Origin of the sequence: Pseudomonas oleovorans subsp. oleovorans, assembly GCF_002197815.1 — a bacterium.
GTDB classification, from domain to species: domain Bacteria; phylum Pseudomonadota; class Gammaproteobacteria; order Pseudomonadales; family Pseudomonadaceae; genus Aquipseudomonas; species Aquipseudomonas oleovorans.
The window spans coordinates 113,141-157,912 of the sequence record NZ_NIUB01000008.1; the positions used below are offsets into that span (position 1 = coordinate 113,141).

The window sequence follows — 44,772 nt, forward strand, 5'->3', positions numbered from 1 at the left end:
ACCAGCAGGCGGTTGGCCAGAGACCAGCGAATCAGCGCGGCGATCATGGCTGTGCCTCCCGATGGCCGTCATGGCGGTGGTTGTCCTCGGGCACGGGTGCCAGGCGCTCGATGCGCTCGATGCGCATACCCTCGTCATCGGCGCGCACCCCGACCCGCACCCGGTCGCCGGCTTGCAAACCTTCCAGCAGCGCCTCATCGGCGACCGGAAACAGCATGCTCATAGCCGGCATACCCAGGGTCTTGAACGGCCCATGGGTGAGCATCACGCCATCGTCTTCGATGCCGTCGATCTGCCCCTCGGCTTCATGCAGTGCTTCCTGCAGCTTGACCTCGGTCGCCGGTGCGCCCAGTTCCTGCACCAGCATGCCGCGCAAGCTGGCCTCGGAATCGAGCAGGAACTGCCCGGAAGCGACCACCTGCTGGCCCTCACTCAGGCCTTCCAGCACCTCGATGCGCTCGCCCTGCTCACGCCCGGTGCGAATTTCCTGGGGCCGGTAGCGCCCTTCGCCCTCGGCCAGCATCACCAGATTGCGCCGACCACTGCGGATCACCGCCTCGCTGGGCAGCAGCAGAGTCTCTGCAGCGGCCGTCTGGCCCAAGCGCACCCGCGCGCTCATACCGGGGCGCAGGCGCCCCTGGGGATTATCCAGCACCACCCGCAGACGCAAGGTGCGGCTGTCCAGATTGGCTTCGGGCAAAATGGCCTCGATGCGTCCGGCCAACACCTCGCCGGGTAGCGCCGGCAACAGGGCCTCGACCGGCTGCCCGGGCTCAATCCCGCTGCCTTGCGCCTCGGGCAGCGCCACTTCCAGCCAGACCCGATCCAGGCCATTGACTCGCGCCAGGCTCTGCCCGGCGCTGAGGGTCATGCCCTCGCGCACCTGCAGCTCCTGCAGCACCCCGGCAATCGGGCTGGTCACCGTCCAGATCCGCTGGACCTGGCCGCTGCGCTCGAGCCGAGCGACCAAGGCCGCCGGCATGCCGACCAGTTGCAAGCGCTGACGCGCCGCTGCCAGTAGCTGCGGCTGGTTAAGACTGCGCAGCGCCAGATACTCTTCCTGGGCCGCCAGCCACTCGGGCACCAGCAGGTCGACCAGGGGCGTGCCGGCTGCCAGCAGATCCTCGGGTGCCCGCTCATATACCCGCTCGACGAAAGCGGCGCTGCGCGCCTGCAGCAGCACCACGGCGCGCTGGTCATAGCCGAGGGTACCGACCGCATCCAACTCGTTGGCCAGCTGCCCACGCAGCACAGTGACCAGGCGCATGCCGAGGTTCTGGGTCAGCCGGGGGTCGACCTGCATGGCCGTACTCGGCTCGCTGTTGGCGCCGCTATCGGCATAACGCGGCACCAGCTGCATATCCATAAAGGGTGACTTGCCCGGCTGGTCGAAACGCTGCTGCGGGTACATGGGGTCGTACCAATAGAGCACCTGGCGTTCACTCTCGGTGCTGGGCTGGCTCGGCATGGCATGGTCCTGACGCCCGACCCAGTAACCCAGGGCCGCACCCGCAACGATCAGGGCAACCAGCCCCATGGACTTGATCACTCGCTGGCTCATTGGCCGCTCTCCAGGTTGGTGGCATAGGCAAAATGCAGGCGCGCACTGACCAGCGCCCGCTGTTCGGCGAAATCCAGATGGCGCAGCTGCGCCTCTACTTGCTCGCGGCGGGCGGCGATCAGCGTGGCCAGCTCACCCCTGCCAGCGCGATAGTCGGCCAGGCTCAGGCGTACCCGCTCCTCGGCCAGGGGCAGCAGGCTGTCGCGGCTGCGCTCAAAGGCGCGCTGCAGGCGTCGATGCTCGGCCAATTCCACCGCCAACTGCGTGGCATGCTCGCGCCACAGTGCCTCGCGCTCGGCCTCAAGGGCCAGCAACTCGGCACGCTGGGCGGCAATCCGCGGGTTCTGCCGGCTACCGGCAAATACCGGCAGATCGATGCTCAGCTGCAGCGAGAGCATGTCGCCGAAGGCACGGTCGCGCTGCTGATAGGCCAGCTCCCAACTCCAGTCGGGACGCTTGTCAGCTTCAGCCAAACGCACCCGTGCCTCGGCCTCACGGGTCTGCGGGGCGAAGGCCTGTAATTCGGGGTGCTGCTGCAAGGCATGCTGGTAACGGCTCACCTCCACTGGCCAATCGGGCAGTTGTCCCACCAAGGCTTCATCGGCCGCCGATCCGACCCAGCGGCGCAAAACGGCGCGCGCCTGGCTGCGCTGCAACTGCAGTTCGTCCTCACGCTCGGCCAGCACCAGGGCTTCCTGGCGCGCGGCCAGGCTGTCGACACTCTGCCCAAGGCCGGCAGCCAGGCGGGCCTGCACCGCACGTTCAAGCAGGCGATTTTCCTCGTAGAAACCCTGGAACAGTTGCAGGCGCTGTTCCAGGGCCTGGGCGGCGATCCAGGCCTGGGCGGTTTGCCGCTGCACCTGCAGGCGCTCGATCTGCACCTGCGCCGCGGCCGAATCGATACCCGCCTGGGCCAGTGCCACTCGGGCGCTGCGCTTGGCCCGGTTAGGCACCTCCTGCATAACGCCGAGCATGCCCATGGTCATGGGCTCGGCATCCAGGCGCCAGCGCGCCTCGCCCTCGATAGGCAGGTTCTGTAAGCCCAGCAGAAGCTTCGGATCGGGCAGCTCGCCCGCAGGCACTGCGGCCTGGCGTGCGGCATCCAGTTCGGCGGCGCGCGCCATCAGGTTTGGGGCTTCACGACCGGCCAGGGCCAGGGCCTGATCAAGGGTCAAAGCCAGGCTCGGCATGCTGAAAAGGCTCGCCAGCGCAGCGCCGGCAAGCAGCGGAGCGTGATTTGGCGCGCCTGGCCGGTGGCACCGCTGGCCGCTTGCACATGGCCATCGAATGCCACAGCTGCTTCCAGTGGCTGATGCCGACCATCGACCAGTTCCGCGATGCCTGGCCGGAAGTGGAGCTGGACCTGGCCTCGGGCTTCTCCTTCGCCCCGCTGCCCGCGCTGGCCCGGGGCGATCTGGACCTGGTGGTGACTTCGGACCCCATCGAGCTGGCCGGCATCACCTACGTGCCACTGTTCACCTATGAGGCGATGCTCGCCGTGGCCAATCAGCACCGCCTGGCGCACAAAGCCTTTATCCAGCCGCAGGATCTGGCCACGGAAACCTTGATCACCTACCCGGTGGAACGCGACCGCTTGGACATTTTCACGCGCTTTCTCGAACCCAACGATATCGAGCCGGCGCAGGTGCGCACCGCCGAACTGACGGTGATGATGATGCAACTGGTGGCCAGCGGCCGTGGCGTGTGTGGCCTGCCCAACTGGGCGCTGCACGAGTACAGCTCGCGCGGTTACGTCAGCGCCAAGCGCCTGGGGGAAAAGGGCTTGTTCGCCACCCTCTACGCCGCGATCCGCACCGACATGCTCGACGCGCCGTTCATGCGCGACTTCCTGCTCACCGCCAAGGACACCTCCTTCGCCAGCCTCGAAGGCGTTAGCGTGGCGCGCTAAGACAGAGGCGCAGTGCTCAAAGTGCCAGCCAGTTAAGCAGGTAAAGGTGAGTATGTAGGAGCCAGCTTGCTGGCGATCCTGCCCTCGGCAATCATCAGCCCGCTTGAAGAAAAGCATCGCCGGCAAGCCGGCTCCTACAGTTGCGCAATCGTAGGGCGGGTTAGCCGCGTGCCACCATCCGCAATCACCACAATGTCTGTTGCGGCGTAACCCGCCATCGACGCAACGCATTTCATCGCCTGATAGGTTAGAAGCTTCGCCCCGGGGCGGGGCTCCTACACGTATCCCTGTAGGAACTCCGCCTTGCGGTGAATGAGGCAGTGAACGGCTACCCGCCAATTGCCTTGTTACAACTCCCGTATTGCCGCATCGTGACCAACAGTCATAGCATGACTACCGGTCACGAAACTCGGAACAGTCATGCGCTACCAGGATCAACTCTTCCAGCAGCGGGAAAACGCCCTGCTGCAATCCGCTCGCCAGCTATTTCAGGAACAATCCTGGGATCGCGTCACCATTGCCGAAGTGGCGCGTCACGCCGGCATCGGCAAGGGTACGGTGTACAAGCACTTTTCCAGCAAGGAGGCGCTCTACGCGCGTCTGGTGCTGGACTGCTCGCGCCAGCATCTGAGCGAACTGCGTGAGACCGCGAACCAGGCGCCGCCTCGCGAAGCCATGCGCCATGTGATTCGTCGCGCCTTCGAACAACTGCTGGCCGACCCACTGCAAGCCCAACTCTGCCTGCTGTGCGACCGCCCCGCCTTCCAGGAACGCCTGGACGCGCCCTACCGTGAACAGTTCCTCGAGCTGGAAGGTCAGTACATGGCGCTGTTCAACCAACTGCTGCAAGGCAGCTTCAGCGAACTGCAACTCTCCCCCACTGATTGCCAACGCCTGCTGTGGGGCGTGGAGGCTTGCGTCAACGGCGTGATGGCCCGTATCGCCTCCGGCGGCTTCGCCCATTGGGCCGAACCCATCGAGCTGGACGCCTATTTCCAGCGCGTCACCGATTTCATCATTGCCGGCCTGCAAGGCCAGGCCGCCGCGCTGCATGCAGCGCCTGCACTCAGCGAGTAAACCCACATGTTCGCCCAACTCAGCAAGCGTCCCTGGATCATCGCCATCGTCATTGCCGTCCTGCTGCTGGCCTGGCTGTTCAGCGGCGATCGTTTCGTCGCTCGCGACGATGTCGAGCCCGACCAACCCGCCACTACCAATGATCTGGCGCGCGTCGAAATTCAATGGCTGGAAGCGCAGCCCATGCAGCGCCAGCACGTGGTGCAGGGGCAGATCGAGGCCTGGCGCCGGGTGGAACTGCGCGCCCAGGTCAGCGGCAGCGTGCAGAACCTGGATCAGGACAAGGGCAACCGCGTCGCCGCCGACCAGTTGCTGCTGAGCCTTTCGCCGGACGACCGCCCGGCCCAGGTCGCACGCAGCGAGGCCGATGTGCGGCAACGGCAAAGCGACGTCACCGCGGCCACGCGCCTGCGCGAGCGCAGCCTGGTATCGGCCAACGAACTGATGCGCCTGGAAAGCGAGCTGGCCAAGGCCCGCGCCGAGCTCGACAGCGCCCGCCTGCAACTGCGCAACACCAGGGTAAAAGCACCGTTCGCCGGTATCTACGACCAGCGCATGGTCGAGCTGGGCGACTTCGTTCAGCCCGGCCAGAGCCTGCTGACCCTGGTGGACATCGACCGCCTCAAGGTCAGTGCGCAGATCGCCCAGCAGCAGGTGACCCAGCTCGAGCTGGGCCAGCCGGTGAAGGTGGAACTGCTCGACGGCCGCAAGCTGAACGGTGAATTGCACTTTATCGCTGCCGCAGCCGACCCCGGCTCGCGCAGCTTCCGCATCGAGGTCAAGGTGGACAACCCGGATGGCCTGCGTCTGGCCGGCGCCAGCGCCACCCTGCATATTCAGACCGGCGAGGCAATGGCCCATCGCCTGTCCCCTGCCCTGCTCAGCCTGGACGAGAATGGCCGCCACGGCGTCAAGTGGGTCAACGATGCGCAGCGCGTTGAGTTCACGCAGGTACAGCTGATCAGCGTCGACAACCAGGGCGCCTGGGTCAGCGGCCTGCCGCCAAAGGTGGCGCTGATCACCCTCGGCCAGGGCTTCGTCCAGCCCGGCCAGCAGGTACGCACACAACTTGCGGCCGAGGGCAGCTGAGATGCACGCACTGATCGCTGCCGCACTCGACCGTAGCCGTACCACCATCCTGGTCCTGCTGTTCCTGCTCTGCGGCGGGCTGGTGGCCTACATCGCCATGCCCAAGGAATCCAACCCGGACGTGGTCATTCCCATCATCTATGTTTCGGTGACCCTCGAAGGCATCAGCCCCGAAGATGGCGAACGCTTGCTGGTGCGGCCGCTGGAGCAGGAGCTGCGCAGCCTCGAGGGCGTCAAGGAAATGCGCTCGGTCTCCAGCGAGGGCCACGCTTCGGTGACCCTGGAGTTCGATGCCGGCTTCGACGCCAAGGTGGCGCTGGCCGACGTGCGCGAAAAGGTCGACACCGCCCGCAGCAAGCTGCCGGAAGAAGCCGAGGAGCCGACCGTCAACGAGGTCAACGTGGCGCTGTTCCCGGTGCTGTCGGTGGGCCTGTCCGGGCCGATTGCCGAGACCGAGCTGGTGTACATCGCCCGGCGCCTGAAGGAGAACATCGAAGGCATCGCCGAGGTGCTCTCGGTGGAAATCGGCGGCGACCGCGAAGACCTGCTGGAAATCGTCGTCGACCCGCAGGTACTGGACAGCTACGGCATCGACTACAACGAGCTGTTCAACCTGGTCAGCCGCAACAACCGCCTGGTCGCTGCCGGCAGCCTGGATACCGGCGCCGGGCGCATGAGCATGAAGGTGCCCGGCGTCATCGAAGACCTCGAAGACGTGATGCGCATGCCGATCAAGGTGGTCGGCAACAGCGTGGTCACCTTCGCCGACGTCGCCACCATCCGCCGCACCTTCAAGGACCCCACCGGCTTCGCCCGCATCAACGGCCAGCCGGCCATCGTGCTGGAGGTGGCCAAGCGCAGCGGCGCCAACATCATCGAGACCATCGATCGGGTCAAGGCGCTGATGGAACAGGCGGGGCCCCTGCTGCCGCCAGGCGTTGAAGTCAGCTACATCATGGACCAGTCGCAGGAGGTGCAGAACATGCTCGGCGACCTCCTCAACAACGTGCTGACCGCCATCGTCCTGGTGCTGATCCTGGTGGTGGCGAGCATGGGCATGCGCTCGGCGCTGCTGGTCGGCCTGACCATTCCCGGCGCCTTCCTGAGCGGCATCCTGCTGATCTGGATGCTCGGCTTCACCCTCAATATCGTCGTACTGTTCAGCCTGATCCTGGTGGCCGGCATGCTGGTGGACGGCGCCATCGTCGTCTCCGAGCTGGCCGACCGCTACCTGCAGCAGGGCCAGAGCCCGCGCCAGGCCTGGGCCAACGCGGCCACGCGGATGGCCTGGCCGGTGATCGTCTCCACCGCCACCACATTGGTGGTGTTCCTGCCGCTGCTGTTCTGGCCCGGCGTGGTCGGTCAGTTCATGAAGTACCTGCCGGCCACCGTGATTCTCTGCCTGCTGGCCTCGCTGGCCATGGCGCTGGTGTTCCTGCCGGTACTCGGCGCCGTCACCGGTGGCCGCGCACGCCCGCAGGCGCCCACCGCCAATCGCGCCGGCAACGCCTACCGCAATCTGCTAGCGACGCTGCTCAAGCGCCCGGGGCTGACCCTGCTCGGCATGCTGGCGCTGATCGCCCTGATCTACGTCGGTTACGGGCGCTTCAACCATGGCGTGGAATTCTTCCCCGACGTCGAGCCGGAAAGCGCGCAGATCTGGCTGCGCGCGCGCGGTGATCTGTCGGTGCAGGAGAAGGACGCCCTGCTCCAGCAGGTGGAAAAGCAGGTCATCGGCATGCGCGAGGTCAAGGCGCTGTATGCACGGTCCCTGGCCCAGCCGGAAGGCCAGCAAGGCCAACTCGGCGCCGATGTGATCGGCACCCTGCAGTTCCAGTTCGTCGACTGGCACCAGCGTCGCCCGGCCAAGGACATCCTCGCCGAAATGAGCCAGCGCACCGCCAGCATTCCCGGCGTGGTGCTGGAGTTCCGCAAGCAGGAACAGGGCCCCACCGACGGCAAGCCGGTGAAGCTGCAGATCAGCGCGCTGGATCCGGCACTGGGCGAGCAGTGGGTCGAGCGCATTCGTGGCGAGATGCAGAATCTCGGCGGCTTCGTCGACATCGAGGACGACCGTGCCCTGCCTGGTATCGAGTGGCGCATCAAGGTCGACCGCGAGGCCGCCGCGCGCTTCGGCGCGGACGTACTCAGCGTCGGCAACGCGGTGCAGATGATCACCAACGGCCTGAAGCTGGCCACCTACCGGCCCGAGGATGCCACCGATGAGGTGGACATCCGCGTGCGCCTGCCCGGCAACTGGCGCTCGCTCGACCAGCTCGGCCGCCTGACCCTCAATACGCCGGCCGGCCAGGTGCCGCTGAGCAACTTCGTCGACCTGCAGCCAGCGCCCAAGGTCGGCACCCTGCGCCGCGTCGATGGCGACCGCACCATCACCCTGCAGGCCGACCTGGCCGAGGGCGCGCGCCTGGACGAACGCCTCAAGGCGCTGCGCGAAGCGCTTGGCGAGGTGCCGGCCGAGGTCAAGGTGAAGTTCGCCGGCGAAGATGCCGACCAGCGTGAAGCGGCCACCTTCCTGATGACCGCCTTCGTTGTCGCCATCTTCCTCATGGCGATCATCCTGGTGACCCAGTTCAACAGCCTGTACCAGGCCAGCCTGGTACTTTCAGCCATAGTCCTGTCCACAGCCGGAGTCTTGATGGGCCTGCTGGTCAACGGCCAGTCGTTCGGCATCGTCATGGTGGGCATGGGCCTGATCGCCCTGGCCGGCATCGTGGTGAACAACAACATCATCCTGATCGACACCTACAACCAGCTGCGCCGCCAGGGCCTGGAGCCGCGCGAGGCGGCCCTGGAAACCGGCAGCCTGCGCCTGCGCCCGGTGCTGCTCACCGCGGTGACCACCATCCTCGGCCTGATGCCGATGGTGCTCAGCATCAACGTCGACCTGGTCACGCCGAGCCTCGGCTTCGGCGCGCCCTCGACCCAGTGGTGGACCCAGCTGTCCAGCGCCATTGCCGGCGGCCTGGCCTTCGCCACCGTGCTGACCCTGCTGCTGACGCCCTGCCTGCTGGTGCTCGGCGCCCGCTTCGAGCGTCGTCCGCCGCCGCTGGAAACCTACGATACCGACCTGCTCGACCTGCCGGAGCATCTGATCGCCGCCAAAAACCGACAGGGCGAACCTGCAGCGCACCAACTGAAGCTGGAGTCCTCCTCAGGAGCAAAAGCTGAATACATGGCAAAACGCCAGATCTCGCCTAGGCTAACCAGCAACGATGGTCAGGGCGGGAATGGAAAGACAGCAGGGATGCTTTTAACAGACGCGAGGCGCGCAAGGCGTCTTGCAGAAACGACAAAGCCCTCTTTCGGAGGGCTTTGTCTTTTCCGCTCGCCTCGCATAGGCCAGCGCAAGCAATGACAATGTGCCAAGCCTCAATTGCGCGGCGTGTTTCACAGAGCGGAGTGCTCCCCTGGCAGCTCTGGCACTTCGAACTTCCCCAGAATATTCGCGTGATGGCAAATATCGTGACGCTTGAAACTATCACTCACAACGCCCTGAGCTAGACACAAAGATGATGACTCATGCTTTCCAGTGCAGCGAGCATTGCTTAGCATGCATACAACGTATATACGTTGCAGTTACGAATCGACCGATAGGTGACGACCATGGCCAAAGAAGCCGTTTTCAACCTGAAGCTTGAGTCTGAACTGCGCGAAGACTTCATGGCAGCCGCTCAAGCCGCACACCAGCCGGCCTCCCAGGTTATGCGCGACCTCATGCGCGACTACATTCGCCTGCAGCAACAGGTCAAAGAGCATGATGAGTTCGTGCAACGCAAGGTCGCTGCTGCAAGGGCATCGGTAGAGGCTGGTCGCGGCCGCTCCAATGATGATGTAGAAGCTGAATTCGCTGCTCGCCGGGCCAAGGCTCTGGGTCACTGATGCAGGTTATTTGGACACCTGAGGCCATGCAGGACCGTCTGGATATCTGGGAATACATCGCAACCGACAACCCTCGCACTGCTGTGCACATGGACGAGCTATTCAGTGCTGTTGCCGCTAGTCTGGCCGATTTTCCCGACAAGGGCAGGCTGGGAACGGTGGTCGGTACTCGCGAGCTGATCCCTCACGAGAACTATCGTCTCGTCTATCAGACTGAGCGTGATGTGGTCTGGATTCTTGCCCTGGTGCACGTCGCCAGGATGTGGCCACCAGTTCAGAGCCAGCTGCAGTCTCCAGCCGCTTTCGACACTTCTTCGACACCCTGCATGCCGTAGAAAGCAAAAACCCCCGAAACTCTGGGAGCTTCAGGGGCTTTTTAGTATGGCGGGAAGATAGGGATTTGAACGCTGTCTACTGCACGCCCACACCGCCACACGCACCTCTACAGCCCAATGAATCCGGCACCTGCTGGTTTTGAACGGTTTGCAGCGGCCTGGATTTTGCCCCCAGTTTTGCCCCCAAAATACGCGGGGCAAAAAAAGCATCAGTCGATCCCTAAGGAGGCATCCGCCTCATTCTCAGGGCGGGCCTCAACGTATGCGACCATGAGGGTCGCGGCATAGACGCAGGCTATCACCAGGGTCTTCCCCTGATCCACCTGCGTCCTCAGCGGCAGCGGCATTTAGAATCTGGCTTCTTGCGTAGCCAAGCGTATTGGACAGGATCAACACTCAGCAGTTGGCTATTTACAGCAGCTGAACTGGATCACCTGGGCAGGCGCAGGAGACAGCGCGGTTAAGGCCCTGAGGGTGGTTGGGCGAGACTCAATTCAGAGGATGCAGGCAGCTGGGCCAAGTATCACCCACAGTCTGGATTTGGCATGGGTTTACGCTTTATGGAAAGAGAAGGTCGGCAAGGTGAAAAGAATCGAGCATCGCCTTGGTTCGATGTGCCGGTTGGCCAAGCGATGGAATGCCCGGTGATTGGAAAGGGAGAACAACGCCGGGTTTACCGTCGTGACCACTACACCGCCAACTGAACTTGCCTGGATACATGATCGTTGGCCGCTACCGACTCGGCTAAAAAGCACCTAGCGAAACCTTCTTCAGGTGATCCTTCTAACCTTGGCTGACTGTCATAACGCAGACTCAAGGTCTCTGTTGTGCCCTAATATCGGAGACTAGGCTAACCGTGGTATGGTCTAAGTTCTTCCCTGCACTGACTGTTCAATACCTGACAGAATGACTGCTTCGAAAATATCTGCCTGGCTGCCTACGCCGCCATAGCGCATAGCCCCCTCCCTGAGTCAGCTCGGCTTACCGACTGATTCGTCTTGCTGCGCCTGTAGCAAACCTGCCGTTTCACACGGCACCACGTGATACCTACAACTTGAACCTGACGCTTTCGGCACGCCGTCCCGGCATCGTGCTGCCGCGTCCATTGCCTTGGGTTTATTGATGTTGCAGACAATCAAGCAGAACTGGTTTTCCAATCTGAGAGGCGACGTGCTCGCCGGCCTCGTCGTCGCGCTTGCACTGATTCCGGAAGCTATCGCTTTCTCCATCATCGCGGGAGTCGATCCCAAAGTCGGCTTATATGCGTCGTTCTGTATCGCTGTTGTGATCGCCTTCGTGGGAGGTCGCCCCGGCATGATTTCGGCGGCAACCGGGGCCATGGCGCTACTTATGGTGACCCTGGTGAAGAACCATGGCCTGGAGTACCTGCTGGCCGCCACGCTGCTGTGCGGTGTGCTCCAGATCATCGCCGGCTATTTGAAACTGGGCTCGTTGATGCGCTTTGTGTCTCGCTCGGTTGTGACTGGATTCGTCAACGCCCTGGCCATCCTGATCTTCATGGCACAGCTACCTGAACTGACCAATGTCACCTGGCACGTCTACGCCATGACGGCTGCCGGCCTTGGCATCATCTACCTGTTCCCCTATGTGCCCAAGATCGGCAAGGTGATCCCCTCGCCGTTGGTGTGCATCCTGGTCTTGACCGCAGTAGCCATCTACCTCGGGCTAGATATCCGCACCGTAGGCGACATGGGCCAACTGCCGGATACCCTGCCAGTGTTTCTCTGGCCGGACGTGCCGCTTACCTTCGAGACCCTGGCGATTATTTTTCCCTACGCAGCAGCGCTGGCTGTAGTCGGCTTACTGGAGTCGATGATGACCGCGACCATCGTTGATGACCTGACCGATACCACTAGCGACAAGAACCGCGAGTGCAAAGGTCAAGGCGTTGCCAACATTGCTTCGGGTCTAATGGGCGGCATGGCCGGTTGCGCCATGATCGGGCAGTCGGTGATCAACGTGAAATCTGGAGGGCGCACTCGCCTGTCCGCCTTGATCGCGGGTGTCGTACTGCTGTTAATGGTGGTGTTTCTCAGCGACTGGGTCAGCCAGATTCCCATGGCTGCGCTGGTTGCGGTGATGATCATGGTGTCCATCGGCACCTTCAGCTGGGACTCGCTGCGTAACCTGCGCAAATTCCCGCTCTCCACCAACATCGTGATGGTGGCAACTGTGGTCGTGGTGGTCTTCACCCATAACCTCGCCTATGGCGTTCTGGTAGGGGTTCTGCTGGCAGCCATGTTCTTCGCCAATAAGGTCGGTCACTACATGGCGATCACCTCCGAGCTGAATGAAGCCTCCGACCACCGCACGTACAAGGTGAGTGGCCAGGTGTTCTTCAGCTCCGCCGACAAATTCGTTGCGGCGTTCGACTTCAAGGAAGCGATCAGCAAAGTGACCATCGACCTCAGTCGCGCTCACTTCTGGGACATCACTGCCGTCGCAGCCCTGGACAAAGTGGTGGTCAAGCTTCGCCGCGAAGGCACCGAGGTAGAGGTACTGGGACTCAATGAAGCCAGCACCACTATCGTTGACCGCTTTGGTGTGCACGACAAACCTGACGCCATCGATCAGCTCATGGGCCACTGATAAGGAGAACAACAATGACCCACGTAACCGCTTGCATTGACGGCTCTGCCTCGGCCCCTGCTGTTTGCGACTACGCTGCCTGGGCCAGCCAGCGCCTAGAAGCTCCGCTTACCTTCCTGCACGTACTGGATCAGCGCCAGTATCCGGTATCAGCCGATTTGAGCGGCAACATTGGATTGGGCAGTCGGGAGCATCTGCTGGATGAGCTCGCCTCGCTGGACGAAAAACGCGGAAAACTGGCCTTGGAGCAGGGGCGCATCATGCTCGCCGCTGCCAAGGAGAGAGCCATGGCCGAAGGCGTGAGTTCACCGGAAACCAAGCAACGCCATGGCGATCTGCTGGAAAGCCTGCGGGAACTGGAAAGCGATATACGCCTGCTAGTGATCGGTCGCCAGGGCGAGTCCAGTGGTGGAGCAGAAGCCCATGTTGGCAGCCAGCTGGAGAGCGTCATTCGCATCATGCACCGTCCTGTGCTGGTGACGCCGGCCAGATTCAAAAAGCCTGAGAGCGCGATGCTGGCCTTTGATGGCGGCGCAACCACGCGCAAGGGCGTAGAGATGCTGGCCGCCAGTCCCTTACTGAAAGGACTGCCTATCCATCTGGTGATGGTAGGAACCGAGACAAAAGAGGGCTGGGCGCAGCTGGATGCCGCCTGTTCAACCTTATCCACGGGTGGTTACAAGGTACATACCGCCATGCGAGCGGGTGAAGTCGAACCCACGCTGCATGCCTATCAGAAGGAGCATGGCATCGACCTACTGGTGATGGGCGCCTATGGGCATTCCCGAATCCGGCAGTTCCTGGTTGGGAGCAACACAACCCACATGCTGCGCACCACCGCCACGCCCTTACTTTTGTTGCGCTAGATCGGATCTGGGGACAGGGCATCTTCTATGGAGTGCCCTAATTGCAAAGCTCTGCTGCCTGTTGTCTGTCGCGACATGCAGCCATTGCGATCAGTTCGACTTCACAGGCCCTGGATGACCTGGTTAAGTTCTATCGAAACGATTGGTTACATGCGCACATTCGAATGCGCGCATGTTGTAACTTTTCTGAAATGATTGGCTTAGTAAATTAGCGGCTCTCCCCACTCAATAGGTAGTGCCATGAAGAACCTCACCCTCTCAGCCCTGCTCCTCTCGTCCCTGTTCACCGGCTCCATTATGGCCAGCGAATTCGATAAGCCTGGTTTTGTTACCGAGGTTGAGGATGGTCGTCTCTGGGTTTTCCGCGAAGACTCTCAGGAACTGAAGGACTTCAAAGCCACTGGCGAGCCAGCCAAGCAGTTCACTGATATCGGTTCCGGCCCGAATGGCATGACGGTCAAAGCGGCTGACGAGAAAACCCTCAAGGATTACCTTGAGGTCATCAAGAAGTAAGCGCTTTCAAGCAGAAGGCCCGCAGAATGCGGGCCTTCTCATTGATGCAGATTACTTGCTGAGAGCGAGTAAACGCTCAACCCCTACCGGCTCCTCCGACATGAGCGGAATGACCGCATAGCGTTGCGCGTGCTCCGTCGCGACATGCTCAATATCCCTCAGTTCATTGACCGCCCGTTTATGTAATAGCGGTGATTCAGTCTTTGCGGCTGCCACGCTGTTGTTGATCACCCATGCCCAAGGCTCAATGCCGGCACGACGCAGATCAGCTTGCAGGCCAGCAGCCTCCAGCACAGGAGTGGTTTCGGCCAGGGTCACCAACAGCACCTTGGTTTGCTTAGGATCCTGGAGTTGCATCATCGGCGTGGAAAAGCGCATGTTGCTGCCCGACATCTGCCGAGCAATGTCGCGGTGATAAGCCCCGGTGGCATCCAGTAGCAGCAAGGTGTGGCCGGTCGGGGCGGTGTCCATCACCACGAACTTTTTGCCGGCTTCACGGATGATTCGCGAGAAAGCCTGGAATACGGCGATCTCTTCGGTGCAGGGTGAACGCAGATCCTCGGCCAGCAGCGCCCGAGCCTGCTCATCCAGGCCCGCGCCCTTGGTTTGCATGACGTGATCACGATAGCGCTGTGTCTCGGTATGCGGGTCAATGCGGCTCAGCGTCAGGTGCTCAAGCGTGCCATCCAGTGTCTCGGCAAGGTGCGCGGCAGGATCAGAAGTAGTCAGGTGCACGGGCAGCCCACGTCGAGCCAACTCGACGGCAACCGCTGCGGCCAGAGTCGTTTTCCCGACACCACCTTTGCCCATCACCATGATCAGGCCATGACCATCGGCGGCGATCTCGTCGATCAGGGACTTGAGTCGTGGGGCGTTCAAATCAATTGGCGAACTGGCCGGTGCCTGCGTGCCGTCAGCAGAGCCCTCAAGCAAAAGTTGTCGCAGGGCATCCAGTCCCACTAGGTTGAATGCTTTCAAGGGCAACAGATCGAGCGGCAGTGTTCGCAGCGCTGGCGGCATGGCGGCGACTGCGGCCTGTTCACGCTTATAGACGGCGGCAGCCAGGACATCCTTCTGCGCCTCACTCGCCGGCAGCACGCCGTTGATCACCAGGTACTGCTCTTGCAATCCAATGGCTGCAAGCTCCTCGCGTGTGCGGGCAGCCTCGCGCAGGGTAGCGGCCTGTGCCCTGGCAACCAGAACCAGACGGGTCTTGGCTGGATCAGAAAGCGCCTTTACTGCCTCGCGATACTGGTCACGTTGTTTGTCTAAACCGGCCAACGGCCCAAGACACGATGCATCGCCTTGCCCCGCCTCCAGGAATCCACTCCAGGCCCCCGGCAGTTGCAGCAGCCGAATCGTGTGCCCGGTCGGGGCGGTATCGAAAATGATGTGATCGAAGCGGGCCTTCAGTTCATCGTTGACCAGCAGTGAGGTGAATTCGTCGAAGGCTGCGATCTCGGTCGTGCAGGCTCCCGATAATTGCTCCTCCATGCCTTTGACCACATCAGCAGGCATGACACCCCTCGCCGGGCCCACAATCCGATCCCGATAGGCCTGAGCTGCGCCCTGTGGGTCGATCTCCAGGGCCGCCAGGTTTTCCACGGCAGGCACGGCGGTAATGTGATTGCCGATCTCCAGACCGAATACCTGCCCCACATTGGAGGCCGGATCGGTGCTGACCAGCAGCACTCGCTTGCCCTGACGGGTCAGCTCCAGGGCTGTCGCGCAGGCAATGGAGGTCTTTCCGACCCCGCCCTTGCCGGTGAAGAACAGGAAGCGTGGTGCATTGTCGATAAAGCGCATTCTGACCCCCTAGCGATTGTTGAGGCTGCTCTCGTACCAGTTGCGTGTGCTGTTGACCATGCGTACCAGCCATAGCATCACGGGCACTTCGATCAGTACGCCGACCACGGTTGCCAGGGCGGCACCCGAGTTGAATCCGTACAAGACAATGGCCACGGCTACGGCCAGCTCGAAGAAGTTGGAGGCGCCGATCATGGTGGCCGGGCCCGCTATGTCGTGGCGCACTTTCAGGGTATGGCAGAGCCAGTAACCCAGTGCCGCGATGAACAGCGTCTGCACCAGCAGGGGGATCGCGATGATGCCGATTATCAGAGGTTGCTCGACGATGGACTCACCCTGGAAGGAGAACAACAGAACCAGAGTGGCCAGCAGAGCGATGATGGAAAATGGCGAAATCTTCGCCAGCACATTCTCGAAATAGGCTTCGCCGCGCTTCATCAGTTGAGCCCGCAGAAACTGGGCGATGGCCAGCGGGATGACGATGTACATCACCACGGAAAGCAGCAGGGTGTCCCAAGGCACCGGGATCGAAGAAACGCCCAGCAACAGCGCCACGATAGGCGCAAAGGCAAACACCATGACCAGATCGTTCAGTGCCACCTGGGTCAGAGTGAAGTTGGCATTACCCTTACACAGGTTGCTCCAGACAAACACCATCGCCGTGCAGGGCGCCGCACCGAGCAGGATCAAGCCGGCCATGTAGCTATCCAGCTCTTCGGCGGGCAGCCAGGGCGCAAACACCTGCTTGATAAAGAACCAGCCAATCAGCGCCATGGAAAACGGCTTGACCGCCCAGTTAACGAACAGCGTGACGAACATGCCGTTCTTCTGCTGGCGCACTTCGCTGATGGCGCTGAAGTCGATCTTCATCAGCATCGGAATGATCATCACCCAGATCAGCAGGCCAACCGGGATATTGACCTTCGCCACCTCCAGGGCGCCGACGGCCTGAGCCGCTTGCGGCACAACCAAGCCAAGCACGGTGCCCACCACGATGCACAGGAACACCCACAGGGTCAGGTAGCGCTCAAAAACTCCCAGTGGAGCCCCAGAGGCCTGCTTCAGGGCGACTTCACACGCATTTGTCATCTTTGCTGCCTATCATCGTTCGCTTAGCGCGCAACGCGCTGCATATTCACTTTACTGCATATTCGTAAAATAATATATTTGGCCATCTGCATCTTTGATAGAGATCAACATGAGCCAGAAAAAGCGCGTCCTGTTCCTCTGCGTCGCGAACTCCTCACGCTCGCAGATGGCCGAAGCCCTGCTGCGCCACACCGACTCGGAACATTTTGAAGTCTACAGTGCAGGCTCCGCCCCTACTGAAGTCGACACCCGAGCCCGCAATGCATTGGAGCAGCTTGGTGTTCCCACTGATGGGCTTTACAGCAAGTCCATCGAACAGGTCGCTGGCGAGCCTTTCGACTATGTGATCACCCTGTGTGACAAGTCCGCCCTGGAGTGCCAGGCCCTGCCAGGGGCTGGTGAGTACATCGCCTGGAATTTCGAAGACCCGGCAACCAGCTCGCAGAAAGATGCCTATCGCAAGACCCTGCATGAGATTCATGAACGGATAAAGATGTTCGTGCTGATCAAAAGCAAAACGGCGAATGAAGCTTCCACTCTGCATGCCATGTCGCCAACCGAGGTCTTCAAATGCCTGGCCGAGGAAACGCGGGCGCGCATTGCTTTGCTGGTGACCCTGGAACAGGAACTGTGTGTCTGCGAACTGACCTCGGCACTGGAAGAGGCGCAACCCAAGATATCCCGGCACCTGGCCCTGCTGCGCGGCTGTGGTCTACTGGAGGATCGACGCAATGGTCAGTGGGTGTACTACCGCCTGCACCCGCAGCTGCCGGAATGGGTGACCGATATCCTCAAGCAGACCCTGGACAACAATGCCGAGTGGTTGCGCCAGGATGTGCAGCGCCTCTGGCAAATGCGTGATCGCCCTGGGCGCAAGCCTGCCTGCGATTGAATACCAGGCACTGGGGATGACCATGAACGTTTTGTTTCTCTGCACCGCCAATAGCTGCCGCAGCATCCTGTCGGAGGCTATCTTCAATGCGATGGCTCCCAAGGGCATGCGGGCCTTTAGCGCAGGCAGCTACCCCAAGGGGGAGGTCAATCCGTTGGCTTTGCAGGCACTGCTTGATGCTGGATTCGATGTTGAAGGCCTGTACAGCAAATCAACCGATGCCCATCAGGCTCTCGCCCCTGACATCGTCATTACCGTCTGCGACAAGGCAGCCGGAGAGGCCTGCCCAGTTTTCTTTGGCCCGGCGACTCGCTGTCACTGGGGACTGAGTGACCCATCCGACGTTAACGGATCTGAGGCGGAAATAAACGCAGCGTTTGCAGCCACCATCCAGCAGATCCAGAAGCGAGTGAGCGCATTTATCGCGCTGCCCTTTGCTCAACTCGACAGCGATGCGCTCAAGGCCGAGCTGAACAGGATCGGCTCGTTGTAGCCCAAGAGGTAAGAACCCATGATCGACAACCTGCCCAACGTCGCCGAGGAGCTGTTTGCCCGCTCTATCCCGACAAACCTGGGCCTCGCCGAAGGCGAGCACAAGCCGCGCATTCTGCTGCTCTATGGCTCCAATCGTGAGCGCTCCTACAGCCGTCTGCTGACCCAGGAAGCGGCGCGCTTGCTGGAAGCCTTCGGCGCGGAAACCCGAATATTCGATCCTTCCGGCCTGCCCATGCCGGACGATGCCGACAGCAGCCATCCCAAGGTCAAGGAACTCATCGACCTGGTGCTCTGGTCTGAAGGTCAGGTGTGGTGTTCACCCGAGCGCCACGGCGCTATGACCGGCGTATTCAAGTCGCAGATCGACTGGATACCGCTGACCATGGGTGCCATCCGTCCCAGTCAGGGCAAGACCCTGGCCGTGATGCAGGTCTGTGGAGGCTCGCAATCCTTCAATGCGGTTAACCAGATGCGTGTGCTGGGGCGCTGGATGCGCATGTTCACCATCCCCAACCAGTCTTCAGTGCCCAAGGCCTACCTCGAATTCGACGAGGCCGGGCGCATGAAACCTTCCAGCTATTACGACCGCGTTGTGGACGTCATGGAGGAACTGGTCAAGTTCACCCTGCTGCTGCGCGGCCACAGCGACTATTTGGTCGACCGTTACTCGGAACGTAAAGAGTCCGCTGAAGAACTCTCCAAGCGCGTCAACCAGCGCGCCATCTGACTACCAGGAAACCCTCTCAATGAATCACCCCTACGACCGGCTCAGCATTCCCGGTATCCAAGGCAAACTCATCTTCACGCCCTGTCCCGGCACCAAAGACAGCAGCCTTGTCGACTCGCTGGCCACGCTGAAACAGGCCGGCGCCTCTGCCGTGATCAGCCTGATGCCGGCAAGCGAACTGGCCACCAATGGTGCCGAGGACATCGGCAAGCAATGCCAAGCGCAAGACATGGCCTGGTTCCACCTGCCGGTGGCGGATGAGCAAGTGCCGCTTGAAGATTTCGGTCAGGGCTGGAAAGCCTCCAAACAGAGCATCCTTGAGCGGCTTAATGCGGGCCAGGACATTGCCATCCACTGCAAGGGCGGCTCGGGACGCACCGGGCTGATTGCGGCGCGGATCATGGTTGAGGCCGGCATTCCCCGCGCCGATGCCATTGCCCTGGTGCAAGCCCTGCGTCCCAAGGCTATTCAACACCCAGCCCACATCAACTGGATCACCCAGTTCGATGCTGCCCACTAACTCCAGTAGATGAGTCGAAAAACATGGCTATCAAAATTGGTATCAACGGTTTCGGTCGCATCGGTCGCCTGGCGCTGCGCGCCTCCTGGGACTGGCCCGAGTTTGAATTTGTCCGCATCAATGATCCGGCAGGCGACGCTGCCACCCATGCGCACCTGATCAACTTCGACTCGGTGCACGGTCGCTGGCACCACGAAGCCGGCAGTGATGGCGATTGTGTGGTGATTGGCGGCAAGCGCATCCAGGTCACCAATAACAAGGCGATTGCCGACACCGACTGGTCGGACTGCGATCTAGTGATCGAAGCCAGCGGCAAGATGAAGACCGTGGCGGTATTGCAGGCCTACCTCGATCAAGGCGTGAAGCGGGTCGTAGTCTGCGCGCCCGTGAAGGAGAAAGGCGCACTCAACGTAGTGATGGGCGTCAACCAGCAGCTGTTCAATCCAGCCGAGCACCGCATCGTTACCGCTGCCTCCTGTACCACCAATTGCCTGGCTCCGGTGGTCAAGGTGATCCACGAGAACCTCGGCATCCGCCATGGCTCGATCACTACCATTCATGACCTGACCAACACCCAGAGCATCCTCGACACCCCGCACAAGGATCTGCGCCGTGCACGCGCTAGCGGCATGAGCCTGATCCCGACCACCACCGGTTCGGCCACCGCCATCGCCGAGATTTTCCCCGAGCTGCGCGGCAAGCTGAACGGCCATGCCGTGCGCGTGCCGCTGGCCAACGCCTCGCTGACCGACTGCGTGTTCGAAGTCGAGCGGGCCACCACGGTGGAGGAAGTCAACCAACTGCTGAAGGCTGCTGCCGACAGCCAGCTGAAAGGCATCCTCGGCTACGAGGAACGCCCGTTGGTCTCCATCGATTACCGCACTGACCCGCGCTCCTCGATCATCGATGCGCTGTCGACCATGGTCATCAACGGCACTCAGGTGAAGCTGTATGCCTGGTACGACAACGAATGGGGCTATGCCAACCGCACCGTGGAGCTGGCCAAACTGGTCGGCCTGGCCGTTTAACCAAGTAGGGATGCAAGCATGAAGGCGTTGTCAGCCCTGGCCCCGGAGGTCAAACAGTACCTGCTGGTGACCGGCAATTACTGGGCATTCACCCTCACCGATGGCGCCTTGCGCATGCTGGTGGTGTTGCACTTCCACAGCCTGGGCTACAGCCCCTTGCAGATTGCCGCGCTGTTTCTGTTTTACGAGATCTTCGGCGTAGTCACCAACCTGGTCGGCGGCTACCTCGGCGCCCGATTGGGCCTTAATCGCACCATGAATATCGGCCTGGCGATGCAGGTGGTCGCACTGCTGATGCTCACCGTGCCCGCCGCCTGGCTAACCGTGCCTTGGGCCATGGGCGCACAGGCGCTGTCGGGGATCGCCAAAGACCTCAACAAGATGTCGGCCAAGAGTTCCATCAAACTCCTGGTGCCCGATGCCCAGCAGGGCACGCTGTACAAGTGGGTGGCAATCCTCACCGGCTCGAAGAATGCGCTCAAGGGCGTGGGTTTCTTCCTCGGCGGCGCCCTGCTGGCCGTGCTGGGTTTTGCCGGCGCGGTATTGACCATGGCCGGCGTGCTGGCGGTGATCTGGATCGCCAGTCTGTTCCTGTTGAAGAAGGATCTGGGCAAGGCCAAAGCCAAGCCCAAGTTCAAGGACATCCTTTCCAAAAGCCGGGCGATCAACATCCTCTCCGCCGCGCGCCTGTTCCTCTTTGGCGCCCGCGATGTCTGGTTCGTGGTTGCCCTGCCGGTTTACCTGAGCACGGTTTTCGGTTGGGACTTCTGGATCGTCGGCGGTTTTCTGGCCAGCTGGATCATCGGCTACGGCATCGTGCAGTCCTTCGCGCCAGCCCTGACCGGCATGCGCAGCGGGCAGGTGCCGGATGGCCGTGCGGCATTCCTCTGGGCGGCCCTGCTGGCCGGTATTCCCGTTGTCATCGCCCTGGGCCTGGATGGCGATTTACCCAAGCAGGTGGTGCTGGTGGGCGGACTGCTGATCTTCGGCGGCGTGTTTGCCATCAACTCGTCGCTGCACAGCTACCTGATCGTCAGCTACGCCAAGGAAGACGGCGTGTCGCTGGATGTCGGTTTCTACTACATGTCCAACGCGCTTGGCCGGCTGGTCGGGACGCTGTTGTCCGGCTGGGTCTTCCAGCAATACGGCCTGGAAGCCTGCCTGTGGGTCTCCAGCACCTTTGTCGTGTTGGCCGCGCTGATATCCATCGGTCTGCCCAGGCATCAGCAGTTGGCGAGCTAAGCCAATACCCTATCCGGAGCACGCGCCATGTGTGAGTTGCTGGGAATGTCTAGTCGGTATCCCGCGAGACTGACCTCGTCACTCATGAGTCTGGCAGCACACGCAGGGGGCTCCAGCAGGAACAGCGATGGCTGGGGTGCGCTCTACGATGAGCGCGACGTGGCGGTGTTTAGAGAAGCTGGTCGGGCTAGCGAGAGCCCGCTAGTACAGCTCCTGCTGGCTGGAGGGCCCTGTACGACACTGGCACTGGGGCATATTCGACATGCAACCCAAAGTGCCAGGACGCTGGCTAACACTGCACCGTTTACCCGAGAGTTAGCGGGTCGAATGCACGTATTTGCCCACAATGGCAATTTGCATGGCATTGATCTTTCGCTCGCTTCCGGTTCGTTCCAACCGATTGGCGAGACTGACTCGGAACACGCTTTTTGCGCGCTGCTCGGAAAACTAGAAGCGCTTTATATCAGCGCGGATATGCCAACGCTGAAGCAGCGCCTCGACCTGATTGCGAGCTTTGCCATCGAGTTGCGTAAGCTCGGCCCGGCTAACTTTATGTATGCGGATGGTGATGTGCTGTTTGCCCATGCTGACCGCCGCTTGCAGGTGGACACGGGGCTGGTGGCACCTCCAGCCCTATATCTCTGGCAGACCCCGGCAATGAGTCCCGCGCAACAGCCCACGGATATTTCGCCTGACGCAGGCATTGCGCAGCAGCAGGTAACGCTAATCGCCAGCGTGCCCCTGGCCTGTGAGGGATGGCAGCCAATGAAAGAGGGTGAAATCATTGCCGTGCGTTCAGGCGAGATACTTGAAACGCTGTTTATCTAAGCGAAGTTTATTCGCCTAACTGCGGGGACTACCAGCGCCGATTTCCGGATTCCGTCAAAGTGACTAAAGCCGTGGAGGTTGATCAGGCGCAAAGTCCTCTTCCTGCCCAACCTGCTATCGCTGTACCCGTTGAGGTGCCTTCCGCGCCGACCACTGACTGCTTGACGGTGAAAGAGGGCGTCATGCTCTGGCTGCGCGTGGCAAAGAGCGGGACGGCGTCGACCACGTACCTCAATTACAAGTGCAAAGCAGGCCATGTGATTCGCTACTTTGGCGATACACCCATCAATCAAGTAACGATTCAGGATCTGAGACTGTTTCGTAACCACCTGGTGAAACCCGAGGACGGCTCCAAGGGGCTGTCACCGAAGACGGTTAACGACGTATTGACCGTGGTTAGAGGCGTCTGGGCAGACGCCAAATCAAACGACCTAATTTCGAGCGATCACATGAAAAACATCCACAACCACAAAGTAAAATACAAAAGCCTGGCAGACCCGTTCACCCGCGCTGAAATCAAAAGGATCCAGCATGCAGATCCTCTGAGGCTTCGCGAGGCGCGCGTGGTCGTGATGAATTGCTGGGCCGGCCTATCACGCTCTGAACTGATGGCACTGGCCCGTGAGGACGTAGATCTCGATAACAAGCTAATCCATGTACGCCGCGCCTACGTGGACGGTATCTACCGTATTCCGAAAGAAGAAAAGCGTGAGCGCTATGTTGAGCTGATCAAGCCAGCAGCGGAGTTGATGGAACTCATCCTGCAAGACACCACCGGTTGCCTGGCCCAACAGATTGAGGTCACCCAGCGCGACAATCTGACCAGTGAATCCGAGTGCGTCACCTTCCTGTTCCGGGACTGGACGACGGGTATGGCATGGCACCCTGACCACCTGGATGAATGGTTCAAGGATCACCTGGTCAAGTCCAAGGTGAGCCATCGGGGCATCAACCAATGCCGTCATACGTATGCGAGCCAGGCCTTGTCCTGCCACGTCGAACTGGAGTGGCTAGCGAAACAGCTGGGCCATGCCGACACGGCCATGATTAAGAAACACTATGGAAAGCTGATCCCGACTGATACCAAACGGATGGGCAGTGCGGTGTCAGAGAAGATGGGATTTGGGGAGGATTGGGGCGGGGTATAGCGGTCTGGAAGGACTGGATTTTGCCCCCATTTGCCCCCAATTTTGCCCCAAGCATTTTTTCACTTTCTCAAAGACAAGAAAAAGCCCCGTAACTCATTGAATTACGGGGCTTTTTAGTATGGCGGGAAGATAGGGATTTGAACCCTAGGTGCCATTGCTGACACAACGGATTTCGAATCCGTCCCGTTCGACCACTCCGGCATCTTCCCAAGCGGCGCGAATCATAACAGCTGAATGCGCTTTGGCGAAGCTTATTTTGAAAATTTTTCGTGTTCTATCAGGCGCTTGTGAAAAAGTCAGGGGCTGCCCGGCCTTCTCTCGCAGGGCTCAGGCGGTCAGGCGGGTCAGCGCTTCGCGGTACTTGTCAGCGGTTTTTTGCACGACGTCTGCCGGTACGGCCGGGGCCGGGGCTTGCTTGTTCCAGCCGGTGGATTCCAGCCAGTCGCGCACGAACTGCTTGTCGAAGCTCGGCGGGTTGCTGCCTTCGGCGTAGCTGTCGGCCGGCCAGAAGCGGCTGGAGTCCGGGGTCAGCACTTCGTCCATCAGGGTCAGGGTGCCGTCTTCGTCCAGACCGAATTCGAACTTGGTGTCGGCGATGATGATGCCGCGGGTAGCGGCGTACTCGACAGCCGTGGTGTACAGCTTGATTGCAGTGTCGCGCACCTGGGCAGCCAGTTCGGTGCCGATGATGGCTTCACACTGCGCGAAGCTGATGTTCTCGTCATGATCGCCCACGGCGGCCTTGGTCGAGGGGGTGAAGATCGGTTGCGGCAGTTTGGCTGCTTCCTTCAGGCCTGCCGGCAGGGCGATGCCGCAGACGGTGCCGCTCTTCTGGTATTCCTTCCAACCGGAGCCGACGATGTAGCCGCGCACGATGGCTTCCACGGCGACCGGCTTGAGGCGCTTGGCGACGACCGCACGGCCTTCCACTAGAGGCAGCTCGGCGGCGGAGACGACGTCTTCGACCTTGTCACCGGTGAAGTGGTTGGGCACCACGCCAGCCAGCTTGTCGAACCAGAAGTTGGAGATGGCGGTGAGGATCTTGCCCTTCTCCGGAATCGGTTGTTCGAGGATGACGTCGAATGCCGACAGACGATCGGTGGCCACCATCAGCATGCGCTTGTCGTCGATTTCGTAGAGGTCGCGGACCTTGCCCGAGTAGATCTTCTTCAGGCTCAGGGTGGTGGGTGTGCTCATGTCGGCATTTCCGTTTCTGGCAAACGGGTATGCCGCGAGAGGCATCCCGAATGATGAAAGCCTTCGCGGCATGCCCTCCCTCATCCGGCGCTTCGCGCCACCTTCTCCCGGAGGGAGAAGGACTGAAGGAAGACGTCGCTGCGCGACTTTCACACTAACAAGGCGAAACCTTTGCGGGTTTCGCCCATCGATTAACGGCTGGAGCGCGCTGCAGGCCGTTTTTCAACGGCCTGCCGGCGCCGGTCAGCCGAGATTATCCTGGATCAGGCTCAGCACGCGGCGCGATACGTCGGCCGGGGCAATGGTGTTGAGGTCTTTTTCCACGGTGACCTGGACGCCATCGCCAACCGGGGTCAGGCGCACCTGATAGCGCTCGGCGCGGGCTTCGATCTCTTCCTTGCTCGGCGCGCTGCCGAACAGGCGACCGAAGAAGCCTGGCTTCTCTTCGTTGATCTGAGCACCTTCGGCCATGTTGATGTAGTACAGGCCAAGGCTGCGGTTGAGGTCGTCGACGCGCACGTTGCCGAGCTCCAGCGAACGGCCGACGCCGGACCAGGCGCGGTCGAAATCGGCGCCGAGGTTGAGCACCGGGTTGCCGTTGCCGTCTTCGCTCAAGCTGACGCGGCTAGGCGCATCGTAGTCGCGCGCGGCGAGCAGCGACACCGAACCGCCCTGCTCCACACCACGGGCCATGCTCACCAGCATTTCGTCGAGCAGTGCCGCTTCGAGGCTGGCGTTGCCGCTACGGGCAGCGAAATCGACATCGGCGGTGCTGCCGGCAGGACGCACGGCGCTGGTGACGAAGACTTCACTGGTGTTGCGCTGCACGCCCGGCTCGATGCGCACGCGCACGCGGGTTTCGGCGTCCGGCGCAACGCCGGAAACGCGACTGCTCAGACGGCGCGCCATGCTCGTGGAGAGCTCATCGAAACGCTGCCAGGAGGTGATGAATTCGCCGGTTTGCGGACGCTCGCTGGCGATGCGGAAACCGTTGTCTTCGAAGAACTGACGCGCCAGCGGCCAGACTTCGGCCGGCACACGCTGGGCCACAACCCAACGCGAATCGCCACTGCGCTGCAGACTGAACTCGCGCTCGTCGGCACGCACCTGCAGGCCTTGTGGGCGCGGTACGTCGAACTTGCCGGAGGTTTCGGTGGTGCTGGCAACCTGGGCAGGCACCGGCAGCAGCGGGTCGAGGCGCTTGGCCTGGACGTCGGCCGGCAATTGCATCGGTGCAGTCTGGCGCGCCTCCAGGTAGTCGCTGCCGCGATCACGGAAGTAGCCATTGTCACCCCAGAGCCAGCCACAACCGCTGGTGCTGGAGACGATCAGAGCAAGGGCGGAAAATCCGGCCAGTCGCTTCATGCGTAGAATCCTTGAGTTAAGCCAATACACCGCACTGGCGCATGGCCTGGCGCAGCGGTTCGTGACAGCGCGGGCTGAGCCAGGTCAGCGGCAGACGAATACCGTCGCCCATCAGGCCCATTTCGTGCAGCGCCCATTTCACCGGAATCGGGTTGGATTCGAGGAACAGTGCCTTGTGCAGCGGCATCAGACGGTCGTTGATGGCGCGGGCGATGGCCGCCTCGCCACGCATGGCAGCAGCGCACAGGTCGCTCATGGCACGCGGCGCAACGTTGGCGGTAACGGAGATGTTGCCCTTGCCGCCCAACAGCATCAGCTCGACAGCGGTGGCGTCGTCACCGGAGTAGACGAGGAAATCCTTGCTGACGCGATCCAGTACGTCCTGGGCGCGCTGCAGGTCGCCGGTGGCTTCCTTGATGCCGATGATGTTGTCGATCTTCGACAGCCGCTCGACGGTCTCCGGCAGCATGTCGCACACGGTACGGCCCGGCACGTTGTAGAGGATCTGCGGGATCGAGACGGCTTCGGCGATGTGGCGGAAATGCAGGTACAGGCCTTCCTGGGTCGGCTTGTTGTAGTACGGGGTGACCAGCAGGGCGGCGTCGGCGCCGACTTCCTGAGCGGCACGGGTCAGCTCGACCGATTCACGGGTGGAGTTGCCGCCGGTGCCGGCGATCACCGGGATACGGCCGGCAACCTGCTTGACCACGCGCTTGATCACTTCGATGTGCTCGGGCACTTCCAGCGTGGCGGACTCACCCGTGGTGCCGACCGCGACGATGGCATTGGTGCCCTCTTGCAGGTGGAAATCCACCAATTTGCTCAGGGCCTCCCAATCCAGACCACCCTGCGCATCCATGGGCGTGACCAGTGCCACCATACTGCCCGCAATCATGCAACCGCTCCTGCCGGAAAATTTGAGCCGTAATGGTACTGGTGCCACCAATCCGGCACAAGCAACGGACAAGGGCTTATCAGGTCGTTTGCACATGACCTGCGTTTTCCGCGACCGGCTATCGGCGCATGCCGTCGTGCGATGCACAAGGCTTCGCCATTCCCCTCGGCGGTGCTTTTCGCTAACCTGCTGTCTTTGGTCTGCGGCTTCTCGCGCGTGGACCGTTCATCGCTTTAGGAAGGCTGCATGTCCACCCCCCTCGTTCGCGAACAATTCCTCGTCATCAGCGCTCTCGGCCGCGATGCCATGGCCCTGACCAACCTGCTCAGCCGCACCAGCCATGAGAACCGTTGTGCGGTGATCAGCACTCGCCTGAGCCGTCACGGTGAATTCAGCGCCCTGGTGCTGCAGGTGTCCGGTAGCTGGGATGCCCTGGCGCGCCTGGAGTCGAGCCTGCCGCTGCTGGCCAAGAAGCATGATTTCAGCGTGGATCTGGCGCGCAGCGCTGCCGCCGAAGTGCGCCCGCAGGCGCTGCCATATGTAGCTTACGTCAGCGCGGTGTACCGCCCGGACATTCTCAACGAGCTATGCCAGTTCTTCATCGACCACCGCGTCGAGCTGGAAGCCCTGACCTGCGACACCTACCAGGCGCCGCAGACCGGCGGCACCATGCTCAACGCCACCCTGACCGTGACGCTGCCGGCCGGCACACAGATCAGCTGGCTGCGCGATCAGTTCCTCGATTTCGCCGATGCGCTGAATCTTGATGCCTTGATCGAACCTTGGCGCCCGCAGAATCCCTGATAGCCGCACGCAAGGAGTTTCCATGCCCGTTGAACTCGACAAAGCCGTTGCCGACTTCCAGGCCGAGGCCACCAGTGGCCAGCAGGTAAAGCTGTCCGACCTCAAGGGCCAGCAGGTCGTGCTGTATTTCTACCCGAAGGACGCGACCCCGGGCTGCACCACCGAGGGTATGGACTTCAGCGCTCGCTTCGAGCAGTTCAAGGCGGCCAACACGCTGATCTTCGGCGTGTCGATGGACAGCCTGAAGAAGCACGAAAGCTTCAAGTGCAAGCAGGCGTTCCCCTTCGAGCTGATCAGCGACGAAGAGCACCAACTGTGCGACCTGTTCGGCGTGTACCAGTTGAAGAAGAACTACGGCAAGGAATACATGGGCATCGTGCGCAGTACCTTCCTCATTGATAAGGACGGCGTGTTGCGTGAAGAGTGGCGCAACGTCAAGGTCGCCGGCCATGTCGACAAGGTGCTGGCAGCCGCCGAAGCCCTGAACAAAGGCTGACCCCCTGCCCTGCACATGAAACGCCGCGACGGCCAATGGCCGTCGCGGCGTTTTTGTTGGGAGGTAGCCTGGTTTGAGCTGTGCAAAACCCGGCGCTCAGCCAAGCATCTACGCGCCGTATTTGTAGGAGCGGCGCCCCGCCGCGAACATGGATGGCGCGCAATTGACGAGCTTCGCCCCGGGGCGGGGCTCCTACGCAAGGCCGCGCTGGAACCCTTATTCCAGGCACAGCCTTTGCCATCGACGCCTTATTCGGCGGACACCGGCTCGGTACGCGGCCAGGCGTTGATCACCGCCTTGAACAGGGTGGCCAGCGGAATGGCGAAGAACACGCCCCAGAAGCCCCACAGCCCGCCGAACAACAGCACCGCGCAGATGATCGCCACCGGGTGCAGGTTGACTGCCTCGGAAAACAGCAGCGGCACCAGCACGTTGCCATCGAGCGCCTGGATGATGCCGTAGATCACCATCAGATAAAGGAACTGATCACTCCAGCCCCACTGGAACAGGCCGATCAGCGCCACCGGCACGGTCACCACCACCGCGCCGATATAAGGCACCACCACCGACAGGCCGACCAGCAAAGCCAGCAGCGCGGCATAGTTGAGGCCGAGGAAGGCGAAGGCGATATAGGTGACCACCCCGCAGATGATGATCTCGATGAACTTGCCACGGATGTAGTTGGCGATCTGCTGGTTCATCTCCTGCGCGACCTGCGTGATCAATGCGCGCTCGCGCGGCAGGTAGCTGCGGAACCACTGGCCGATTTGCTCGCGATCCTTGAGGAAGAAGAACACCAGGATCGGCACCAGCACCAGGTAGATCATCACGCTGACCAGCATCGGCAGGCTGGACAGGGAGAATGACAACGCCCACTGGCCGAACTTGCCAGCTTCGCCGCGCATGCTGTCGATCAGCTGCACGACCTGCGCGTCGGTGATCAGGTTCGGGTAGCGCTCCGGCAGCAGCAGGAACACCGACTGCCATTCGGCGGCCATACGCGGCAGTTCATTGAACAGCGTACTCAACTGCTGCCAGAGCAGTGGCATCAGCACCAGCAGAAACACCGTCAGGCCGCCCATGAACAGGGTGAACACCAGCCAGACCGCCAGCACCTGCGGCACTTTCAAGCGCTCCAGGCCGTTGACCAACCCCTGCATGAGAAAGGCCAGCACCAGGCCGGTCAGCACCGGCGCGAGCATGCCGCCGAGCGTCAGCACCAGCGCAAAGCCCAGCACCAGCAGCACAGCCAGCACCACGGCCTGCTCATCGGAGAAGTAGCGATGCAGCCAACTACGCAAAACCTTGACCATCAGAATTCCTTAACGCAGAGAAATGCCGGTTCCTTCACTACGCCCGCCATATGAAAAATGGCGCACGCCGCGCATGAATGACCACCGGGATATGTTTCAAGCTACAACAGCTGCTCAGGCCTTACGCAACCAGTAACGATAAATACCTGCCTCGACCTCTTCATGCAGCAGCGCATGGCCGGCCAGGCTGGCGAAGGCACGAAAGTCGCGCTGCGAGCCGGCGTCAGTAGCGCTGACCTTGAGCACCGCGCCACTGGCCAGGTGATTGAGCTCGAGCTTGGCCTTGAGCAAGGGCAGCGGGCAGTTCAGCCCGCAGGCATCGAGTTCAGCATCGAAAGCCGGTACGTCTGTCATCGTCTACTCCTGATAGGTCGGCTAGGATACCCAAGCCGCCACAACCCTGGCCAGCGCGGTAGCTGGCCGGCTACAGTAACGCCTTTGCCGCCCGAGAGCCCTGAGTGCATGACTTTTCTGCGCCCCACCCTGCTGACGCTGGCCTGCCTGTTCGCCGCCCACACGGGTGCCAGTGACCTGCCGTCGCTAGGCGACGCCAGCTCCTCGATCGTCTCGCCCCAGCAAGAACACCAGCTCGGCCGTGCCTGGCTCGGCCTGCTGCGTGGTCAGGTTTCGCAGCTGGACGACCCGCAACTGAAGGATTTCGTCGAGTCCAGCGTCTATCGCCTGTCGGAAACCAGCCAGCTGCAGGACCGCCGCCTGGAGTTCGTCCTGCTCAACAGCCCGCAACTCAACGCCTTTGCCGCACCGGGCGGAATCGTCGGGGTCAACGGCGGCCTGTTCCTCTATGCGCAGACCGAAGCCGAATACGCCTCGGTCATGGCGCACGAATTGGCGCACTTGTCGCAGCGCCACTTCGCCCGTGGCGTCGAGGCCCAGCAACGCATGCAGCTGCCAATGATGGCGGCCATGCTCGCCGGCATTGTCGCCGCGGCGGCCGGCGCCGGCGATGCCGGCATGGCAGCGATCATGTCGACCCAGGCCGCTGCCATTCAGGAACAACGGCGTTTCTCCCGGCAGAACGAACAGGAGGCCGACCGCATTGGCCTGGTCAACCTGGAAAAGGCCGGCTACGACCCACGCGCCATGCCGCTGATGTTCGAACGGCTGATGCGTCAGTACCGTTACGACGCCCGCCCGCCGGAATTCCTGCTGACCCACCCGGTGTCGGAATCGCGTATTGCCGACACCCGCAACCGCGCCGAGCAGTACCCGGCCACAGGCCGCGCAGACAGCTTGCGCTACCAGTTGATGCGCGCCCGCGTGCAACTGACCTACGAAGAGACGCCGGGCGTTGCGGCCAAGCGCTTTCGCGCCATGCTCGACGAGAACCCTGGCCTCGATGCCGCACGCTACGGCCTGGTACTGGCGCAGATGAAAACCGGCCAACTCGCCGAAGCCGGTGAAACCCTGGCGCCGCTACTGAGCAAGAGCCCGGACGACATCACCTACAACCTGGCGCAGATCGAGCTGGATATGGCGGCCAATCGCCTGGACGCCGCCGAGCGTCGTCTGGAGCGCATGTTCACCCACTACCCGAGCAACTACCCGTTGCAGCAGGCTCGCGTCGATCTGCTGCTCAAGCAGCAACGCATCGCCGATGCCGAGCGCGCCCTGGACAATCTGCTCAAGACTCGCGCCAAGGACCCGGACGTCTGGTATCAGGTCGCCGAGGTGCGTGGCCTGAGTGGCAATACCATCGGCCTGCACCAGGCACGCGCGGAGTTCTTCGCCCTGGTCGGCGACTACAACCAGGCCATCGAGCAGCTGGACTTCGCCAAGCGCCGCGCCAGCAACAACTTCCAGCTGGCCTCGCGCATCGATGCCCGTCAGCGCGAGCTCTCCGAGGAGAAGCGCCTGGTCGAGCAGATGCTGCGCTGATCCGGAGCATGGCGGTGCGGTGCGCGCACCGATAACGGCGTGGTAGCGCAGATGCAATCCGGGACATCGGCGGCAAATTCCCCGGATTTCATTGGGCTACGTAAGCCTGTGAATACCGCCCTACAAAAAGAAGCCCCGCACTTGGCGTAATGCTGTTCACTTAAGGTTGCACACGTTTGGCTCCCCTCTCCCATTTATGGGAGAGGGGCTGGGGGAGAGGGCAGAAAACACCTCAAAACTGCCAGTTTCCCCCTCTCCCTAACCCTCTCCCCGGAGGGGCGAGGGGACTGATCGAGCTCGACCGTTTCTTAAGTGAACAGCATTACGCACTTGGCGGGGCTCTTTTCTTTCAGCGCACGGCTCAGGCGCTTTGCGCCAGGTCCATCAGCTCGCGGTTGGCCACCGCGTACATGGCGTAGTCGGTGCCGGTCGCCGAACGCAGCTCGGTCAGCATCGCCTTCCAGCGGTCGACCAGGCGTTGATGCTGATCGAGCCACAGGGCCACGCGCGCTTCGATCTCCTGCGGACCGTCAGCCATCTGCAGCACCGACACGGTAATCGCACGCTGCTGCCAGTCCAGATCGTCACGGAAGGCCTCGCGGGCCAGCGCCTGCCAGTTGTTCTCCACCGGCAGGTTAGTGATCTGCTGCAGGTACCAAGACAGCTCAAGCGCACCGCCCACGGCGAAGTAGGCCGTCGCCACCTCACTGGTGTCCTTGCCGGTGACATCCGCCGCTTCGATGATCGGCAGCAGCGTGTACAGATGGCTGGTGCCGGCGACCACGCGCGCCAGCTCCTCCGGCGTACCGGCCTCGACGAAGCTCTGGTAGCGCGCCAGCCACTGCTCACGGGCCGGGCCTTCGAGCAGTTCGTCCAGACGGCCGACCAGCGCCTCGATACGCGGTGCGAAATGCGCCACATCACGGGCAGCGTCCAGCTCGTTACGGCGGCTGCGCAGGAACCAGCGCGTCGCGCGACGGCCCAGGCGCATCAACTCGTCCATCAGCTGCAACTGCAGCTCGGCCGGCACCTTGTAGTCCAGCGCCTCGATCTGCGCCCACCAGTGCGGCAGGCGGAACAGGTCACGCACGATCACGTAGGCGCCGGCGACGTTGGCCGCACTCATGCCGGTGGACTCCTTCAGGCGTTGCACGAAGGTGATGCCCATGTGGTTGACCAGATCGTTGGCGATCTGCGTGCTGACGATCTCGCGCTTGAGGCGATGGCGACGCATGGCATCGCCGAACTTCTCGGTGAGGATCGCCGGGAAGGCGGTTTCCATCTCGCGCGCCAGGTAGTCGTCATCCGGCACCTGGGATTTGAGCAGCGACTCCTTGAGGTCGATCTTGCTGTAGGAGATCAATACCGACAGTTCCGGACGAGTCAGGCCACGGCCACTGGCCGCGCGCTCGTTAAGTTCTTCATCAGACGGCAGAAACTCCAGCGCACGATCCAGCTTGCCGGCAGCCTCCAGCGCATTCATCAGGCGCTTGTATTCGCTGATGCGCTCGCGGGCACGACGCTCGGCCAGCGACAACGCCTGGGTCTGCTTGTAGTTGTTGCCGAGTACCAGCTCGGACACATCGTCGGTCATCTCGGCCAGCAGCTTGTTGCGCTGTTTGCCGGTCATATCGCCGGCAGCGACGATTTCACCGAGCAGGATCTTGATGTTCACTTCGTGGTCGGAGCAGTCCACGCCGCCGGCGTTGTCGATGAAGTCGGTGTTGCTGGCGCCGCCATGCAGGCCGAACTCGACGCGACCGAGCTGGGTCATGCCCAGGTTGCCGCCCTCGCCCACCACCTTGGCGCGCAGCTCGCAGCCATCCACGCGCAAAGCGTCGTTGGCCTTGTCGCCGACGTCAGCGTGACTTTCCTTGCTCGACTTGACGTAAGTGCCAATGCCGCCGTTCCACAGCAGGTCGACCGGGGCCTTGAGCAGCACGTTGAGCAGCTCGGTGGGCGCCAGCTTGTCGGCGGCGATATCAAAGCGCGCCTTCATCTGCGGGGTAATGGTGATGCTCTTGGCGCTGCGCAGGAAGATGCCGCCACCTTCGGAAATGAGCTTGGCGTCGTAGTCGGCCCAGCTCGAACGCGGCAGCTCGAACAGACGCTTGCGCTCGGCGAAGCTCTTGGCCGCATCCGGGTTTGGGTCGATAAAGATGTGCATGTGGTTGAAGGCGGCCACCAGTTGCAGCTTGTCCGACAGCAGCATGCCGTTGCCGAACACGTCGCCGGCCATGTCGCCGATGCCGATCACGGTGACGTTGTCCTTCTGCACGTCGATGCCGCGCTCGCGGAAGTGACGCTGCACCGAGACCCAGGCACCCTTGGCGGTGATGCCCATGCCCTTGTGGTCATAGCCGGCCGAACCGCCGGAAGCGAAGGCGTCGCCGAGCCAGAAGCCGTACTCGGCAGCGATGCCGTTGGCGATGTCGGAGAAGGTTGCGGTGCCCTTGTCCGCCGCTACCACCAGATAGGGGTCATCGGCGTCGTGGCGTACGACGTTTTGCGGCGGTACTACCTCGCCTTCCTTGAGGTTGTCAGTGATGTCCAGCAGGCCGCTGATGAAGATGCGGTAGCAGGCGATGCCCTCGGCCATCACCTCGTCACGCGAACCGCCGACTGGCATCTTGCGCGGCACGAAGCCGCCCTTGGCGCCCATCGGCACGATCACCGCGTTCTTCACCTGCTGCGCCTTGACCAGGCCGAGCACCTCGGTACGGAAGTCTTCCTCGCGGTCCGACCAGCGCAGGCCGCCGCGGGCCACGTCGCCGAAGCGCAGGTGCACGCCCTCGACGCGCGGGCTGTAGACGAAGATCTCGAACTTCGGCACCGGCCGCGGAATCTCCGGGATCAGGCGCGGGCTGAGCTTGAAGCTGAAATAGGATTTGGCCGCGCCGTAGGCGTCGGTCTGGAAGAAGTTGGTACGCAGGGTCGCCTTGATCAGGTCCAAGTAACGACGCAGGATGCGGTCTTCGTTGAGCACGGCGACGTTGTCCAGCGCGGCGAGGATGGCCTGTTCGAGTTTCTGCTGCTTGTCTTCCAGGTCTTCGGCAGTGAGCTTGCGCGCGAGGTAGAAACGGGTGCGGAACAGGCGCACCAGCTCCTTGGCGATATCGGCATGGTTGATCAGGGTCGCGGCGATGTAACTGAGGTCGAAGCCCAGGCGAATCTGCTTGAGATAACGCGCATAGGCGCGCAGCAAAGCAACGTCGCGCCAGGGCATAGCAGTAGTCAGCACCAGGCGGTTGAAGGCGTCGTTCTCGGCATCGCCACGGACGATATGAATGAAGGCGTCCTGCAAGGTGTCGTTGAGCTGCTGGATGTCGACATCCAGGCCTTCGGCGTAGGTGAAGGCGAAGTCGTGAATCCAGAATTCGCGGCCATCGGCGCGGCGCAGCTTGTAGGGGAACTCGCCAAGCACGCGCAGGCCGAGGTTCTCCAGAATCGGCAGCACGTCGGACAGCGGCAGCGGTGTATCGGCGTGATACAGCTTGCAGTGCAGTTGCTGCCCTGTCTGGGCCAATGGCTGGTAGAAGCTCATCACCAGCGGCTTGTCGTTGCTCAGGCTGAGCAGGTGCTGCATGTCCACCACTGCCGAGTGCGGGGCGAAGCGCTCGCGGTAGCCGGCCGGGAAGCCGCCGGGGAATTCGGCCAGGACGTTGGTGCCCTGGGCTTCGCCGAGGCTTTCGACCATCAGGCTGGCGTAGTCGTCCTTCCACGAACGGCAGGCCTGGATGACCTCCTTCTCTAGAAGCACGGGGTCGATCTGGGTCTTGTTCTTCGGGTCGACGCGCAGGATGAACTGCACGCGTGCCAGCACCGACTCGGAGAAGAAGGTCCAGAACTCGCAATCGGTGGCCTGCAGGCGCTCCATCAGCACCTGCTGGATCTTCATCCGGGTTTCGGTGGAGTAGACGTCGCGCGGCACATAGGCCAGGCAGTAGCAGAAGCGGCCATAGGGATCGCGGCGCAGGAACACGCGGATCTTGTTGCGCTCCTGAATCTGCACGATGGACAGCGCGGTGTTGAACAGGTCATCCACCGGGGTCTGGAACAGGTCGTCGCGCGGCAACACTTCCAGTACCTGGGCCAGTTCCTTGCCCAGGTGGGCGCTGCTGTCGAAGCCCGAACGCTGCTTGATCACATCCACCTTGCGGCGGATGTAGGGGATGTTACACACGCTCTCGGCGTACACCGCCGAAGTGTACAGCCCCATGAAACGGCATTCCTTGATCACATTGCCCTTGACATCGAGCTCACGGATGGAGACGAAATCCGGGTAGGCCGGACGGTGCACACGGCTCGGCACTGCGGCCTTGGCGAAGGACAGCAACTGCGGTTCGCGCAGGTAGGCCACCGCCTCCGGTTCGATATGCAGCTCCTCGGCGGATAAGCCGGTGCGCAGGCGCTTGGACAGACCCAGCAGGGATTTCTCGTCATAGACCATGCTGCCGCCATCGGCAGTCGGCGCAACGGTGAACTCCTCATAGCCGAGGAAGGTGAAATGGTTGTCCAGCAACCAGTTCAGGTAGACCTTGATTTCATCCAGCTCGGTCTTGTCCACCTTGAGCTTGGCGCGATCCAGCCAGGCCAGCAGCTCACGCACCTTGGCCTTCATCGGCTGGAAGTCGGCAACGCTCATACGCACGTCGCCGAAGACTTCGTGAATGGATTTCTCCAGGGTTTTCAGCTCGGCCGCACTGGAGCAACGGTCGATTTCCAAAAACATCAACGCTTCGTGCAGCACGCCCTCGCCCTGGGTGCCGCGCGGAAGGATTTCCAGCAACTGGCCGTTCTGGTCACGGCGTACGCTGAACACACTGTTCTGCAGGGTGTGAATGCTGTAACCATGGCGGTTGAGCTCCATGCGCACCGAGTCGACCAGAAACGGAATGTCGCCATGCAGGATTTCCACCGCGGTGTGGGTGGACTGCCAGCCGTGCTTCTCGTAATCGGGGTTGAACGCGCGTACCTGCGGCTTGGCGTGATCGAACTGCTCCAGCATGCGCCAGGCCGACAGGGTGCAGCCGACCAGGTCGGACAGGCGCCGCTGGGTCAACTCTTCAAGGGCGATGATGCCGAAGAACTGTTCGGCGAACAGGGCTACTTGTGGCAGCGCCTGCTCACTCACGTACTGTGCCAGGGCCGCTTGCAGTTGGTGCTGGAAGTCGGCTTTGCTGGCCGCCGTAAAGAACGCCATGGCTGTGCTCCATTGGGCTGTTGGTTCGACAGGACGTCTGGATTGCTGTCGCAGGGTGTTAGTTCAACGTTAGTCCATGAAGCGACGATGACACTGACGAGTCGCATGCGGACCGGCGTGAAAGGCGCGACCAATGAGTCACGCATAGCCGTTGAGCTTAACGAGGGTTGGCCTGCAACCGCTTGCGGCGCTGCGACATTTTCTTTCAAGGCTGCACCGATACGGTGCACGACAAGCTGTCAGCCCCAGAAACTGGCTAGCCGCTGGGGCGGACAAAGGGCCACGACGGCGGCAAAAGCACCTCTGATTTCTGTTGCCAGACTGTTCACGACCCGCGCCGCCGATAGCGGCTCAAGCGGCAAATGCAGTAAAGTCGGCGGTCTGCACGCGCGGCCTCGCAAGCCCGCTCATCCGCCAGAAGAGCCCGACGATGGAACACCGTGAAGCGCTGGTCGCGTTACGCCAATTTCTCTCCACCCAGATTCTCGGCCAGGACAAGCTTATCGAGCGCCTGCTGATCGCCCTGCTCGCCGACGGCCATCTGCTGGTCGAAGGCGCACCTGGTCTGGCCAAGACCAAGGCGATCAAGGAGCTGGCCGAAGGCATCGAAGGCGAGTTCCATCGCATCCAGTTCACCCCGGATCTGCTCCCGGCGGATATCACCGGCACCGAGATCTACCGTCCGGAAACCGGCAGCTTCGTGTTCCAGCAGGGGCCTATCTTCCACAACCTGGTGCTGGCCGACGAGATCAACCGTGCCCCGGCCAAAGTGCAGTCGGCACTGCTCGAGGCCATGGCCGAGCGCCAGGTCTCGGTGGGCCGCTCGACTTACGACCTGTCGCCGCTGTTTCTGGTCATGGCCACGCAGAACCCCATCGAGCAAGAAGGCACCTACCCGCTGCCAGAAGCGCAGCTCGACCGTTTTCTGATGCATGTGAAAATCGGTTTCCCTGACGCGGCGGTGGAGCGCAAGATTCTCGCTCAGGCCCGTGGTGATGCGCTCAACGGTGAGGCCAAACCCGAGCACCGGGTCAGCCAGCAGGCGGTGTTCGCCGCGCGCAAGGAAATTCTCGGCCTGTACATGGCCGATGCCGTGGAGGAGTACCTGGTGCAACTGGTGATGGCCAGCCGCACCCCGGCCAAGTTCGATGCCGAGCTGGCTGACTGGATCGCCTATGGCGCCAGCCCGCGCGGCTCCATCGCCCTTGACCGCTGCGCGCGCGCCCACGCCTGGCTGGCCGGGCGTGACTTCGTCAGCCCCGAGGATATCCAGGCAGTGCTGTTCGACGTGCTGCGCCACCGCATCATCCTGTCCTTCGAGGCCGAAGCCTCGGGCGTCGATCAGGATCGCGTGATCCAGCGCATCCTCGACGTGGTGGCGGTGGCTTGATGCAGCGCAATAGGCTTGTCTCCCCTCTCCCGCTTGCGGGAGAGGGGTCGGGGGAGAGGGCAGCGAAACGCCCCACCCTCTCCCCAGCCCTCTCCCTGCTCTTGATGAAAAGAGCCTGGGCGAGGGAGCACGACAGGATGGCGTGAGTTCGATATGTCCAGCCAGCCCCTGCCATCCGGCATCCATATCGCCCTCGGCGAGCTGATCGACATGCGCCATAAAGTGCATGAAGTGCCGCTGTTCTCCACCCCGGCACGACGTAGCCCACTGATCGGTCTGCATCACTCCAAGCTGCGCGGCCGTGGCGTGGACTTCGACCAGGTGCGTGTCTATCAGGCCGGTGACGACGTGCGCACCATCGACTGGCGCGTCACCGCGCGCACCCAGGAGCCACATACCAAGCTGTTTCACGAAGAGCGCGAGCGCCCCATCTTCATCATTAGCGAACAGAGCCAGCGCCTGTTCTTCGGCTCCGGCCTGTGCTTCAAGTCGGTACTGGCCGCCCGCGCCGCCGCGCTGATCGGCTGGGCCGCGCTGGGCCATAACGACCGCATCGGCGGCCTGGTGTTTGCCGATAACGAGCACCATGAAGTCAAACCCCGGCGCAGCAAACAGAGCCTGCTGCAACTGCTCAACCTGCTGGCCCGTGCCAACCAGGCGCTCGGGCCACAGACTCAGGCCAGTGCCGGCCGCGACAATTTCGGCTTGGCCCTGCGCCGCGCCCGCGAAGTACTACGCCCAGGCAGCCTGGTGATCGTGCTGTGCGACGAACGTGCGCTGAGCGACAACGCCGAGCAGCAACTCACCTTGCTCGCGCGCCATACCGATCTGTTGTTGCTGCCGCTGTCCGATCCACTCGATCGCGCCCTGCCGGCTGCCGGGCTGCTGCGCTTTACCCAGAACGGCGCGCAACTGGAGCTCGACAGCCACAACGGTGACCTGCGCCAGGCCTACCGCAACCAGGCCCTGGCCCGCGAGGCGCGCTGGCAGCGTCTGGCGCAGAAGCTTGGCGTGCCGCTGCTACCCTTGAGCACGCAGCTCGAACTGGTCGAGCAGTTGCAGGAACAGCTCAGCGGTCTGCAGGCGAGAAAATCCCTATGAATCCCCTCGACCAGTTGCAACCGCTGATCGACCCGCCGCCGGTGCCCTGGTGGCCTCCGGCACCGGGCTGGTGGTTGCTCGCGGTACTCCTGCCACTGCTGGCTTGGGGCCTGTGGCGCCTGCTGCATAACTGGCAGCAGCGCCCGCGCAAGGTGACGACAGAGCAGGCGCTCGACCCACTGCGCCAGGCAGCCCTCGATGAGCTGTCGCGCCTGAGCAAACCCTACGATGGCGCCCCGGCCGGCCCCTGGCTGCAGCAGCTCAACGCCCTGCTCAAGCGCCTGTGCCGCGAACGCTATCCAGAGAGCGCCAGCCACACCCTGAGCAGCCGCGCCTGGCTGGCGTTTCTCGACAACCGCTGCCCGGCAGCCGGCCTGACCCGCTGGATGATCCTCGTCGATGGCGGCTACAGGCCGCAGTGCACGCTGAGCGACAAGGCCATCGTGGAGCTCGATCAGGCCATCACCATCTGGATTCGCAAGCATGTTTGAGTTCGCCTGGCTCTGGGTCTTTCTGCTCGCGCCGCTGCCCTGGCTGCTGCGCCTGCTGCTGCCTCCAGCCGACAGCGGCGATGCGGCGCTGCGTGTCGGCTTTCTCGACGAATTGCAGGCCCTCAGCGGGCGCCGCGCCCGCGCCGCACTGCCCAGCTGGCGCCAACAAGCACCGCTGGCGCTGCTCTGGTTTCTGCTGCTGTGCGCCGCCGCACGACCGCAGTGGGTCGGTGAGCCGCTGCCGCTGCCGGCTAGCGGCCGCGACCTGCTGCTGGCGGTGGATGTCTCCGGCTCGATGGATTACGCCGACATGCAGTGGGACGACGAGCCGATCAGCCGCCTGGAACTGGTCAAGCGCCTGCTCGGCGACTTCATCGAAGGCCGCCGGGGTGATCGCGTCGGCCTGATCCTGTTCGGCAGCCAGGCCTATCTGCAGGCACCGCTGACGTTCGACCGTCACACGGTGCGCACCTGGCTGGACGAAGCCATGATCGGCATCGCCGGCAAGAACACCGCCATCGGCGATGCCATCGGCCTGGCGGTCAAGCGCCTGCGCCAGCGCCCGGCGCAGAGCCGCGTGCTGGTGCTGATCACCGACGGCGCCAACAACGGCGGCGAGATCGATCCGATGGTCGCCGCGCAACTGGCCGCCGATGAGGGCGTGCGCATCTATGCCATCGGCATCGGCGCCGATCCGCAGCAAAGCGGTGCATTCGGCAGCTTCGGCTTCAGCGCCCTGGATCTGGACGAAACCAGCCTGCGCGCGATCGCCGACGTCACTGGCGGTGAGTATTTCCGTGCACGCAATCAGGCCGAGCTGGAGCAGATCGAACTGACCCTCGACCGTCTCGAGCCGGTCGCCCAGCAACCTACCCTCGCCCGCCCGGTCCTGGCCCTCTATCCCTGGCCGCTGGCGCTGGCGCTACTAGGCTCGCTGCTGCTGGTCGGTCAGGTACTGTGGCCCGAGCTGCTGCAGCGGCTGCGGAGGCGTACATGAGCCTGCTCTGGCCGGAATGGCTGCGCCCACTGTGGCTGCTGGCAGTGCCTGTGTTGGCCTGGCTGCTCTGGCGCCTGTGGCATCGCGAGCGCCAGAGCGGGCGCTGGCAACTCCTGTTACCAGCGGCCTTCCATCAGGCGCTGCTCAAGGGTGGCAGCGGCCGCTCCAGCAAGCTGCCCTGGCTGGCACTCGGCCTGGCCTGGCTGCTGGCCGTACTGGCGCTGCTCGGTCCCAGCTGGCAGCGCGTCGAGCAGAGCAACCAGAAGCCTGCCGATCCGTTGGTGGTGCTGCTCGAACTGACGCCGCAGATGCTCGCCACCGACGGTCGCCCCAACCGTCTCGATCAGGCGCGACGCAAGCTGCTCGATCTGCTCGAAGCGCGTCGCGATGCACAGACGGCGATCATCGTCTATGCCGGTAGCGCACACAGCCTGGTGCCGCTGTCCGATGACCTGGCCACCAGCCGCAACCTGCTCGAAGCGCTGAAACCCTCGCTGATGCCGGAGCCGGGGCGTCGCGCCGATCTGGCCGTGGCCCGTGCACTGCAGTTGCTCGACCAGGCGCAACTGGGCCAGGGTCGCCTGTTGCTGATCACCAGCGCCCTCGATGAAGAGGAACGCAGCGGCATCCAGCAAGCCCTGCAAAAGCGCTCGGTACCATTGCTGATCCTCGGCGTGGGCAGTCGCGAAGGCGCGCCGGTGGTGCAGGAGGACGGCAGCTTCCTCAAGGATTCGCACGGCGCCATCCTGATTCCGCGCCTCGATGCGCGCGGCCTGCAGGAGACCGCTGAAGCCCATAGCGGCCGCTACGCAGCGAGCCGCCTGGACGACGAGGATCTGCGTCGCCTGGGCCTGCTCGACGGCCCGCAGGCCATGCGCGCAGCGGGTGAGCCGACACAGCTCGACAGCCATATCGACCAGGGCTACTGGCTACTGCTACCGCTGCTGTTGCTTGCCGCCTGCGCCGGTCGTCGCGGCTGGCTGTTCTGCCTGCCACTGCTGCTGATGCTGCCACCACAGAGCAGCCATGCCTTCGAACTCGACGATCTCTGGCTGCGCCCCGATCAGCAGGGCCAGCGCCTGCTGCAGGCACAACGCCCGGCCGAGGCCGCGCAACGCTTCGTCGATCCGCAGTGGCAAGGCAAGGCACTCTATGAGGCCGAGGATTATGCCGCCGCCGCAGAACGTTTCGCCAAGGGCGACAGCGCAGCCGATCATTACAATCGCGGCAATGCCCTGGCCAAGGCCGGCGAACTGGAGGCAGCGCTGGATGCCTATGAGCAGGCCCTGGAGCGCCAGCCGGAGCTGGCCGCGGCGCAGCACAACAAAGCATTGGTGGAACAAGCGCTGCGTCAGCGCGAAAATCAGCAGCAATCCGGCGAGGGTGATTCGACCGAGCAGCAAGCACCCGACGACGATCAGGCGGAGCCGAAGGAATCCACGGCCGGCCAGCCCGCCGAGAGTACTGCCGCACAGCCTACCCAGCCGGGCAGTAGCGGTGAGAGCAGTGAAAACAGCGACGTACAGGGCAGCGCCAATGGCGCCGGGGAAGACACCCAGCCCAGCACCAGCAGTGAACTCCCGAGCGACGCCGAGCCCGTTGCGCCACCCCGCACGGCAGCCGATCTGGGCACGGCGGCGGAACGCCGACAGGCGCTGGAACAATGGCTGCGGCAGATCCCGGATGACCCGGCCGAACTGCTGCGGCGCAAATTCTGGTACGAACAGCAACAGCGTCAGGACTCGAATCAATGAAGCGTCTGGTCTTCCTGCTTCTTCTACTGCTCGCGGGGCAGGCCCATGCAGAGGGCTTTTTCGCCAGCGTCGACCGCACTCGCCTGAGCGAGGGCGAAACCGTGGTGCTGACGCTGGAGTCGACCGACCCGACCCGCTTCGGCCGACCCGACCTGAGCCCGCTGGATAAAGACTTCGAGGTACTTGGCAGCCGCCAGGTCAATCGCCTGAGCAGCATCGGCGATACGCCACGCGCCAGCACTCGCTGGATCCTGACCCTGCAGCCACGCCGCAACGGCGAGGTGACGATCCCGGCAATCCGCCTGGAAGACGCCGAAACCCTGCCGATCACGCTGAATGTCGAGGCAGCCGTCAGCGCCGGCAACGGCGAACAGCTGGCACCGGTATTCATCGATGCCAGCCTCGATCAGGACAACGTCTACGTTCAGGCTCAGGCCGTGCTGACCCTGCGCATCTACCACTCGGTGTCCATGTACGACGACAGCAGCCTGACGCCCCTGCGCATAGCGGATGCGCGGGTCGAGCAACTGGGCGAACCACGCACCTACGAGAAGAGCATCGGCGGCGTGCTGCACGGCGTGATCGAGCTGCAATACGCCATCTACCCGCAGCGCAGCGGACCGCTGGTGATCCCGGGACAAACCTTTAGCGCCACCCTGGTCGACCGCTCGCGCAGCAATGATTTCCTGCCCTTCGGCCCCCGCACCGGCAAGGTCTCGCGGGTCCAATCACCGGACATTCCGCTGCAGGTCAAACCCAAGCCGGCCGACTACCCGGCTGACGCGCCCTGGCTGCCGGCGCGTGCCCTGGGCCTGGCGGAGACCTGGAACCCGCAACCGGAGCAGAGCCAGGTTGGCGATTCTCTGACCCGCCGCCTGATTCTCAAGGTCGACGGCCTTTCCAGCGCCCAGCTGCCGCCATTGCCGGCAACCCAGGTCGACGGCCTGCGTCGCTACCCGGATCAACCGCAGATGAGCGACCAGAAGAGCGAGACGGGCATCATCGGCACCCGCGAAGAACGCGAGGCGCTGGTACCCAATCGCAGCGGCAGTTTCGATCTGCCGCCCCTGGAAGTGCTGTGGTGGAACACCCAGACCGACACGCTGGAGCGCACCACCCTCTCCGCCCGTACGCTGCAGGTCGCGGAAAACCCGCAACTGCAGAACGATGAACAACCCAATACGCCGATGGTGACGACCCAGGTGATCGAGGGGCCGGAACTGTGGCCCTGGCAGCTGGCCTGCGCTGTGCTGAGCTTGGCCACGCTGCTCGGCTTCGGCTTGTGGTGGCATGCCCGCCGCCAACCGGCGATCCAGCGCGCGGCGCAGAGTGGCCCGAGCCCGCGCACGCTGCTCGACAACATCAAGCGTGCCTGCCAGGCCGGCGATGCCCAGGCCACTCGTCATGCACTCGACGCCTGGGCTCGCCAACAACCGGAAACCCTGGCCGACATGGCCGCGCGCTACGTGCCGTTGTCGGATGCTCTCGACGGTCTCAACGGTGCCCTGTACAGCGAAAGCGGCCAGTTCTGGCAAGGCGAAGAGCTGTGGAAAGCCATTCGCAGCCTGCCCGCCAGCCAGGAGCCGAGCGCGGCGCCGCAGGAAAGCAGCGCCTTGCCGCCGCTGTATCCGCGCTAGGTGCGCGATGGGCTTGCAGGACACGCAGTTCTAAGCGTGCAAGTGGTAGGGTGGGCCTCAGTCCACCAACAGCGGCAGACCTTGGTGGGCTGAAGCGGATCGCCGCCCGGCCCACCCTACGTACTGCGTTAGCGGGTGCGTCCGAGAATCGCGGATAAATCCGCTCCTACGGCGACGGTGAAACACCCCAGCTCAGCGCCAGACCAGCCAGGGACGAAAATAGCACCCACGCTCTGCGTGGGCGCATGAGTCAACAACACTCTCGGATCACAACGACAACGCCAGCCTACGGATTGCAGTCGACGCACAGACCGGTAGGAGCCGGCTTGTCGGCGATACACCCCATATGCCGCAATGATCGCCAGCAAGCTGGCTCCTACACAGGAACGCGTCCTGCGGATTTCCTGGGCTCCCGCATTCGCGGGCGTTTCAGAAGCCCCCAAACCCACATCGGAAACTTTCCGATACGCAATCGGGTAGGAGGCGGCCTCACGGCCGCCGTCCTCCCACACCACCGTGCGTACGGTTCCGTACACGGCGGTTCAGGCCATGCGGTTAAGCCGATTGATCGTATCCAGTATCGAGACCAGTCCAAGTC

The 44,772-nt window shown here is 62.6% G+C and carries 36 protein-coding genes, 1 tRNA gene and 2 pseudogenes (1 of these 39 running past the window's edge); 27 read left to right on the forward strand and 12 right to left on the reverse strand.

The genetic code is table 11. The features are described from left to right. From PSOLE_RS06830 to PSOLE_RS06840, 3 genes and pseudogenes are all read right to left on the reverse strand, one after another. Positions 1 to 47 (reverse strand): annotated as a pseudogene (locus PSOLE_RS06830) (efflux RND transporter permease subunit) (it extends 3,123 nt beyond the left edge of the window). Next, on the reverse strand, positions 44 to 1,561 hold the full coding sequence (locus PSOLE_RS06835) for an efflux RND transporter periplasmic adaptor subunit (protein WP_055986548.1): 1,518 nt from the start codon (positions 1,559 to 1,561) through the stop codon (positions 44 to 46). The pseudogene PSOLE_RS06830 and the gene PSOLE_RS06835 overlap by 4 nt, the downstream one beginning before the upstream one ends. Next, the gene (locus tag PSOLE_RS06840) at positions 1,558 to 2,751 is read right to left on the reverse strand and encodes a TolC family protein (protein WP_055986551.1); all 1,194 of its coding nucleotides are present in this window, start codon (positions 2,749 to 2,751) and stop codon (positions 1,558 to 1,560) included. Before PSOLE_RS06840 ends, PSOLE_RS06835 begins: the two co-directional genes overlap by 4 nt. 29 nt (positions 2,752 to 2,780) lie before the next feature. Here PSOLE_RS06840 and metR point away from each other — a divergent pair. The 10 genes and pseudogenes from metR to PSOLE_RS06885 all read left to right on the forward strand — a co-directional run. Then, positions 2,781 to 3,470, forward strand: a pseudogene (gene metR, locus PSOLE_RS06845) (transcriptional regulator MetR); the annotation flags it as partial. A 420-nt stretch (positions 3,471 to 3,890) separates the two neighbouring features. Further along, the gene (locus PSOLE_RS06850) at positions 3,891 to 4,547 is read left to right on the forward strand and encodes a TetR/AcrR family transcriptional regulator (RefSeq protein WP_017679104.1); all 657 of its coding nucleotides are present in this window, start codon (positions 3,891 to 3,893) and stop codon (positions 4,545 to 4,547) included. A 6-nt stretch (positions 4,548 to 4,553) separates the two neighbouring features. Continuing rightward, complete coding sequence (locus tag PSOLE_RS06855; RefSeq protein WP_074856791.1) at positions 4,554 to 5,636, forward strand: efflux RND transporter periplasmic adaptor subunit; 1,083 nt, start codon at positions 4,554 to 4,556, stop codon at positions 5,634 to 5,636. 1 nt (position 5,637) lies between these two features. Continuing rightward, a complete protein-coding gene (locus tag PSOLE_RS06860; protein ID WP_280177061.1) occupies positions 5,638 to 9,012 on the forward strand; it encodes an efflux RND transporter permease subunit in 3,375 nt (1,124 codons plus the stop codon). A 248-nt stretch (positions 9,013 to 9,260) separates the two neighbouring features. After that, positions 9,261 to 9,536 carry a hypothetical protein gene (locus PSOLE_RS06865; protein ID WP_003460663.1) on the forward strand — a complete coding sequence of 92 codons (276 nt, stop codon included), beginning with the start codon at positions 9,261 to 9,263 and terminating at the stop codon, positions 9,534 to 9,536. Then, positions 9,536 to 9,871 (forward strand): type II toxin-antitoxin system RelE/ParE family toxin, encoded by a 336-nt coding sequence (locus tag PSOLE_RS06870; protein WP_074856788.1) that lies wholly within the window; start codon positions 9,536 to 9,538, stop codon positions 9,869 to 9,871. Before PSOLE_RS06865 ends, PSOLE_RS06870 begins: the two co-directional genes overlap by 1 nt. 545 nt (positions 9,872 to 10,416) lie before the next feature. Next, the gene (locus PSOLE_RS24090; protein ID WP_158212580.1) at positions 10,417 to 10,575 is read left to right on the forward strand and encodes a hypothetical protein; all 159 of its coding nucleotides are present in this window, start codon (positions 10,417 to 10,419) and stop codon (positions 10,573 to 10,575) included. Positions 10,576 to 10,993: 418 nt separating this feature from the next. Next, complete coding sequence (locus PSOLE_RS06875) at positions 10,994 to 12,481, forward strand: SulP family inorganic anion transporter (protein WP_028238023.1); 1,488 nt, start codon at positions 10,994 to 10,996, stop codon at positions 12,479 to 12,481. 14 nt (positions 12,482 to 12,495) lie between these two features. Beyond that, complete coding sequence (locus PSOLE_RS06880) at positions 12,496 to 13,347, forward strand: universal stress protein (RefSeq protein WP_028238022.1); 852 nt, start codon at positions 12,496 to 12,498, stop codon at positions 13,345 to 13,347. Between the two features lie 240 nt (positions 13,348 to 13,587). After that, positions 13,588 to 13,860 carry a hypothetical protein gene (locus PSOLE_RS06885; RefSeq protein ID WP_003118374.1) on the forward strand — a complete coding sequence of 91 codons (273 nt, stop codon included), beginning with the start codon at positions 13,588 to 13,590 and terminating at the stop codon, positions 13,858 to 13,860. 51 nt (positions 13,861 to 13,911) lie between these two features. Here the strand turns inward: PSOLE_RS06885 and arsA are convergent, their stop codons facing one another. Together arsA and arsB are read right to left on the reverse strand one after the other, a co-directional pair. Further along, positions 13,912 to 15,666, reverse strand: coding sequence for an arsenical pump-driving ATPase (gene arsA / locus PSOLE_RS06890; protein ID WP_074856782.1), 1,755 nt, complete (start codon positions 15,664 to 15,666; stop codon positions 13,912 to 13,914). Positions 15,667 to 15,675: 9 nt separating this feature from the next. Continuing rightward, positions 15,676 to 16,755: an ACR3 family arsenite efflux transporter gene (gene arsB, locus PSOLE_RS06895; protein WP_074856778.1), complete on the reverse strand. Its 1,080-nt coding sequence runs from the start codon at positions 16,753 to 16,755 to the stop codon at positions 15,676 to 15,678. Between the two features lie 109 nt (positions 16,756 to 16,864). Here arsB and PSOLE_RS06900 point away from each other — a divergent pair, with 109 nt between their 5' ends. The 8 genes from PSOLE_RS06900 to PSOLE_RS06935 are packed head-to-tail and all read left to right on the forward strand — an operon-like array spanning position 16,865 to position 23,635. After that, on the forward strand, positions 16,865 to 17,647 hold the full coding sequence (locus tag PSOLE_RS06900; RefSeq protein WP_074856774.1) for a metalloregulator ArsR/SmtB family transcription factor: 783 nt from the start codon (positions 16,865 to 16,867) through the stop codon (positions 17,645 to 17,647). 22 nt (positions 17,648 to 17,669) lie between these two features. After that, positions 17,670 to 18,140, forward strand: coding sequence for an arsenate reductase ArsC (locus tag PSOLE_RS06905; RefSeq protein ID WP_074856841.1), 471 nt, complete (start codon positions 17,670 to 17,672; stop codon positions 18,138 to 18,140). Between the two features lie 18 nt (positions 18,141 to 18,158). Continuing rightward, a complete protein-coding gene (gene arsH, locus PSOLE_RS06910) occupies positions 18,159 to 18,869 on the forward strand; it encodes an arsenical resistance protein ArsH (RefSeq protein ID WP_003118379.1) in 711 nt (236 codons plus the stop codon). A 19-nt stretch (positions 18,870 to 18,888) separates the two neighbouring features. Then, positions 18,889 to 19,389 (forward strand): cyclin-dependent kinase inhibitor 3 family protein, encoded by a 501-nt coding sequence (locus PSOLE_RS06915; RefSeq protein ID WP_028238016.1) that lies wholly within the window; start codon positions 18,889 to 18,891, stop codon positions 19,387 to 19,389. A 23-nt stretch (positions 19,390 to 19,412) separates the two neighbouring features. Further along, positions 19,413 to 20,417: an ArsJ-associated glyceraldehyde-3-phosphate dehydrogenase gene (locus PSOLE_RS06920; protein ID WP_003460640.1), complete on the forward strand. Its 1,005-nt coding sequence runs from the start codon at positions 19,413 to 19,415 to the stop codon at positions 20,415 to 20,417. An 18-nt stretch (positions 20,418 to 20,435) separates the two neighbouring features. Beyond that, positions 20,436 to 21,659 carry an organoarsenical effux MFS transporter ArsJ gene (arsJ, locus tag PSOLE_RS06925; RefSeq protein ID WP_003460638.1) on the forward strand — a complete coding sequence of 408 codons (1,224 nt, stop codon included), beginning with the start codon at positions 20,436 to 20,438 and terminating at the stop codon, positions 21,657 to 21,659. Positions 21,660 to 21,686: 27 nt separating this feature from the next. Next, positions 21,687 to 22,487 carry a class II glutamine amidotransferase gene (locus tag PSOLE_RS06930; protein ID WP_074856772.1) on the forward strand — a complete coding sequence of 267 codons (801 nt, stop codon included), beginning with the start codon at positions 21,687 to 21,689 and terminating at the stop codon, positions 22,485 to 22,487. 59 nt (positions 22,488 to 22,546) lie between these two features. Then, positions 22,547 to 23,635: a tyrosine-type recombinase/integrase gene (locus PSOLE_RS06935; protein ID WP_137088563.1), complete on the forward strand. Its 1,089-nt coding sequence runs from the start codon at positions 22,547 to 22,549 to the stop codon at positions 23,633 to 23,635. A 119-nt stretch (positions 23,636 to 23,754) separates the two neighbouring features. Here PSOLE_RS06935 and PSOLE_RS06940 read toward each other — a convergent pair. The 4 genes from PSOLE_RS06940 to dapA all read right to left on the reverse strand — a co-directional run bounded on the left by PSOLE_RS06940 (position 23,755) and on the right by dapA (position 27,092). Continuing rightward, positions 23,755 to 23,844 (reverse strand) — tRNA-Ser (locus tag PSOLE_RS06940). 118 nt (positions 23,845 to 23,962) lie between these two features. Continuing rightward, positions 23,963 to 24,877 carry a phosphoribosylaminoimidazolesuccinocarboxamide synthase gene (locus PSOLE_RS06945; protein WP_371254448.1) on the reverse strand — a complete coding sequence of 305 codons (915 nt, stop codon included), beginning with the start codon at positions 24,875 to 24,877 and terminating at the stop codon, positions 23,963 to 23,965. A gap of 198 nt (positions 24,878 to 25,075) precedes the next feature. Continuing rightward, on the reverse strand, positions 25,076 to 26,197 hold the full coding sequence (bamC, locus tag PSOLE_RS06950; RefSeq protein ID WP_074856766.1) for an outer membrane protein assembly factor BamC: 1,122 nt from the start codon (positions 26,195 to 26,197) through the stop codon (positions 25,076 to 25,078). A 16-nt stretch (positions 26,198 to 26,213) separates the two neighbouring features. Then, a complete protein-coding gene (dapA, locus tag PSOLE_RS06955; protein ID WP_003460631.1) occupies positions 26,214 to 27,092 on the reverse strand; it encodes a 4-hydroxy-tetrahydrodipicolinate synthase in 879 nt (292 codons plus the stop codon). A gap of 246 nt (positions 27,093 to 27,338) precedes the next feature. Here dapA and PSOLE_RS06960 point away from each other — a divergent pair, with 246 nt between their 5' ends. Further along, the gene (locus PSOLE_RS06960; protein ID WP_003460630.1) at positions 27,339 to 27,896 is read left to right on the forward strand and encodes a glycine cleavage system protein R; all 558 of its coding nucleotides are present in this window, start codon (positions 27,339 to 27,341) and stop codon (positions 27,894 to 27,896) included. 22 nt (positions 27,897 to 27,918) lie between these two features. Further along, entirely contained in the window at positions 27,919 to 28,392 is a 474-nt protein-coding gene (locus PSOLE_RS06965; RefSeq protein WP_003460629.1) for a peroxiredoxin, read from the forward strand. A 248-nt stretch (positions 28,393 to 28,640) separates the two neighbouring features. Here PSOLE_RS06965 and PSOLE_RS06975 read toward each other — a convergent pair whose 3' ends face one another. Next, on the reverse strand, positions 28,641 to 29,705 hold the full coding sequence (locus tag PSOLE_RS06975) for an AI-2E family transporter (RefSeq protein WP_074856761.1): 1,065 nt from the start codon (positions 29,703 to 29,705) through the stop codon (positions 28,641 to 28,643). A gap of 114 nt (positions 29,706 to 29,819) precedes the next feature. Continuing rightward, positions 29,820 to 30,059, reverse strand: coding sequence for a sulfurtransferase TusA family protein (locus tag PSOLE_RS06980; RefSeq protein WP_074856759.1), 240 nt, complete (start codon positions 30,057 to 30,059; stop codon positions 29,820 to 29,822). A 108-nt stretch (positions 30,060 to 30,167) separates the two neighbouring features. Between PSOLE_RS06980 and PSOLE_RS06985 the strand changes: the two genes are divergently transcribed. Next, the gene (locus tag PSOLE_RS06985; RefSeq protein ID WP_074856757.1) at positions 30,168 to 31,601 is read left to right on the forward strand and encodes a M48 family metalloprotease; all 1,434 of its coding nucleotides are present in this window, start codon (positions 30,168 to 30,170) and stop codon (positions 31,599 to 31,601) included. A gap of 361 nt (positions 31,602 to 31,962) precedes the next feature. On the opposite strand, the gene PSOLE_RS06990 is transcribed toward PSOLE_RS06985, so the two are convergent. Further along, a complete protein-coding gene (locus PSOLE_RS06990; protein WP_074856751.1) occupies positions 31,963 to 36,804 on the reverse strand; it encodes an NAD-glutamate dehydrogenase in 4,842 nt (1,613 codons plus the stop codon). A 430-nt stretch (positions 36,805 to 37,234) separates the two neighbouring features. Between PSOLE_RS06990 and PSOLE_RS06995 the strand changes: the two genes are divergently transcribed. From PSOLE_RS06995 to PSOLE_RS07020, 6 genes are all read left to right on the forward strand, one after another. Beyond that, positions 37,235 to 38,194 (forward strand): AAA family ATPase, encoded by a 960-nt coding sequence (locus PSOLE_RS06995; RefSeq protein ID WP_074856748.1) that lies wholly within the window; start codon positions 37,235 to 37,237, stop codon positions 38,192 to 38,194. A gap of 153 nt (positions 38,195 to 38,347) precedes the next feature. Beyond that, positions 38,348 to 39,295: a DUF58 domain-containing protein gene (locus tag PSOLE_RS07000; protein ID WP_074856745.1), complete on the forward strand. Its 948-nt coding sequence runs from the start codon at positions 38,348 to 38,350 to the stop codon at positions 39,293 to 39,295. Next, on the forward strand, positions 39,292 to 39,786 hold the full coding sequence (locus tag PSOLE_RS07005) for a DUF4381 domain-containing protein (protein WP_003460617.1): 495 nt from the start codon (positions 39,292 to 39,294) through the stop codon (positions 39,784 to 39,786). Before PSOLE_RS07000 ends, PSOLE_RS07005 begins: the two co-directional genes overlap by 4 nt. Beyond that, complete coding sequence (locus PSOLE_RS07010; RefSeq protein WP_074856742.1) at positions 39,779 to 40,783, forward strand: vWA domain-containing protein; 1,005 nt, start codon at positions 39,779 to 39,781, stop codon at positions 40,781 to 40,783. The genes PSOLE_RS07005 and PSOLE_RS07010 overlap by 8 nt, the downstream gene beginning before the upstream one ends. Continuing rightward, positions 40,780 to 42,537, forward strand: coding sequence for a VWA domain-containing protein (locus PSOLE_RS07015; protein ID WP_084344078.1), 1,758 nt, complete (start codon positions 40,780 to 40,782; stop codon positions 42,535 to 42,537). Before PSOLE_RS07010 ends, PSOLE_RS07015 begins: the two co-directional genes overlap by 4 nt. Then, positions 42,534 to 44,174 carry a BatD family protein gene (locus tag PSOLE_RS07020; RefSeq protein ID WP_074856737.1) on the forward strand — a complete coding sequence of 547 codons (1,641 nt, stop codon included), beginning with the start codon at positions 42,534 to 42,536 and terminating at the stop codon, positions 44,172 to 44,174. Before PSOLE_RS07015 ends, PSOLE_RS07020 begins: the two co-directional genes overlap by 4 nt. The last annotated feature ends 598 nt before the right edge of the window (positions 44,175 to 44,772 follow it).

What these genes read in the sequence shown, in the direction of transcription:
- PSOLE_RS06835 (WP_055986548.1), bottom strand. Translation starts at nt 1,561, where the DNA reads ATGAGCCAGCGAGTGATCAAGTCCATGGGGCTGGTTGCCCTGATCGTT.
- PSOLE_RS06840 (WP_055986551.1), bottom strand. Translation starts at nt 2,751, where the DNA reads ATGCCGAGCCTGGCTTTGACCCTTGATCAGGCCCTGGCCCTGGCCGGT.
- PSOLE_RS06850 (WP_017679104.1), top strand. Translation starts at nt 3,891, where the DNA reads ATGCGCTACCAGGATCAACTCTTCCAGCAGCGGGAAAACGCCCTGCTG.
- PSOLE_RS06855 (WP_074856791.1), top strand. Translation starts at nt 4,554, where the DNA reads ATGTTCGCCCAACTCAGCAAGCGTCCCTGGATCATCGCCATCGTCATT.
- PSOLE_RS06860 (WP_280177061.1), top strand. Translation starts at nt 5,638, where the DNA reads ATGCACGCACTGATCGCTGCCGCACTCGACCGTAGCCGTACCACCATC.
- PSOLE_RS06865 (WP_003460663.1), top strand. Translation starts at nt 9,261, where the DNA reads ATGGCCAAAGAAGCCGTTTTCAACCTGAAGCTTGAGTCTGAACTGCGC.
- PSOLE_RS06870 (WP_074856788.1), top strand. Translation starts at nt 9,536, where the DNA reads ATGCAGGTTATTTGGACACCTGAGGCCATGCAGGACCGTCTGGATATC.
- PSOLE_RS24090 (WP_158212580.1), top strand. Translation starts at nt 10,417, where the DNA reads ATGGGTTTACGCTTTATGGAAAGAGAAGGTCGGCAAGGTGAAAAGAAT.
- PSOLE_RS06875 (WP_028238023.1), top strand. Translation starts at nt 10,994, where the DNA reads ATGTTGCAGACAATCAAGCAGAACTGGTTTTCCAATCTGAGAGGCGAC.
- PSOLE_RS06880 (WP_028238022.1), top strand. Translation starts at nt 12,496, where the DNA reads ATGACCCACGTAACCGCTTGCATTGACGGCTCTGCCTCGGCCCCTGCT.
- PSOLE_RS06885 (WP_003118374.1), top strand. Translation starts at nt 13,588, where the DNA reads ATGAAGAACCTCACCCTCTCAGCCCTGCTCCTCTCGTCCCTGTTCACC.
- arsA (WP_074856782.1), bottom strand. Translation starts at nt 15,666, where the DNA reads ATGCGCTTTATCGACAATGCACCACGCTTCCTGTTCTTCACCGGCAAG.
- arsB (WP_074856778.1), bottom strand. Translation starts at nt 16,755, where the DNA reads ATGACAAATGCGTGTGAAGTCGCCCTGAAGCAGGCCTCTGGGGCTCCA.
- PSOLE_RS06900 (WP_074856774.1), top strand. Translation starts at nt 16,865, where the DNA reads ATGAGCCAGAAAAAGCGCGTCCTGTTCCTCTGCGTCGCGAACTCCTCA.
- PSOLE_RS06905 (WP_074856841.1), top strand. Translation starts at nt 17,670, where the DNA reads ATGAACGTTTTGTTTCTCTGCACCGCCAATAGCTGCCGCAGCATCCTG.
- arsH (WP_003118379.1), top strand. Translation starts at nt 18,159, where the DNA reads ATGATCGACAACCTGCCCAACGTCGCCGAGGAGCTGTTTGCCCGCTCT.
- PSOLE_RS06915 (WP_028238016.1), top strand. Translation starts at nt 18,889, where the DNA reads ATGAATCACCCCTACGACCGGCTCAGCATTCCCGGTATCCAAGGCAAA.
- PSOLE_RS06920 (WP_003460640.1), top strand. Translation starts at nt 19,413, where the DNA reads ATGGCTATCAAAATTGGTATCAACGGTTTCGGTCGCATCGGTCGCCTG.
- arsJ (WP_003460638.1), top strand. Translation starts at nt 20,436, where the DNA reads ATGAAGGCGTTGTCAGCCCTGGCCCCGGAGGTCAAACAGTACCTGCTG.
- PSOLE_RS06930 (WP_074856772.1), top strand. Translation starts at nt 21,687, where the DNA reads ATGTGTGAGTTGCTGGGAATGTCTAGTCGGTATCCCGCGAGACTGACC.
- PSOLE_RS06945 (WP_371254448.1), bottom strand. Translation starts at nt 24,877, where the DNA reads ATGCCTCTCGCGGCATACCCGTTTGCCAGAAACGGAAATGCCGACATG.
- bamC (WP_074856766.1), bottom strand. Translation starts at nt 26,197, where the DNA reads ATGAAGCGACTGGCCGGATTTTCCGCCCTTGCTCTGATCGTCTCCAGC.
- dapA (WP_003460631.1), bottom strand. Translation starts at nt 27,092, where the DNA reads ATGATTGCGGGCAGTATGGTGGCACTGGTCACGCCCATGGATGCGCAG.
- PSOLE_RS06960 (WP_003460630.1), top strand. Translation starts at nt 27,339, where the DNA reads ATGTCCACCCCCCTCGTTCGCGAACAATTCCTCGTCATCAGCGCTCTC.
- PSOLE_RS06965 (WP_003460629.1), top strand. Translation starts at nt 27,919, where the DNA reads ATGCCCGTTGAACTCGACAAAGCCGTTGCCGACTTCCAGGCCGAGGCC.
- PSOLE_RS06975 (WP_074856761.1), bottom strand. Translation starts at nt 29,705, where the DNA reads ATGGTCAAGGTTTTGCGTAGTTGGCTGCATCGCTACTTCTCCGATGAG.
- PSOLE_RS06980 (WP_074856759.1), bottom strand. Translation starts at nt 30,059, where the DNA reads ATGACAGACGTACCGGCTTTCGATGCTGAACTCGATGCCTGCGGGCTG.
- PSOLE_RS06985 (WP_074856757.1), top strand. Translation starts at nt 30,168, where the DNA reads ATGACTTTTCTGCGCCCCACCCTGCTGACGCTGGCCTGCCTGTTCGCC.
- PSOLE_RS06990 (WP_074856751.1), bottom strand. Translation starts at nt 36,804, where the DNA reads ATGGCGTTCTTTACGGCGGCCAGCAAAGCCGACTTCCAGCACCAACTG.
- PSOLE_RS06995 (WP_074856748.1), top strand. Translation starts at nt 37,235, where the DNA reads ATGGAACACCGTGAAGCGCTGGTCGCGTTACGCCAATTTCTCTCCACC.
- PSOLE_RS07000 (WP_074856745.1), top strand. Translation starts at nt 38,348, where the DNA reads ATGTCCAGCCAGCCCCTGCCATCCGGCATCCATATCGCCCTCGGCGAG.
- PSOLE_RS07005 (WP_003460617.1), top strand. Translation starts at nt 39,292, where the DNA reads ATGAATCCCCTCGACCAGTTGCAACCGCTGATCGACCCGCCGCCGGTG.
- PSOLE_RS07010 (WP_074856742.1), top strand. Translation starts at nt 39,779, where the DNA reads ATGTTTGAGTTCGCCTGGCTCTGGGTCTTTCTGCTCGCGCCGCTGCCC.
- PSOLE_RS07015 (WP_084344078.1), top strand. Translation starts at nt 40,780, where the DNA reads ATGAGCCTGCTCTGGCCGGAATGGCTGCGCCCACTGTGGCTGCTGGCA.
- PSOLE_RS07020 (WP_074856737.1), top strand. Translation starts at nt 42,534, where the DNA reads ATGAAGCGTCTGGTCTTCCTGCTTCTTCTACTGCTCGCGGGGCAGGCC.